This window comes from Chryseobacterium sp. 7, from assembly GCF_003663845.1.
Lineage (GTDB): Bacteria > Bacteroidota > Bacteroidia > Flavobacteriales > Weeksellaceae > Chryseobacterium.
In genome coordinates this window covers 57,672-115,342 of sequence record NZ_RCCA01000003.1, presented here as the reverse complement: position 1 = coordinate 115,342, position 57,671 = coordinate 57,672, and the positions used below count along the sequence as shown (strand labels likewise).

The following is a 57,671-nucleotide window of genomic DNA, read 5'->3' as shown; positions in this document are numbered from 1 at the left end:
TGTGTGTTTGCTTCTGTCATTTGGTTTTAGGCTGGAGAGTACGAAAACTTCCAGACTTATTTTTATATGAATAGCCTGCTTGCTTTAAGCAGGTTGATCCTTAGATAAAGAAATCCATATAAAATTAAAAAAGTCCTGCGAGATTTCACAGGACTTTTTGATTTATTTTCTAGGTTTTTCTACTCCCTTCCATTCGTCACCGGCTTTTCTGTACTGGCTTAAAGTGAATGTTTTGAAATCCTTTGTTTTGTATTCGATGTTATCGGTATTCTGTTCAAACGGCATGATGTAGTAGTATTCGATGTCTGTTTTATCAGATTTGTTTCCTTTTTTTACAGAAGGTACATATTTCGAAAACTTGTAGCTTGGAAGATATTGTTTCAGTCTTGTATAGAAAGCTTTGTCATCTTTTTCGCTAGGAATGATATCTACAATGTTCAGATCATCTTTTTTCTTATCTACCCAAAGATAATACGTTTTTTCTTCTCCTATATTTCTGTTGAATGAGTTGAAAGCAAACAGTTCTTTCGGAACCAGTTCTTTAATCTTTTCAGGGTCTACTTTTGTGTAGAATTGTCCTTTAGAAGGATCTACATACGTTTCAAGGTTATACATCAAAACAGAATTGTTTTCGAAATTCTTATTTTTAAAATATTGATTCAAAGATAATTCTGCAGTTGCTCTCAATTCTTTACCTCTTGCATCAAGTTTTTTCGTTGGATTCTGAGGATTTACATATTTTACAAACTCATATAAAACGATAGGTTTTATATCCTTAAGGTGAGGATACGTTTTCAGCTGCTCTGCTTTTACAAGCCAGTAGAATTGTTGATAGTAGTCATCTTTATCTGCATCTTTCACACTCTTATAAGCCAAAGCAAGCTTTTTTGAATTCAGATATTTGCCGTATTTTCCCTGTCCAAAAGCAAAACTTATGGATAATAAGACAAATAAAACAGTAAGGTTTCTTCTCATTTTTTTATAATTGATATTTTCGTTTTCCAAATATAATTATTTATTAGATATTATTTTGGATTGTGAGTTAAATTATGCTATATTATTATCGTTAATTCAAGAAAAAATCCTGTATTGCTACAGGATTGATAAATTATAACTGAGGGAGTTAAATGTTTGAATGAGAAAAATATACATGTCAATAACGAATCTTGCTTTACAAGTGAATGGTCAATAGTGAATTTTTGCTTTGCAAGTGAATATTAAACTCATAATCTCGAAACCCCGAATCACGCAACAAATTCACAAGCACAGAGGATTGATGATTGACTATTCATCAACATACCTCTCTAATACGAAGTTTCATGCACCTTCACAGCTCTTCCGCTTGGATCATTCATTTTTTTGAACGCTTCATCCCATTCTAAAGCAATAGGAGTGGAGCAGGCTACAGATGGAACCGAAGGAACGGTAGCTGCAGCGGTTTCGCTTGGGAAATGTTCTTCAAAAATAGTTCTGTATCGGTATTCCTCTTTGTTTTGCGGTGTGTTTAGCGGGAATCTGAATTTTGCGTTTGTCATCATTTCACCTGTGACTTCTTTCTCAGCAACTGCTTTTAAAGTGTCAATCCATGAATATCCTACACCATCTGAGAACTGTTCTTTCTGTCTCCAGACAATAGAATCCGGAAGTAAATCTTCAAAAGCTTTTCTCAATACCCATTTCTCAATCTTTCCTTCAGCAGCGTTGATCATTTTATCTTGTGGGTTAATGGTCATTGCGATATCCATGAATTCCTTGTCAAGGAAAGGTACTCTGCCTTCAATACCCCAGCTCATCAGTGCTTTGTTGGCTCTTAAGCAGTCATACAAGTGAAGTTTACCCAGTTTTCTTACGGTTTCATCATGGAATTCTTTTGCGTTAGGAGCTTTGTGGAAATATAAATATCCTCCGAACAATTCATCAGAACCTTCTCCTGAAAGAACCATTTTAATCCCCATAGATTTGATGACTCTTGCTAAAAGATACATTGGGGTAGATGCTCTGATAGTCGTTACATCATAAGTTTCAAGGTGATAAATGACATCACGTATTGCATCCAGTCCTTCCTGAACGGTAAAATTAACTTCATGGTGAACAGATCCGATGTGTTCTGCAGCTTTTTGAGCGGCGGCCAGATCGGGAGAACCAACCAATCCTACTGCAAAGCTGTGAAGCCTTGGATACCATGCTTCCTGTGTATCACCACTTTCAACTCTCTGGCGGGCAAATTTTGCAGTAATTGCTGAAATAACAGATGAGTCTAAACCTCCGGAAAGAAGTACTCCATAAGGAACATCACTCATCAGCTGTCTGTGAACAGCGTCTTCAAGACCTTTTCTGAGTTTTGAGATGTCTGTTGTATTTTCTTTTATATGATCAAAGCTATCCCAGTCTCTTGTATACCATTGCTGAAGTTCAGCTCCGTCCGGGCTGTACATCAGATGTCCTGGCAAGAAGGTATCTATTTTTTTACAGATGCCTTCAAAAGCTTTTAATTCTGAAGCAACATAGTAGTTTCCGTTTTTATCCCAGCCCTGATAAAGTGGACAGATTCCCATGTGATCACGGGCGATAAGGTAAATGTCATTTTCAGTATCATATAATGCGAATGCGAAAATTCCGTTTAATTTCTCTACGAAATCTTTTCCGTATTTTCTGTAAAGTGCAAGGATCACTTCACAGTCCGACTGAGTCTGAAACTCATAATCCGGAAATTCTTCTTTGAGTTCTCTATGGTTATAGATTTCACCGTTTACAGCTAATACTACTTTTCCGTCTTTTGTAAATAAAGGTTGTTTTCCGGAGGTAGGATCTACAATGGCAAGTCTTTCATGAGAAAAAATTACTTTCTCGTCCTGAAAAACTCCACTCCAGTCCGGTCCTCTATGACGGATCCTTTTTGACATTTCCAATACCTGAGGTCTTAATACTTCAGTTTTTTGTTTGGCGTCAAATAAACATACAATTCCACACATGATTTCTTATTATTTATGGAACAAATGTATGGGTGATGTTTATAAATGACAATAAAAAATATTTAAATACGAAAAATTTTAATCAATTAATATTTTAAAGTTAAAAATTTTAACTATTTGTTGAAATTAGCAGGTGTTTGATTAATTTTTTTCGTTGAGCTGAAAATAGAAAAACTTCTATACGAAATAAAAATGACATATTTATTAATCTATGGTAATTAATTATATAAATTTTACCCCTTACTTTGTGGCTCGAAATAATTTTTTTTCATCATTTGTGTTTTTACCTTCTTGCAATTCTCATGCAAGAAGGTTTTGTTTTTATTGAACTCCCAGTAACGTTCCCGAGACATTCCATGAACTGAAGCTTGTGCCTTCGGTAGGCCCCTGTGGAATTTTTACCTGAATCGTATGTTTTCCTGCTTTCAAATCTCCCAAAGGAATAAAGTTCGGATTGGTAACCGTTCCCGGGCACCAGTTGGATCTGCTGAGGTCTGATGAGGAAAGTCCGTCCTGGAAGTTTCCTGAAGCCGGATTATATAAACGGTACGAGCCACAGTCTGTTCTCCATGGTACAAATGAAAACACAGGATTTCCGTCAACCGAAATAGAATTGGCCTTCGGAACAAATTCGTCTCCGTTTTCCCAGCCGCCATGTCCTGTTGTGGTGTATCTTAGCTGTGCATTTTTCACGTCTTTGTTTAAAGTGAAACTAACAAGAAGTCCTTTGTCCTGATTGAACATGGTAGAGTAGTCCTGTCCTGCCATTTCCATAATATTTAAGGTGTTAAATAAAGGAATAGCGATATTGTTTTTATAAATATTTTGATCGCTTTTATGTATGGTAATATCAAGGCTCACTTTATGTCCTCCTTTATCGTAGTTGCCAATAAATGTTCCTATCCAAAGCTCTTTTCCTGATAGAGCAGGTTTCAGTTCTGTGATATCCTGTCTGTAGGGGCTTATAGTCTGCCAGTTTTTTCCTTTAAGCTGAATATGATTGAACTTCTGAATGCCAAAAGCGGTAAAGAATCTCATCATTTCCATAGCGGGATTGTAAGTGTCGGTAACCGTTACTCCGTAATATTGTTTTCCGTTTCCATTTTCGTAGGCAGGAAGAGTTTTTGCTCCTTTTTCCAATCCGTCAAAAAAAGACTTTTCTTTATCCTGTGGAATGAAAAACACGGTTCCGGTTCTGTCATAGGCATCTCCATTGGACTGTTGTTTCAGTTCAACGAAAATATTTTCTCCTTCTGTGATGGCAGGGAATTTTACTTTTTTTAGGATGATGGTTCCGTTAGCGTATCTTTTAATCTGATCGTCAGATTTTGAAGCATCAGAGAAATTGATGGTTTCATTGTCAAAAACAGTCAAAGTGGTAAATCTGCTTTTCCAAAGTAGATCTTTATATCCCAGCTGATCTGTTGTCTGTATATTTCCTTTTAGAATATTTTCAATTCCGGTATTTTTAATTTTTTTGATTGAACCTGCTGTAATTAAGGAGTTTTTATTTCTTTCCACTTCCAGAACCAATCCTAAATTCTGTCCTAAAACAGAAGGCCCGCCTTTAAGCTTCAGATCATTCGTATACCAAACCTCAATTGTATTTGAATTGACTTTTGTAACTGCTTTTTTACAGTTATATCCTAAGATTTTTTTGGTTTCATTAGTGAGTTCAAAATCCTGTTTTCCCACAGACTCTGCATCTGATGCGGAAATAATGGATCCCGGTTTTAAAAAAGCATAAGAAACAACGGTGTTAGAAGGTTTTTCTACTTTGGTGATCTCATAAGGGTAGCTGCTTTTTTGTTCTTTGATCGTGTTGTTGAGAATGAAATTTTCTTTTTCATTAACCCAAATGATAGTAGAGGGTTGATCGGTTACCGGTTTTCCATTATAAGAACTTGTGTACTGAATTTCATACGTCTGTGCAGAAAACAGACAGTATAAGAAAACAGCCAGAAAATTGAAAACAATTCTTGTATGCATAAATAATGAGTTTGCTGCAAAGTTATTCTAAACTTTCCACAGCATCAAACCGGTTTAATCTATATAGTTAGTAGACAATAAAGTTGAAGTGTTACAAAAATTGTTACATTTTTTTCCATGAAGATTTTAAAAACAAAAAAACTACTCTAAAAGTAGAGTAGTTTTTATATTGTAACAGGGGTTAGATTAAGAAATTCTCTCAATTAAAGCCATGTAGAATCCGTCATAGCCTTGACTAGGCATTACCTTTTCATCTTTAATCATCTTGAAACCAGGATTGTTTTTGATGAATTCATCTACCTGAAGATTATTTTCTGATGGAAGGATAGAACAGGTAGCATATACCATTTTTCCTCCTTTTTTAAGCATTTTAGAATAGTCCTGAAGGATTTGCTGCTGTTCTTTTTTAATTCTGTCAATAAAATCCTGATCAATTTTCCACTTACTGTCCGGGTTTCTTTTTAAAACTCCAAGACCTGAACATGGAGCATCAATCAGAAGTCTGTCTGCCTTTTCGTGAAGACGTTTGATTACTTTGTTGTCAGAAATCATACGGGTTTCAATATTGTGGGCTCCAGCTCTTTTGGCACGGCGTTTCAATTCGGCAAGTTTCCATTCGAAGATGTCTAATGCTACAATTTGCCCTTTGTTTTTCATTAATGCTGCCAAGTGAAGAGTTTTCCCTCCTGCACCTGCACAAGCATCTACCACTCTTTGTCCTTCCTGCACATCAAGGAAATATCCGATTTTCTGAGAAGAAGCATCCTGAACTTCAAATAATCCTTCTTTGAAAGCGGTAGTAAGGAATACATTTTTCTTTTCTTCCAGCTGAACAGCATCAGGATAGTTTTTAATAGGGTAGGAAACAACTCCTTCATCAGCAAGGTCAGAGATCAGCTCTTTGGGCGTTGTTCTTAAAGAGTTTGCTCTTAAAACTGTAGGAGCCTGCTCATTCAAAGCAGCCATTTCCCTTTCCCAGTTGGCACCTATTTCCTTTTCAAGCGTTTCAGCCAGCCATTCAGGAATAGAGTATTCTATTGCTTTTGTAGGAACTGTATTCTTTTTAAGTTTGGTAAGAATATCGGCAATTTTGATTCCGTCAAATTCTTCAAACTTTTTATAATTGGTTTTGCTCCAAAGTAAATACGCAATGATCAATTTATAGATATTGTTGGGTTTTACACCTTCACCCATATAGTATTCGAGGCGTTTTTTCCAACGGATAATATTGTAAAAAATTTCAGAAACAACGGCTCTGTCCTGGCTTCCCCATTTTCTGTTTGCTTTTAAAAGTCTTTCAATAACTTTATCTGCATATTTGTTTTTCTCAAAAAATGTCTCCTGTAGGGCATCGTGAATTCCGATTGCCAAGTTTCTGTGAATAAGTTCCATAAGTTTGCTTCGCTGTTTGAATCTGCAAAAATACGACTTTTAATTGAGAGTTGAAGATTGAGTTGATGAGTTTGAGAATTGGAGGAGTTTATAGTGAGAGAGAGTAATGTAATCTAATATTATTGATGTAAAGTCAATCTGTTTATTGATTTTTTAAATGATAGAAATAAATTTTAATTCTGAATTTGTAAAGATTTTCCGAATATTTATATTTTTTATTTGTTGACGATGGCCTTTCACTTAGAATGAATAAACCTATGTTTTTTGCCTGATGAAAAATATTTGCTAGCAAAATGTACACTGTTCATTACTATACTTTATTTTCTTTGCAGCAAGTTTATTTAATTTATATTAATTCACGGTATTGTGTAAAGTTAACGTGCGCTTATTATCTACTATACTGAACTTTATCTCTTGACTTCAACCTCCAAAAAGCTCTACCTTTGTAAAAAATAAAAATATGAGTGATACAGTACTTTGTCCAAAATGCAGCTCTGAGTTTACCTACCCAAGCGATAATATGATGGTATGTTCCCAGTGCTTCTATGAATGGGATCCGGTAGAAGCAGCTTCTGAAACCGCAAATGAAGGGAAAATATTGGATTCAAACGGAAATGAACTTCAGGATGGAGATTCTGTAGTAGTAGTAAAAGATCTTCCTGTAAAAGGAGCTCCAAAACCGGTAAAAGCGGGAACTAAAGTAAAAAATATCCGTCTGAGACCGGGAAGTGATCATAATATTGACTGCAAAATTGATGGTTTCGGGGCGATGGCTCTTAAATCAGAATTTGTAAAGAAAGCGTAAGAAAACTCCGTTTTTTATGTCCTAAAAATAAGAAAAGGAAAAAATTGGACAGTGTAATCTTTCATAAGACTTAATTGCAAGATTGCTAATGTCCGTCTGGAAGGCAGAAAGAGAAATAACCAAAAATTTCCTTAAGCTTTGGAGATACAAATGTAAGAAAAAGTTTGAATAACGGATTCTTATATTTGTATTTTTTTTATGGATAAGTGTAAGTGAATGTATAAGTTATGCGTGAAATAGCGAAAGGGTAAAATGATGAATTTGCTGTGCAATTTTACTCTTTTGCAATAGAGCCTTTAAACAAAAGAAATATACGTTGTTCCTGATATTTTCTCATCCGTATAAACCACAAGTTCTTTCTCTTTTGCTCTTAGTTTATTCCAGTAATAGTTGCCTGCAAATCTACTTTCCAGAACTTCCGCTTTAAGACCAGTTTCGGTGATTTTGATTTCTTTAGGATAATAGGATAATTTGGAAATCTGGAAATCTTCAGCTTCAGCTTCACTGAAAATGTTCACTTCTCCGAATAATTTGGCTACATAAGAATTGTAAGGATTTCTATACGTTTCTTCAGGACTTTCATTTTGAATCAGTCTTCCATTCTGTAAAATGACAATCTGATCCAGCCATGGCATAATATCCTGAAGCTCATGAGTGGAAATAATCAAAGAAACTCCATGCTGTTTTACATATCTGAAAAGTCTCTCTCTAAGCTCAATTTTTCTCGGAAAATCCAGATTACTGAATGGTTCGTCTAAAATAAGAAGCTTTGGAAGTACAGATAATGCTCTCGCAATAGCCACTCTCTGCTGCTGTCCGCCACTTAAATATTTGGGAAGTACGTTAGCGAATTCCTGAAGACCTACTACTTCAAGAAGTTCGGCAACGGTTTCTTTTTTTTGCTTTAAATTGATATTTGAAATAAACTTTCCTACGTTTTCGGCAACTGTGGCGTAAGGCATAAGGTCAAAATTCTGTGCTACGAATTTCATTTCCGGTTCTCCGGGAACAAGATTTCCTTTCGGTCCCAAAAGCTTTGTTCCGTTAAAAATAATGTCTCCGTTTTCCCAATCCAGAAGACCATAAATAAGGTTAAGAAGAGTAGATTTTCCACATCCGCTTTCTCCGGCAAGAGCTATAATTCTGTTTTCTTCAAACCTTAGGTTAAGGTTCTGAAACAGGGGATTTTCTTTGTTGTGAGCGAAAAATAAATTGTTTATTTCTAATAGCATATTACAAATGTAAGGTTTTTATGAAAACACAATTTTTTTTATTATATTAGCGGAACTAATAAAAATAAATCAAAAATGAGAAAAAAACTGTTTTCGTTAGCTATTCCTGCATTATTTTTTGCTGCTGTGATGGTTTCTTGTAAAAAAGACAAACCGCTTACCAGTGAGAGTAATGAGGTGACGACTACTAAAGAAGGTAGTCAGTTCACTTTGGATACGCTAAACAGTAAGGTTGAATGGAAGGGATATAAAGTTTTTAAATCTGAGAATACAAGTCATTTTGGAACAATCAGGTTTGAAAGCGGAGATGTGACGGTGAAAGACGGAAAACTGGAAAGCGGAAAATTCGTTGCTGATATGAACTCTTTAACTTCTGTGGATTTGAAAGACAGCCCGGAAGATTTAGGAAAATTAAATGGCCACCTGAAGAGCGGTGATTTCTTTGAAGTTGAAAAATTCCCGACAGCTTCTTATGAGATTACAAAGGTTACTCCGGCTACAGAAGGTGATTACAATACTCTTTTGGATGGTAATTTAACCATTAAAGGAATTACAAAACCCGTTCAGTTTAAAGCTAATGTTTCTGTGAAAGAAGGAGAGGTGAGTGTAGCTACTGAGCCGAAAGATATTAAAAGAGAAGAGTTTGGAGTAAAGTTCCAGGCTCCTGCTGAAAACGGCGTGATTAAAGACGAGGTGACTCTTCAGATCAGCGTTAAAGCTTTAGAAAAGAAATAATTTTTTTATTTAAGTGAAATAAGTGATTGAAGTCTGCCTCCCGAAAAAGAGGCAGATTTTTTTTTGACAGACTTATTATTCAACTTAAAATCGTATTTTTGCAAAACATTTTGAAAGGGTAAAATAATGATAGAAAAGATAGAAGAACTACTGGTAGAAGTAAACGGCTTCAATGCTACCTCTAAGGAAGATATCGAAAGCTTCCGAATCAAGTACAACGGTAAAAAAGGGGTTCTGAATGATTTTTTTGAAAAATTTAAAGAAGTTCCTAATGACCAGAAGAAAGAATTCGGACAAAAGATCAACACATTAAAACAGGCAGTTGCTGTAAAACTGGAGGATTTGAAAAATGCTTCAGAATCTTCTGTTGTGGTTGAAAAAGAAGATCTTACAAGACCCGCTTTTCCATTGGAATTGGGATCAAGACATCCGATCAATCTTGTAAAAAACAGAATCATTGAAATCTTCAAATCGATTGGATTTGCTGTGGCAGACGGCCCAGAGATTGAAGACGACTGGCATAACTTTACGGCGCTTAACCTTCCGGAATACCATCCGGCAAGAGATATGCAGGACACCTTCTTTATTGAGCAGAATCCTGATATTCTTTTAAGAACGCACACTTCTTCTGTACAAACCCGTTATATGGAAGAAAACCAGCCGCCAATCAGAATTTTATCTCCGGGAAGAGTTTTCAGAAATGAAGCAATTTCTTCACGTTCTCACTGTATCTTCCATCAGATTGAAGGATTATATATTGATGAGAATGTAAGCTTTGCAGATTTGAAGCAGACAATTCAGTTTTTTACCACTGAACTTTTCGGAAAATCTAAAATCAGAATGAGACCTTCTTTCTTCCCGTTCACAGAGCCAAGTGCTGAAATTGATGTGTATTGGGGATTAAACTCTGAAACAGATTATAGAATTACGAAAGGAACAGGATGGCTGGAAATCATGGGTTGCGGAATGGTAGACCCTGCCGTACTGAAAAATGTGAATATTGATTCTGAAAAATATTCAGGATATGCATTCGGAATGGGAATTGAAAGAATCACGATGCTTCTTTACCAGATGAGTGACATCAGAATGTTCTTCGAAAACGATATCAGAACACTGGAACAGTTCAAAACACTATAAAAAATCAAACCTCCGGAGCTCCGGAGGTTTTTTGTTTTTAATTACTGACCTAAGAAACAAAACGTAATTAAAAACTGATCTTATTGAAAAATTTACACGTGTCTGTTTCTTATGCCCATACTTGGATCAAACGCTGTTGAATTGAAGTATTGGCATGCTGCAGCTCTTTGTCTGCCTCTATTATAAAGACAATCAATGTTAACATTCTATTACATTTAAACATAAAAAAAGCCTGTAAAATTTACAGGCTTTATCTTTAAAAACTTATGTTGTTATTTACTGAACTTTAAAGGATATTTTACATTCTTGTAATCATCAATGCTGGCTTTCAGTGAGCCTACTGCAAGCTCTGCTTTCAATAGCATTGGAACATGGTTGGCATCGTTGGAAACCCACATGGTAACGCCTTCTTTTTCTTTAAATACTCTTCCGCTTTTTACAGAAGGAATAATTTTTAAACAGTTAATAGTACCGAATTTTGTCTTTAAATTTTCTGTTCCGGTTACTTTTAACTGGAAAGGAAACATTTCATCATCAATCCATACATTCATATTAATAACTGTTCCTACTTTCAGTTCATCTGGGCTTTTACTTCTTAAATAATAAAAACAGGAAAGCATATCCTGAACTCCTTTTACCGATTTTAAAACCTTAGAACCATTGGCCGGAGTTTTTTTATCTGTTAAAATTAAAGTATTATTATCATGATTAAAAACCGTTTCAAAATGCTGGCGGTAACTTCCCTCACGCACATTTCTTACATAGAAACTTGGTAATCCCGTCTGTGTATTGATAAAACTTTCATATAAATCTTCCACTTTGAAGAATGCTTTTACGGCACCAGTAGTCTGTCCTGTACCTTTTACATAAAGATGAGGAATCCCTTTGTAATTGGTTTGCTTTGTAGTAAGATTGGCTGTTCCTGCATTCAGGAAGCCGTAATGAATTCTGAGAGTGATGGATTCGCCGTCCGCGATGTTATCAATCTGGGCTGAGCCTAAAAAGAATATAAATACTGCAAAAAGGACTAAAATTTTCTTCATAACAAGACATTTACAAAAACACTGCCAAATTTAAAATATTCATTAAGAGATATTTGACAAATCTCAGGTTTTTATTTAGAATCAATTAAATATGCTTCGCATTAAAATTAGTAAATTTGCAGTTACATGTATAATTAAATTATCTTAAATATTATGATAACCACTGATATATTGATCATAGGTGCGGGACCTACAGGACTTTTTGCAGTTTTTGAAGCTGGTTTATTAAAAATGAAGTGCCATATTATTGATGCGCTTCCACAGCCGGGAGGGCAGTTGGCAGAACTTTATCCTAAGAAACCTATTTTCGATATCCCAGGTTATCCTTCAGTGAATGCCGGAGAATTGGTGGATAATTTGATGGAGCAGATCAAGCAGTTTCAACCTGGATTTACTTTGGGAGAAACCGCTGTTTCTTATACAAAAATAGATGATGAATGGTTTGAAGTGATCACGAACAAAGGAACGGTTCACAGATGTAAAGCAATTGCTATTGCAGGTGGATTAGGGACATTTGAACCGAGAAAACCAACTTTCGACAATCTTGCTGATTATGAAGAAAAAGGTCTTGAATATTTCGTTAAAGAACCTGAACATTTCAGAAACAAAAAAGTAGTGATTGCCGGAGGGGGTGATTCTGCGCTGGACTGGAGTGTTTTCCTTTCTAATGTTGCAAGTGAAGTGACTTTGATTCACAGAAGAAATGAGTTCAGAGGAGCTTTGGATTCTGTAGAGAAAGTTCAGGATCTGAAAAACCAGGGGAAGATTAAATTAATTACACCTGCAGAAGTTACCGGTATTAAAGGAGACGGAAAAGTTGAAGCGATTACAGTAGAAGTGGAAGGGCAGGAAGCTTACGATATTGAAACAGATTACTTTATTCCATTATTCGGATTGACTCCAAAATTGGGTGAGATCGGAAACTGGGGACTGAATATCGAGAAAAATGCTATTGTTGTAAACAACGCACTTGATTATCAGACCAACATTGATGGTATTTATGCGATCGGGGATATCAATACATATCCCGGAAAGCTGAAGCTGATCCTTTGTGGTTTCCACGAAGCTACTTTAATGTGTCAGAGTGTTTATAACAGATTAAACCCGGGTAAAAAATTCGTATTAAAATATACAACCGTAAGTGGTGTAGACGGATTTGACGGAAGCCGTAAAGAAGCAGAGAAAGCAGTTGTGAAAAAAATTGACTAATTTTGCAGAATTATGTCAGACGTTAATATTAAAATCACCGACAGAGAAGGGGTAATCCACGATGTCGTAGCTCCTACGGATATGTCCATGAACTTAATGGAGATTATCCGTTCCTATGAATTGGCAGAAGAAGGTACTATTGGTGTATGCGGAGGAATGGCGATGTGTGCTTCATGCCAGGTATATGTAATTAATGATCCCGGTTTGGAACCGATGGGAGATGAAGAAGATGCCATGCTGGCTGAGGCTTTCCATGTGAAAGACAACAGCAGATTGGGATGCCAGTTACATATTGCCGATGTCATGGAAGGGCTCGAAGTGGAAATTGCTCCTTATCCTTAGAAAATATTTTTTAATCTTAATAAGAAACCCGTCCGGATTTTCCGGACGGGTTTTTTCTTTTTATAAAAGCCTTATAGTTTAAATTTCCTCTTTAGAAATCCACTTTCCGACCGCAGGAGCCTGATAATTTCTCATTTTTTCCATAAGATCATCAATGGTATTGCTGATCAAAAGCATATCCCTGTTTATCTGCTTTAAAAATCCTTTATCCACCATGGTTTGAACCAGTTTGATCAGATCATCATAAAACCCGTCAATATTCAGAATTCCGACCGGTTTTTTGTGAAGTCCAAGCTGTGCCCATGTGATCATCTCAAAGAATTCTTCCAATGTTCCATAGCCTCCGGGAAGAACGATGACCCCATCACAAAATTCATTCATTTTGGTTTTTCTTTCATGCATGGTTTCCACAATGATAAGGTCTGTCAGGTTTTTATGGGCAATTTCTTTGGTTTGTAAAAAGTGGGGAAGGACTCCAATGACTTTACCACCTTCTGTTAATGCACCATCTGCTATAGTTCCCATCAGGCCGACATCGGCACCCCCATAAATGAGTTGTATATTTTGTTTTGCTAAGGTCTGTCCAAGCAAAAATGCCTGCTCTTCATAAATTTTATCTGTGCCGAAACTTGAGCCGCAGAATACGGTTATGCTTTTCATTGTATAAGGTTTTTTATGGTTTGGATGCTTTGACAGGCTCAGCATGACATCTCTAATACTAATGTTTTTTTTAGAAATAAATTTTTAGCTGTGTCATGCTGAGCCTGTCGAAGCATTTTTTATTTCAATTGAATAAATATATTTAGATTAAAACTAAAAATATCCAAAATCATAAGACTTTGGATATTCAATATAGTAATTTTAATGTTCTATTTCTGAGGAATATTCGCTAAAATATCTTTCAGGAAGCTCCAGAATTTTTGTGCTGAAGGGATGTTGGCTCTCTCATCAGGTGAATGTGCACCCCTGATGGTTGGTCCAAAGCTTACCATTTCCATTTCTGGATAGTTGGCACCGATGATTCCACATTCAAGACCTGCATGACAAGCTACCACATGAGGTTTTTCATTGAACTTGTCTGTATAAAGTTTCTCCATCAATTGTACAATCTCTGAACCTGGTTTGGGTTTCCATCCTGGGTATGAACCGCTGAATTCAACATTCATTCCAGCCAGTTCTGCTACAGATTTTAATTGCTCTGCCACTGAATATTTAGAAGAATCTACGGAAGATCTTGTAAGATTTAAAATCTTAAGTTCTCCACCCTTCAATTCTACTCTTGCTACGTTGTTGGAGGCTTCTACAAGATCAGCCACATCAGGACTCATTCTGTATACGCCGTTATGAAGCGCTTTTAAAGTAAGGATCACTTTTTTGGAATCACCTTCTGAAATTGCCTTGTCAGAAGACGTAGAGTTCTCAATATTGATCTGAAGTCCCGGCTCTACCGTTGCAAATTCTTCTAAGATATCTTTTTTAAGAACAGTAGCATTTTCTATAAATTCCTGAGCATTTCTCACAGAAATAAGAGCTGCCCCTTCTCTTGGAATAGCATTTCTTAAACCTCCGCTGTCGATAGAAAGGATCTCAATATTTTGGTTTTCCAGTCCGCTGTACAAAAGTCTTCCCAAAATTACATTGGAGTTTCCGAACCCTTTATGGATATCCATTCCGGAATGACCTCCCTGAAGTCCTTTTACTTCAAGTCTTACGATTTGTCCTTTTGAAGCCTCTGTAGCATATGTCTGAGTGATGGTTACATCTACACCTCCTGCACAGCCGATATCGATTTCGTCATCTTCTTCTGTATCAAGATTCAATAGGATTTGTCCTGTAAGCTGTCCTGGTTTTAATCCTAAAGCACCTGTCATTCCTGTCTCTTCATCAATAGTGAAAAGAGCTTCCAATGAAGGGTGTGGAATATCTGAGCTTTCAAGGATGGACATAATAGTTGCCACTCCTAAGCCGTTGTCAGCCCCTAAAGTAGTTCCTTTTGCCTTTACCCAGTCACCATCAATTTCCATTTTAATTCCTTCAGTTTCAAAATCGAAATTTACATCATTATTTTTCTGGCAAACCATATCAAGGTGCGATTGAAGCACAATCGATTTACGGTTTTCCATTCCTGCAGTGGCAGGTTTTTTAATAATAACGTTTCCTACTTCATCTACCGTAGTTTCCAGTCCTAAATTTTCACCAAATCCTTTGATAAATGCGATCACTTTTTCCTCCTTTTTTGAAGGTCTTGGAACAGCATTTAATTTGGAGAAATTTTTCCATATAATCTGCGGTTCTATATTAGATAATTCCATTGAATTTTATTTTTCTCAAATTTACGAAATAAAAAATGCTTCCGTAAGATACAGAAGCATTTTTGTATGATTTAGCTTTTATTAGCACCCGCATTCTCCATAGATGGGAGTGGTGAATGTAGTGCCGTCCGGTTTCTCAATGGTCAGAGTTCCTTCAAACAGTAAAGCTTCTTCGCCTTTTATTTTTTTACCCTTTACAGAAATTTTATAATCATCATTTTCTATTTCCTTGGTAAGCAGTTCATCTACCTCCATATCGCTTGATGAAATGAGATTAAGAGCCAGCCTTTTACCGTCCAGCATCATATAAGCTGTTTTTCCGGCATCATCTGCATAAATGTATCTTTCCTTTTCAAAATCAGCTTTGCTTACAGCAAAATAGCATGAACATTCTTTGATTTCTTTTGGGAAAGGAATAGTTCCTACCAGAATATTCCCTGAAGAAGAACCTGCTGAAGCAGAATCTTTAGCAATAGTTAAAGAATCGGCCGTTTTGGATCCCGAAACCGTTTCTTTTTCCTTTTTGCAGGCTACCAGTAAAAATGCAGAAAATACAATGATTAAATATTTCATGTGGTTGTGGTTTTATTATTTATTTATCCTCTTGCTCTCTCAAGAAGGGTCATCATTAATAAAGAAAGGATTACCAGGCTTTCTTCCTCGTCATCAATATCGATCAGTCTGTCCAGCTGGAATCTTCTTCCGAAGAATGAAGGCATTTTTTTTAGCTTAAAATAAGCTTTTCCGTCAATCCCTGTTACAGTATAAGACGGATTAAGGAAATACCCTGTGAACATTCCGATGATAGGAAGTTCTCCTACAAAGCTGTCCCAGAATCTTACCCATGCGCTGTCTTCCTGAATTTTAAACTTAGGCTGGTCATGTGCATCCAGAATATCATAACTCGCTTTCCAGAGAGATCTCATTCCTTTTCTGGCTAATCTCCCAAAATTTTTATTGTCAATAAGATCATTTAAAGAATACGAAGCATTGAAATCAATCCATTGATTAGCTCTGATTCTGAAAAGTTCCTTAGACTTACTCTCATCATTAAAAACAATAACATCTTCTTTCAACTTGAACATTTTCTGACGAACGTAAGCTACATAATTTCCATTTCTGTCCGTAATGTTGAAATCACTTGCTAAAGTAGTGATTTTGAATTTGAAATCCAGAGGATAATTGAGATTGTTAAGTACCATGTTAGTTAATTTTTTTCATATTTAATTAGAGCCGCAAATATAGAGGTTTTTTTAGAGTTCTCGGATAGAGGAGAAATGTAAATATCATAATGGGACATTAGTCTCATGGTCAATAGTCAATTTTTGCTGCACAAAGTCAATAATCACTTTATACAAATTCACAAACGAAGTGAATTGACCATTCACGATTCACTATCAATTATCAACTTTAATCCTTATTTTTGTACCTATGGATTACCCAAGTAAAGTGTTGGCAAAGGCAGTAGATGAGATTTCAGGACTGCCTGGGATTGGAAGAAAAACGGCCTTAAGGTTAGCATTACATTTGTTGAAGCAGCCCAATTCCAGAGCTGTAAGTCTTGGAAACTCGTTGATTAATCTTGTCAACGAAATAAAATATTGTAAAGAATGTCATAATTTTTCAGATTTTGACATCTGTGAAATATGCAGCAATGAAAAGAGAAATGGCGAACTGATCTGTATTGTGGAAGATGTAAGAGATGTTATTGCTATTGAAAATACCGGAAAATATACCGGGAAATATTTAATTCTTGGTGGTAAAATCTCTCCCATGGAAGGAGTAGGGCCAGGTCAGTTAAATATTCCAAGCATTGAAAAAAAGCTGAATAATGGAAAGGTAAAGGAATTTATTTTTGCATTGAGTGCCACTATGGAAGGAGATACCACAGCTTATTATATTTACAAGAAATTCAAAAATTTCAACGTGAATTTTTCAAGCATTGCAAGAGGAATTTCAGTAGGGGACGAATTGGAATATGCCGATGAAATTTCTTTGGGAAGATCTATTATCAACAGGCTGCCATACAACGAAAAGGATTAATATGAAGCTGTCCGTAATTATCGTTAATTATAATGTTACCCAATTGCTCAGAAGCTGTGTCCTGTCACTTCAAAAATATGTGCAGGAGATAGAATATGAAGTGATTGTGATTGATAATGCTTCTACAGATACTTCCTGGGGCGATCTTATTCCTGAGTTTCCCAATGTACATTTTATATCTTCTGAAACCAATGGCGGGTTTTCAAAAGCCAATAATCAGGCTGTACAAACTGCGAAAGGAGAATATATATTGCTTTTGAATCCTGATACGGAATTGGAGGGCTTTTATATGAAAGAACTGCTGGATTTTGCAGATGCTCAGCCTTCATTCGGATGTCTTGGGGTGAGAATGCATGATGCAGAAGGAAATTTTCTTCCTGAAAGCAAACGTTTGGTTCCGGATATGTTTAATTCTTTTGAAAAGCTCTTTACCAATTTTAAAAAGAACAATTCGAAATCTTATTACAGAAATGATATAGAAGAAAATGCTGTGGAAGAAGTGGATGTGATTACGGGTGCATTTTTATTGGCTAAAAAAGAGATTTACAAAAAAATAGGGGGGCTGGATGAAGCGTACTTCATGTATGGAGAAGATATTGATCTCTGCTATACATTTTTAAGAAACGGATATAAGAATTTCTATTATGGTAAGGTCTCAATTCTTCATCACAAAGGAGAAAGTACCATAAAGGATGAAGTATATCTCAATAGATTTTATGGAGCAATGCAGACCTTTATTGATAAATATTATAAAGAATCGAAGCCTGTACAGTATTCGTTTTTAAAGGCAGGACTGAAGCTCCGCCATCAGATTGAAAAGATCAAGTTAAAATAAAAAAGCAACTCAATTTGAGTTGCTTTTGTTTTATATAAGATGATTATTCTTATTATTTAGCCGGTGCTAAAGGAGCTTTAGCCGGGGTTGTTGTAGAAGAAGCAGGAGCTGACTGTTTTGCAGGAGCTTCTTTCTTCGCTGGCTGTTGTTGTGTAGGAAGAGCCTGAGAGGGCTTACCTGTAATAACAACGCTTAAAAGGATAAGAACGATGATAGTTCCGCCTAGAGTCCATGTTGCTTTTTCCATGAAATCATTGGTTCTCTGTACTCCGAACTGTGCAGATGATGCACCTCCGAATGTACTGGAAAGGCCTCCTCCTTTAGGATTTTGCGCCATAACGATAATTACCAATAAAACACTGGCAACCATAACAAGAACCATCAATAGTGTAAATATAGTATCCATTAATTCTGATATCTTTTTGAATGGGCAAATTTAATGTTTTTTTACTGAATGACAAAAAAAGATGTCGCCAAATGTTGATAAAAATAAAAACGGCAACAATTGTTGCCGTTTTTTCTATAAAAATAGGATGTTCTTATTTAAAATCAGCATCAGTAGCCTTATTGATCTCATAAGACTTTACCGTCATCGTCATATCCATCCCCATTTGGCTTACAGAGATGGTGTAAGGCATTTTTACTCCGTTTACATCTTTGTAATTAGAGAACGTGGTTGGAATTGTCATTTCCTGACCTTTAGCTTTTACTTTTTTGGTTTCTCCGGTTTTTAATCCAGTGGCAACACTGTAGTAATACGTAGTATCTCCACCTTTAATGGCATAAGAATCTTCGCCGCTAATTTTCTCAATTCCGCTTAGTTTATAATCAGCAGATTTTGCAAAACCTAATTCTTCGAAAATTTCAGGATTCTTTTGTTTCTCAGCAATTTCTTCCGGTGTGATATCAACTTTTTGTCCCATTTGCATAGAATAGCCGGTTTTTCCATCGAATACCTGTTTTTGAACTACCTGTCCCATTGCTGTTACCGTAGTAAGCTCTTTTCCTCCCTGTGCTTTAACAATTTTAAAATCGATGTTTTGTCCTTGCATAGACATGGAAGCATTCGTAGTGTAAGAAGTAATTTTAGCCAGGTTAGCTTTTCCTCCGATAGCATTGATGTATTTGTCAACTACAGAAGCAACCGTTACATTAGCATCTACTTTTTGAACAGTAGGTTTCGCAACAGAGTTCGCTTCTTTATCGTAATATTTTACAGGGTAACCTAATTTTTCCAATCCTTCAGAAATATCAGAAGCTTTACCAGCGATGAAAATTCTGCTTTGGTTGGGTAAGATTGTAGCTTTTACAGCGTTGGCAACATCTGCAGCAGTTACTTTATCAATAGATTTTAAGTAATTGGTATAGAAATCAGCTGGTAAATCCTGTACTTTTTGGTTTAAAGCAAATCTTGCGATGGTTGCTGGCTGCTCCAAAGACATGATGAAAGATCCTTTCAGTTTAGCTTTTGCATTCGCTAACTCTTCTGGCTTTACTGTGGAAATAGCGTTAAGTTCATTCATGAATTCTTTAACCGCTTTGTCGGTAACTTCATTTCTTACACTTGCGCTAGCAGAGAACTCCGGAGAATATTTGCTGGCAACCATACTTGAATAAGCACCATACGTAAATCCGTTTTTCTCACGAAGGTTCATGAAAAGTCTAGCTTCACCACCACCTCCAAGGATGTAGTTGGCAATTGTAGCAGGGAAATAGTTAGGATCTTTCATTTTCAGGGTCGTCAGGTTGTTTAAGGAAACAACAGACTGTACTGCTGAAGGAACATCCACTACATTGATCTCTGTTTTAGCAACATTGGAAGCAGGTCCCAGCGGTGCAATAGGAGTATTTGCTTTTTTCCAGCCGTTGAAGGCCTTCTCAATCAAAGGCTTTACCTGGTCAAATTTTACATCTCCAACAATGACTAAGTAAGCATTATCCGGAGCGTAGTATTTTTTGTAAATATTCTGAACATCAGCAAGCTGAATTTTGTTGATAGACTCAACGGTTTCAAATTCTCCTCTTGAAGTATTTTTTCCATACATCAAAGCGTTAGAAACTTTTTCTGCAATAGAAGACGCATTTTTTTCCTCAGACTTTAATCCTTCAATTGCTCTTTCTTTAGAGTTTTGAATTTCTTCGGCAGAGAATTTAGGATTAATGATTGCATCAGCCATCAGGTTTAATACCTCAGGGAAATATTTGGAAAGAGAATTGGCAGAAGCACCTCCTGAAGAGAAATTAAGATTCGCTCCCAGATAGTCTACTTTTTTATTGAAATCATCTTTGCTGATGTTGGTAGTTCCGTTTTCGAACTGTTCAGCCATAATTCCGCTTACTCCGGTTACAGCTCCTTCGTTGTAAGGAGGTCTGTCCATAGAAAGACTTGCGCTTACTCTTGGTAGTTTGTTGTTTTCAACCACCATTACTGTAAGGCCGTTGCTCAGCTGGAAAGTTTTTGGTTTGGCAATGTTAATCGCAGGAGTAGGCCCCGGTTTTGGCATTGCATTAAGATCTATTTTTTGTGCTGAAACTATTCCTGTAAAGAAAAACGCTGCAGCTATATATGTTAATTGCTTTTTCATTTGTAAAAATTTAATTTTTAATAATCATATTTTAACCTAAAAAGTTGAAATGATTACTTTTTCTCAGGTACGTAATTAATGATTATTCTTTGGTTGGAATTAAGATACTTTTTAGCCGCATTTTGAAGATCCTGTCTGGTAATAGATCTGTAAATATCGATTTCTTTGTTGATCAAATTCGTGTCACCCATCAATACGTGGTTGGTAGCCAATGAAGCGGCAATTCCCTGAATGCTTGAATTAGCATTTACAAACTGGTTTTCGTATTGGTTTTGAAGTTTTTGATAATCTTCTTCAGAGATTAAAGTAGTCTGAATTTTTTTGATTTCAGCATCAATGTCAGTCTGTAAAGCCTGTTTTGTAGTTTGTCCCATTGGAATCGCGAAGAATGCGAAAATACTGTAATCTTCAAGTCCCTGGTTGAAAGCAGCTACCTGAAGTGCTTTTTTATCCTGGTCAACTAATTTTTTATATAAAACTGAAGATTTACCGTTACTCAAATACGAAGAAAGCATATCCAGAACATAAGCATCTTTTTCTTTGTTAGCCGGAGTTCTGTATGCGAAAATATATGCAGGAAGCTGAATGTTCGGATCCGTAGCCGTAACTTCTTTTTCCTGTGTGATAGGAGCATCTTTAGGGAAATCTTTTGGATAAAGCGTTCCTTTTGGAATTACTCCATAATACGTTTCAATCCATTTCTTAGTCTGCTCAGGTTTGATGTCTCCAGCAACCACTAAAGTAGCGTTATTCGGAACGTAATACTTTTTGTAGAATGCCTGGAATTCTTCCAGCTTAGCAGAGTTCAAATCCTCCATAGAACCAATTGTTGGCCAGTTGTATGGGTGATTGGTAAATAAATTTTTCTGAATAGTAGAAAAAAGATTTCCATAAGGCTGGTTATCCATTCTCAATCTTTTCTCTTCTTTTACAACCTCTCTCTGGGTATCCACACCAATTTGGTTAATCACAGCGTGGCGCATTCTTTCAGCCTCCATCCAAAGTCCAAGCTGTTCGTTGTTGGAAGGGAACGTTTCATAATAATAAGTTCTGTCGTTGGTAGTGTTGGCGTTGTTCTGCCCTCCGTTTGAAGAAACGATCTTGAACCAGTCTCCTCTCTTGATGTTAGGAGTTCCTTCAAATAAAAGGTGTTCAAAGAAGTGTGCAAAACCAGTTCTGCCTTTTACTTCATCTTTTGCACCTACGTGGTACATTACACCTGTTGTGACAACCGGAGCGGAATTATCCTGATGAAGAATTACGTGAAGACCGTTGGGAAGGTCATATTCTTCGAATTTGATTTGCTGTGCATTCAGCATGAGCCCGAAGAAAGCTACGGCAGCAGCAGAAAGAAGTCGCTTTTTCATAAAATTTAGAAATTGTTTACCAATTAGTAGAAAAAGTGAATTAAATGTTACAAAATTTATTAGAAATATAGATGTACAGGAGAAAATTATTAGAGTTTCAAAAATGAATAATATATTCGCCTCACTTGTCACTTGGATATGTGATTTGGTTGTGGGATTTGAGATTACAAATAATCATTGTAGAGAAATTTTCTAACCGATGGTTAATGATTCACAATTCACTTGCGAAGCAAAACTGACTATTGACAAATAATCCCCACAATTCAGTTCTGAGTACTCAAAATTTCTAACTTCTATTAGGAAAGTTTGAATTCTGCTCCGAATACCTTAATTTTGTGTTCCCAAAATTTTTTTGCTGTATGGACTATTTGAAAGGACTCAACGAATCACAATATGAAGCCGTTACCTCTTTGCAGGGACCTCTGATGGTACTTGCCGGAGCAGGTTCCGGGAAAACGCGTGTACTTACAATGCGTATTGCCCATTTAATACACAACGGAATAGACCCTTTCAATATCCTGGCGCTTACCTTTACCAATAAAGCGGCACGTGAAATGAAAGACCGTATCGCAAAAGTAGTGGGGGACAGCAATGCAAGAAGCCTTTGGATGGGTACATTTCACTCCGTTTTTGCTAGAATTTTGAGGATTGAAGCTCATTATCTTGGATATCCTTCCAATTTTACCATTTATGATCAGCAGGACGCTTTGAACGTAATCAAAAAAGTTCTGAAGGATATGAATATTGATGCTGATCTTTATAAACCTAAAAAAGTTCAGGCAAGAATTTCAACCTACAAGAACAACCTGATTACGGTAAAAGCTTATTTCAATAATCCAGAATTGATGGAGGCGGATGAAAAAGCAAACATGAAATTTATCGGGCAGATTTATCAGAAATATGTAGATCAGTGTTTCAGAAACGGATCTATGGATTTTGATGATCTTTTGTTGAAAACCAATGAATTATTGACACGTTTCCCGGAAGTATTGGCAAAATATCAGGACAGATTCCGATACATCATGGTAGATGAGTACCAGGATACGAACCATTCTCAGTATCTTATTGTAAAAGCTTTGGCTTCAAAATTCGAAAATATCTGTGTAGTAGGGGACGATGCACAGTCTATCTATTCTTTCCGTGGGGCGAATATCTACAATATCTTAAACTTTAAAAAAGATTATACAGACGCCAAAACAGTTTCCTTGGAACAAAATTACCGTTCTACACAGAATATTGTAAATGCGGCTAATGTAGTTATTGCTAAAAACCTTCAGCAGTTTAAGAAAAATGTATTCAGTGATAATGAAGAAGGAGACAAGATTAAAATTTACCGTTCTCTTTCTGATGCAGATGAAGCCAACTTTGTAGCAGGAAATATCTGGGAGCTTCGTAACCGTGACCAGAGAAAATACAGCGATTTTGCTATTTTATACAGAACCAACTCTCAGACCCGTGCTTTTGAAGATGCGCTGAGACGTAAAAATATTCCGTACAAAGTGTATGGAGGACTTTCTTTTTACCAAAGAAAAGAAGTTAAGGACCTTATTGGTTATCTTCGTCTTCTGATCAATGAAAACGATTCTGAAGCGTTGATGAGAATTATTAACTATCCTGCAAGAGGAATCGGAGAAACAACCCAGAATAAACTGATCGTTTTTGCAGATGCCCACAATCTTGCGGTTTCAAAAGTATTGGAAAATCTTCCGATGTATGCACCTCAGTTAGGTTTAAACAATGGCGTTTTAAACAAACTGAATGACTTCTGGTCTATGATCAAAGCTTTTCAGGTATTGCTGAAAACAGAGACAGCTTACAGTGTTGCTATGGAAGTGGCAAAACGAAGCGGCTTAATCAAGTTTTTAAAAGATGATCAGACTCCGGAAGGTATTTCCAGAGTGGAAAACGTACAGGAATTGATGAACTCCATGCAGGGATTCATTGAAGAGCAGATGCAGCTTGAGGACGGAGATCCGAGTCTTTCCAACTTCCTTGAAAATATTGCCCTTTCTGCAGATACCCAGGATAAAGAACTGGAAGATGATATGGTTTCCCTGATGACGATTCACCTTTCAAAAGGATTGGAATTCCCGGTGGTACATTTAGTAGGACTCGAAGAAAATCTTTTTCCTAGCTTTATGAGTTCAGCTACCAGAGAAGATCTGGAAGAAGAGAGGAGATTATTCTATGTGGCATTGACAAGAGCTGAAAAACAGGTCTTTTTCTCCTATGCTGTTTCCCGTTTCCAATGGGGGAAAATTACGGATGCGGAACCTTCAAGATTCTTAAGTGAAATTGATGATCAATATATTGAATTCCTTAATCCTGCTTTGGAAAAAAGATTTATCAATAATTCGGGAGTGAAGTCCAATATCTTTGATGAACATCCTTCCGAAATGAAATCTTTCAAAAAGGTGGAAAAGAAAACTATCGATAGAGGAGATACTTCGAAGCCAGCTCAGGAAGTCAGAAAACTGAAACCGGTAAGCACAGCTAAAATTATCAATCCAAGCGGCGCTTCTTCTCAGGATATTGAAGTGGGAGATAAAGTGAGACATGACCGTTTTGGAATAGGGGAAGTTTCTTTCCTGGATGGAACAGATCCTCAGAATATCAAAGCAAAAGTTATTTTCATCCATGAGGGTGAGAAAAACCTGATCCTGAAATATGCTAAGCTAACTAAGATTTAATTTCAAAATAAAATATAAAGAAAACGGATTCAATTTTTGGATCCGTTTTTTTATGAAAGTTTCCTTAAATTATCATAACTTTAAATAAGGGATAGAAAGAAACGATAACTATTTTTTACAAAAACAAAGTCTATTAGTTTTGTGGACTAATAAATAAATTTTACATTTGCACCTTGTAAAAACATAAATGTTAATCAAATTCTAAACTATGAATAATAAGAAAACTATTCTTTCGGCCTCTGTTCTGTTTTTCCTCGGCGTATTTACTTACGGGCAGGAAAAAGACAGCATAAAAACAAATAAAGACACTATAAAGACGAATAATGTAGAAGAAGTAGTAGTATTGGGTTCCAGAGCCGGAGCCAGATCTAAAGTAGACAGTCCGGTTCCCGTAGATGTATTCAATGTAAAAGAATCTTCAATTATACTTCCTCAGACCAATATAGGACAAATTCTGAATGCTGTTGCCCCTTCATTTACTTCCACTATTCAGACCAATTCAGATGGGACAGACCACTTGGATCCTGCTCAGTTGAGAGGTTTGGGGCCAGATCAGGTGTTGGTGTTGGTGAATGGAAAAAGAAGACATACTTCAGCTTTGGTGAACGTAAACGGAACACCAGGAAGAGGTACTGTAGGAACTGATTTGAATGCTATTCCTTCTTTTGCTTTGAACAGAATTGAAGTATTAAGGGACGGAGCTTCCGCGCAATATGGATCTGATGCCATTGCCGGAGTGATCAACCTTGAATTAAAAAAAGATACCGGAAAACTAACAGGGCAGGTAAGCTATGGCGGAAATCTTACGCCAACTGCTAATGACCATACGGGAGATTTTGACGGTCAGAATATTCAGCTGGATTTGAACTATGGAAATAAAATCGGAACCAAAGGCGGTTTCTTTAATATCACATGGTCTTCACAGTTCAGAAACCCGACTTACAGAGCCGGGACAGAAAGCGGTCCTATCTATAACGCTTATAATGCCATTGAACAGCGTGCATTGAATGACGGTGTAAACCTTTCTTCTCTATTTACGAATATTGGAAACACACCCAATTCACAGCAGCTTGTGAATTACATCCATCAGTATGCACAGAATGTAAGCTATTTCTCTCCAGATTTGCAAAATTCTATTCAGGGAGCCAATACGATTTCCGCATTACAGAATGTTTTGAAATCTGCAAGTTTTACCAGAGATCAGCTTAATTATATTACAGATCAGGAGCTGGCTTACAGAGGACAGACGAGAAAAGATTTTAACATGCAGGTAGGGCAGTCTAAGCTTAATAATCACCAGTTTTTTGTAAATGCTGAGATCCCTGTAAGTGACAACTGGAAAGTATATACTTTTGGAGGATACAGCATAAGACACGGTACTTCCGGAGGATTTTACAGAAGACCAAGCGAAAGCAGAACTTTTACAGGATTATATCCTAATGGTTACCTTCCACAGATCGGAACGGATATTCAGGATATCTCATTAGCAGCGGGAATCAAAGGAAAATGGGAAGGCTGGAATATTGATTTCAGTAATACCTACGGGCAGAATTCATTTACCTATAATATCCAGAATACAGGAAATACCTCTTTGCGTTTTGATTCACCAAGAGAGTTTAATGCAGGTGGATTAAGATTTTCACAAAATACCATCAATTTAGATTTCTCTAAAAAATATGATGTATGGGAAGGGATTAATGTAGCATTTGGAGCAGAGCACCGTTATGAGAATTTTAAAATTACCCAGGGTGAACAGGCTTCTTATGCAACCTATGATATTTCCGGAAATGTGTGGAACGGGAATTCCGTTAGGCCTACGGATTTCTTCGGAGCAGCACTTCCTGGAGGATCGCAGGTATTCAATGGGTTTAAGCCTGAAAATGCTGTGGATAAAAACAGACAGTCGGTAGCAGCCTATGCAGATGTGGAATTTAATTTTACTAACTGGTTACTGGTAGATGCAGCAGCCAGATATGAAAACTATTCAGATTTCGGGTCTACATTCAATTATAAATTAGCTTCAAGAATCAAGGTTGCTCCTAATTTCAATGTAAGATTTGCTGGTTCTACAGGATTCAGAGCGCCATCGATCCACCAGATTTATTATAATGTAACGTCTACATTATTCACGAATAATCAACTTCTGGAAGTAGGAACTTTCAGTAATGATTCTCAGCTGGCAGGATTGCTGGATATGCCAAAACTGAAGCAGGAAACATCCAAATCAGCAAGTGTAGGATTTACTTACAAAATTCCTTCGGCAAGTCTTACTTTTACAGCAGACGGGTATTTCACAAGAATTGACAACCGTATTATTCTTACCGATCAGTTCTTAAGAGCAAGTGTTCCTCAGAAAGCACAGGAAGCTTATGATCAGTTGGGAATCAATGCAGCGCAGTTTTTTACCAATGCTATTGATACAGAAACAAAAGGGTTAGATGTTGTGGTTTCACATACTGCCAGATTCTCTGGATTTAAACTGGACAATAACTTCGCCATTAACCTTAATAAAACAAAACAGGTTGGGGCTATCCATTCAGCAGGACTTTTACAGTCGCCAGATCTTGAAAAAATTTATTTCTCTGAAAAATCAAGAGTCTATCTGGAAGAAGCTGTACCTAGAGTGAAAGCCAGTCTTTCTCATACGCTTTCATGGAAAAGTGCTACTTTCTATTTGAGAAATACCTATTTCGGAAAAGTAACAGGAGCTGATGTTATTGATGTGAACGGAGACGGAATTATTGATTTTAATGAACACCAGCAGATCGGAGACAAGATCATCACTGATGTATCTGCTGCTTATCAGTTTACAAAATATGTAGGATTGACTTTAGGGGTAAACAATCTGTTTGATATCTACCCAACGAAAAACCTTACTGCTTCTACCAATAATGACCAGTTTATCTATTCACGTTCCACTTCGCAGTTCGGACAGAATGGAAGATATGTTTTTGCAAGACTTAATTTCAACTTTTAAATAGAACATAAGATAATGTTATAAAAAACAGTTCAGAAATCCTGAACTGTTTTTTTCTTTATGTAATATGAATTAAACTTTTATTTTTGAACCATTAAGATTTAATAAGAGTTTAAGAGTATTAAGATAAGCTTTGCTTTAAGCTTAAGAATCAGAATGATTTACCTTAACTATACTTTATTTCTTAAATCCTTCTTAATGGTTTTTCTTTATATAATTTGAATCTTATCTTTCTACCAATTCCTTCACTGGTTCACCATAATGATCAATTACGGTAGTATTGATCTGAAGCAGCTGATACCATTTTCTGAAAGCCCCAATGAATACAATAAGCATAAGAATCATGGCCGTTGCCGCTAAAACTGCCAGTAAATTTTGTCCTTTGGGAATGTAAATAGCTGTTACCTGAATATAGCCTGCCCAGAATGTAATTCCAGCCATAAAAACACCCGGAATAGCCGAACATAAAGCATATTTTCCTCTTTTCATCCTGATCAGCATCGTTGTACAGACAATAAGCCCACAGGCAGCAAGCAGCTGATTACTGATCCCAAATAAAGGCCAGATACTGTTCACATTTCCCGTATACACCAGATATCCCCATGCAAAAGTGAAAAGAATACTGCTGATAATAATTCCCGGAATCCAGTTTTTATCATTAAATTTTGGAACCACTGACCCCAACATTTCCTGTAAAAAGAAGCGTCCAACTCTTGTTCCGGCATCAATAGCCGTAAGAATAAATACCGCCTCAAACATAATCGCGAAATTATACCAATATGCCGTCAGTTGATCCATATAAGGGATTTTGTTGAAAATATGTGCCATTCCCACAGCCAGAGATACAGCTCCTCCGGTTCTTCCATACAGATCAATGCCTATTTTCTGTGAATAATAATCAATATCTACTCCATGCAAGGAAGGATGCGCCGCCAGAAAAGAATCATAAGCTTCTTTGGGAGTATTGATCGCAAAATAATCACCCGGCATCAGCGTACACGCAGCAATAAGTGCCATCAGTGCTACAAAACCTTCCACGAGCATGGCTCCATATCCTACGAAAAGAATTTCTCTTTCTTTGTTCAACATTTTCGGAGTTGTTCCCGTAGCAATCACCGCATGAAATCCGGAAATCGCTCCACAGGCAATCACAATGAAGATAAAAGGAAGTACCGGACCGCCAATAATTGGCCCTCCGCCATTAACAAAAGCTGTAATAGCGGGCATCTGTATAGTTGGATGGATCACAATGACTCCAATAGCCAGCATGATAATAGTTCCGATTTTCAAATAGGTGGAAAGATAATCTCTGGGAACTAAAAGAAGCCATACCGGTAATACAGAAGCTATGAAACCATAGAGAGGAATCGCAATAGAAATGGTTTTGATATCCCAGGAAAATAAACCATTCATCGTTGGATTCTGCATCAGAGTATGTCCCCCGATAATTCCTGCAATCAAAAGAATGCCTCCCAAAATACTTGCAAACAGGACACTGTTCTTTTTATAACGCATTATCAGTCCCATAATGATAGCAATTGGCATGGTGATTACTACTGTAAAAAGCGACCAGGAAGCTTCATGCATGGCATTGATACAGGCCAGAGATAATCCTGCAAGGGTAAGAATCAGGATAAAAAGAATCGCAAAACCTGCCACTGTTCCCGTTGTTTTCCCGATTTCTTTAGAAGCAATAGTCGCGAGACTCTGTCCTTTATGTCTCACAGAAGCAAAAAGTACAATCATGTCATGTACTCCGCCGCCCAAAACACATCCAATCAATATCCATAAAGCACCGGGAAGATATCCGAACTGTGCTGCCAAAACAGGTCCTACTAATGGTCCGGCAGCTGCAATAGCCGCAAAGTGGTGGCCGAAAAGTACATTTTTATTGGTAGCCACATAATCTTTACCGTCTGCAAATTTCACAGCAGGAGTCATATTCTGGTCATTGAGCCGGAGAACTTTATTCGCAATGAAAATACCATAGAAACGGTATGCTATCGCAAAAATAAGAACAGATACAAAAATGAGAGTAAGTGCATTGATATTGTTTAAAGATTCCATATTGCTTATTTTTGTTGATGAAAAATTAAAGTATTGGTGTTTTTGTTATAAATAATTTAAACAATAGCCAAGGTAATTAATTCTCAAGGAAAAAATATCAATAAGTATATCAATCTAGCAAATTTGTCAAATGCTTTAAATGTATTGTTTTGATTTTTAATATATTGTATGGCAAATGAATAGGCGCATGTATATTATTTCTTCTGTGAAATAATGAAATCCACCATCTGATCCGTCATTTGATCCAGATAATCTTTATCAGTAGTTCCAAATCCGTGTACTCCACCGTCAACAATGATGAGAGAGTTCTGTATTTTGGCTCTGTTTAATTTTCTGTGTAGCTTTTTAGACTGGCTTAAAGGAACAATTTTATCATTATTCCCCTGGACAATTAAAGTAGGAACAGCTCCCGAAACAAAATTAACGGGAGACATCGTTTTAAGATAATCAATAGCGCTGTCCTGATCTTTTCTGATGTTATACCCTGAAATGCCTTTAACAAGATTTTCCTGTAAACCGACAATCTTTTTGGACATTAATCCGATCAGTCCTACCGGAATCGTTCCTAGTTTTGTGTGAAAAAGTTTGTTGAGGTCTGCCGGGCCATAATGATCAATCACATAATTCACTTTAGCAGAATAAGCAGAAAGTTCCGGATTACCGGGATAAGTATTATCTGGAGTATAAGCTGCCATCAGGGATAGATGAGCTCCGGCCGAAGCCCCGAACAGTCCAATATTATTGGTGTCAAAATGATATTGCTCTGCATTTTTTCTTACCCATCTTACTGCATCTTTCGTATCTTCCAAAGGTAATGGGAAATGAGTGCTGTCATTTAATAGTGTATAATTAATACTGACTACGGCGTATTGCTTCGCCATAAGCTTGGCAATAGTAGTCTCAACATAATTGTCCGAGTTAATCACTTTATCACCTTCTATCCATCCGCCTCCGTGAACATAGATTAATACAGGTAACAACTGACCTGAAGGAGCATTTTTAGGGGTAAAAACATCCAGTTTTACAGGATTTCCTCTGGTGGTTTTATAAACAATATCTTCGGAAAGATTAGCTATTTCAGGAAGTAATGTACTTTTTACAGGAGGGGTCTTAGCTTGTATCTGTGAAAAATTCTGTGAAAAAAATAAATTAGAAAAGCTTATGATTAAAACAAAAAACAGGTTTGTGAAAAACCTGTAGATTGATATGTTGTTTGTCGATAAATTCATAATAAATTTTTTAAGGAAATGTTACTTTACTAACTCCTCAAAAAGCTTACCAAAAGTAGCATTCAGATCTTTGGATTTCCCAGGATGAGGTCTGGAAGTCTGCACAACAGAACTTCTTACAGCTGTCAGCCAGCGGAAGCGTTCCGGAACATCCAGAAAGGCAATAGGACCGCCGTCTTTAGCACCATTTGCGATCTTCTGAAAGCTTTCCAGATTGTGGATCACATCATCATAATCCAGCTTGCTGTGCATTAGCTTAAATTTGTCCGGACACAAATAGAATTCCACTCTGATGAATTTTTCTTTTTTAGAAAACATCACCAGCCCGATATTGAAAAATTCTTCTCTTTCAACCTTAGGTACCAGGCGTATTACCGCGTATTCATATATTTTATCCTCTTGCATTTTTCGCTTCGTTTACAAAGATTTGAGAATTTTCTAATCTGGTTTTCATAAACTGAAAATAGATCTCACGGATTTCGTCAGGCGTTTCATCAGCATCATTCCAGTGTAACCAGTCTTCAGGAATCATGTTGACAATTTCTCTGAAAAGAGCATCATTCAAAATTTCATGAGCAAACTTGTCAGCCTCATCAAGCATTTTTGCCTTAGGAAGCAGCACGTGGTCTTTTACATATTTGAAAGGTGTTTTTGCTGCAGCATCAAAATTCTGCCATGAATGGTGGAAATAGAAAGAAGCACCATTATCAATGATCCAAAGTTCTTTATGCCACATCAGCATATTCGTATTTTTAAAAGTACGGTCAATATTGGTAATAAATGCATCCAGCCAGACAATTTTTGAAGCCAAAAGCGGATCCACACTTACTCCCGGATCATACGTAATAGAGCCCGAAAGATAATGTAGCCCAAGATTCAGCCCTTCGGAATGTTTCAGAAGATCCTGTATTTCTTCATCGGCTTCCGTTCTCCCAAAATCGGCATCAAGATTGATAAAAACCAGTTCAGGAATTTTAAGCCCTAACGCTTCGGTAATCTTTCCGCCCAAAAGTTCGGAGATCAGCATTTTTACTCCATGGCCTGCACCACGGAATTTTAATACATATTTGAAATCATCATCAGCTTCTGCCAGAGCCGGTAGAGATCCTCCTTCTCTCAGGGGCAGAATGTAACGCATCACGGTTACAGTTCTTAAATTCTGCATGAAGCAAAAATAAGGCTATTTTTATAAACTTCAGCTTCACTTTGCATAAAAGAAATAAGGAATCAAGAGCCGAAAACAGAGTTTTTTTCATAAATTTCCATTTCAAATAAACACCTCAAATACAAAAGAACATCGAATTATGAATCTGATTAGCGAAAAGAATATCTATTTAGAAAATAAGGAGACAAGAGGTTTTCTTGCGGATGCTTTTTATAAAGATGGCGGACAAAAACTTCCTTTAGTGATATTTGTTCACGGATATAAAGGTTATAAAGACTGGGGTGCCTGGAATCTGATGGCAGAAAAGTATGCGGAAGCAGGATTTTTCTTTGTGAAGTTTAATTTTTCACATAACGGAACAACGGTAGAAGATCCTTATAACTTTGCGGATCTCGAAGCTTTTGGCAATAATAATTATTCTAAAGAGCTTTCTGATCTTGGGGTGGTGATTGATCACTTTAGTAAAAATCCGCATGTGGATCATGAGAAAATCGTTTTGATAGGTCACAGCAGGGGAGGTGGGATTTCTATTATTAAAACTTCCGAAGATGAAAGAATCAATGGTTTGATTACTTTGGCAAGTGTAGACACGTTAGACCGTTTTCCAAAAGGCGATGCATTCGAAAATTGGAAAAATAATGGTGTATATTATGTATTGAACGGCCGTACTAAACAGGAAATGCCTCATTACTACCAGTTTTATGAAGATTATGAGAAAGATATTCACCGTTTTGATGTAGAAAGAGCTACAGAAATGGCTAAAGCTTATATGCTGATTGTTCATGGAACAAATGACGAAGCTGTAGAAGTAAAACAGGCTGAGCATCTTCATCTTCTTCACCCAAATTCTGAATTATTTCTGATTGAAAATGTCAATCATACTTTCGGAGCAAAAGAGCCATGGACGGATTTTGATTTACCAAAAGATTTGAATAATGTAACGGAAAAATGTATTGATTTTATAAAAGAAAAAATTGAAATAAAACGTTTAAAACTACGTTATTATAAATTAATCACCATAAAGTATAATTATGAAAAAAATTATTGCAGGCACCTTTGCGCTTTCATTGTTTGTTATTTCGTGTAAAAAAGAAGCGAAAACAGAGTCTTCTGTAAGTACGGATACTTTGGCTACAGTAATGCCTAAGGATTCCATAGTTTCACCTGAAACAGATTCTGCTGCAATACCTTCAGCCTCTGCATTCTATATTATCACTAAAAATGTGGGTAAATATCCTCACGATATTAAGTTCTTCGAAGATAAAAGGATCACAGAAAGACTGAAAAAACTGACTGGTTCTCAGTATGATGAGATGGTAAAGAATTTCGATGTAGAAAGTCCTATTTCTTCAGAAAACGGAATTTATAAGCTGACAGGATGTAAACAGCATGATTGTCCAGGATTTGCTACAAGCATTTACTATGACGTTAAAAATGACAAAGTAAGTGTTTCCATTGATAAAAATGGTAAAGTGACAAACTTTGATGAAAGAAAATTACATTTTAAGAATCATTAAAATCTAAGTTGGAAAGGAAGCTAGAAGCTGGGTGATGGGAGTTATTAACAGTATTCCATATCTATTGAAATCAAAATAGAACTATTTTCCAAAAGGTTATTAATTTGGATAAAAGTTATTCAGAAAACTTTATGGACTTCCAGTTTTCAGCTTCTAACTTCCATCATAAAAAAATAGGTCTGAAATTTCAGACCTATTTTTTTATTGTATCGTGAGTAAAACCCACGCTTCTTCAATTTTGCTTTCCAGCAGCAGCTTCTGGGCATCCAAATGAATATTTTCATCAGCATGGAAGTTACCTGCAGGTAATACTTCTGTATTGGCAAGCATTCCAAGGTCATTTCCTGTAAATACTTTGCTGTATTTTATGGAATCCGGGAGCAGATCAAAGCCAATTCCTTTTGTTACCAAAGGTTTCGGTACTTCAAAAAGACTGTTTTCATTGCTTCTGGAATACCAGTTGCTGCCTAAACGGGCTACCATATCCAGTTTTTTCTGATCCAGATTTCCGGACTCATTCAAATATTCTTCTCTGATATGGATTTTCTGAACTTCACAGATTACCAGATTTCCTGCACCACCCTGATCTCCCAGTGATTTTACCTCTAAGACCTTACATTCAAAATTGACGGGGCATTCTTCAATCAGTTTGGGCTGTACAAGATCTGCATCTTTCATCGTAAGACCGGATTTGATAAACTCATTGACTCCGGTTTCATATTCTGTAGAAGCCAAAGATATCTGCTGTACAATTGGAAAATTTACGGTTCCGATTACCACTTCCGGTATTTCAAGAACATTTTCCAGCGTATGTTTTGTGGTATTGTCCCGAACTCTTCTTGACGGTGAAAAGATCAAAATAGGAGGAACCGTACTGAACATATTAAAAAAACTGAATGGAGATAAGTTGTTATTACCGTCTTTATCTACCGTAGATGCCAATGCAATGGGACGTGGAGAAACGGCTGTCTGCATGATCGTCTGCAGTTGTACAGGGGTTATCTCGGAAGGGATTACTGTTTTCATATTTTTGATTTTAACACTTAACTTAAATTAAGTATTCAAATGATATTAAAAAGATGCTTCGACTCCGCTCAGCATGACACTTCTAATACTAACTGTTTAACAGGATATTTTTAGCAATCATCCACCAAACCTTATAGGTTTTCAAAACCTATAAGGTTTAATAGTTGTATTGTGCAGAGTTAAAATTTAAAAAAAATTAAACTGTCGGGATAATTTTACCCGAAACTTCACCGAAACCTACTCTTACACCGTCTTTTTCAGCCCAAGCTTTCATGATGACAGTATCATTATCTTCGATGAATTTTCTTTCTTCTCCGTTGCTTAATGATAAAGGATTTTGTCCTCTCCAAGTAAGTTCCAGCATAGATCCGAAAGATTTTGGATCACTTCCGGAAATGGTTCCACTGGCGTATAGATCACCTACCTCTACGTTGCATCCGTTTACCGTGTGGTGTGCCAGCTGTTGGGTCATGTTCCAGTACATGTGTTTGTAGTTGCTTTCGCAGATCAGGTTTTGATCTCCATTTTCAGGCTGGATATAGACTTCAAGGTTGATATCATAGTTTTTATCGCCTTCAAATTTTAAATATTCTAAAACTTCAGGATCCTGAGTAGGAGAAGCTGTTCTGAATGGCTCCAAAGCTTCAAGGGTAACCACCCATGGAGAAATAGAAGAACCGAAATTTTTCGCAAGGAATGGCCCCAGCGGAACATATTCCCATGCCTGAATATCTCTTGCAGACCAGTCGTTGAAAACTACCATTCCGAAAATGGCATCTTCTGCATCTTTAGTAGAGATACTTTCTCCCATCTCCGTATTTTTATTAAGGATGAAAGCCATTTCCAGTTCAAAATCCAGTTGTTTAGACGGACCAAAAAGGGGTTTGTCTGCATCCGCAGGTTTCGTCTGACCTTTCGGACGGTTGATATCCGTTCCTGAAACTACAATAGAAGAGGCTCTTCCGTGATACCCTACCGGTAAATGTTTCCAGTTTGGCAATAAAGCGTTTGCCGGATCACGGAACATTTTTCCTACGTTGGTAGCGTGTTCGATGCTGCTGTAGAAATCTGTGTAGTTCGGGATATGAACAGGCATCATCATTTTTACTTTATCCAGGTCGTAGAATGCTTCTTCGATCGTTTTCTGATCTTTTGATAAGGTAGAACCTTCCTGTAATAAGGTTTGTATTTTAGTACGAACGGCGTTGGTAACAGGTTTACCGAGTTCAATAAATTCGTTGATGGTATACGCTTCAAAAACATTGTCGTCTAATCCTTCAATATCTTCAAAATAACCAAGATCGTACAACGTAGCAAGATCAATTACCTGATCTCCGATTCTTGTACAGCATCCGATATATTCTTTGTTAAAAACTGCGACTCCGAAAGGAATATTGTGTATAGAAAAATCTGAATTTGAGGAATAGTCTACAAATGATTTCATAAGTTTAGATTTTAGTTAGATTACATATATCATCCCGGGAAATTCTCCGGAACATTTATTTTGCCTTTTTAGAGAAAGATGCTTCATCTATCCATCTGTCTTTGGTATTGACATCAATGAGGTACAGGATATTGTCCTGCTGGGTCAACAATAAAGTTTTGGTAACAGGCATTGGGATTTTTTTATTTTCAAGCATATCTGCTCTTAAAGAAATAATATTTTTTTTCCTGATGATATCGCCGCTGAAAACATTAGAACTGCTTTCTCCTGTTGCTTTGTCATCAAAAACTTCTACATACGTGGCATTATTCCCTTTGATGATAATAAAGTCCCGTTCTGTGTGATCGGCCTCATCCTTAATGAAGATGAACTTTTTATTGTCAATATTTACATTTTCAAGATGCTGATTGATGCCTTTTCTTTGTTCAAGTCTTTCAAGGATTCCGTTTAAAGAACTAAATTGAGCTTTAAGCCCCAATGTTCCCAATAGAAAAACCCCGATTAAAAATTTTCTCATATACTGTGTTTTATAAAAAAGTTTTGCCAGAATATGATATCCTGACAAAACTTGTATTTTTTAATGTAAAATTAAAGATTACCTCTTCTTTCCTGCTCTCTTTCTAACGCTTCGAATAACGCTTTGAAATTACCGGCACCAAAACTCTGTGCACCGTGCCTTTCAATAATTTCGAAGAATAGAGTAGGACGGTCTTCTACAGGCTTCGTAAAGATCTGTAATAAGTATCCTTCTTCATCATGATCAATAAGTATACCTAACTGCTGAAGTTTTTTAATATCTTCATCAATATGGCCTACTCTTTCAGGAACCATGTCATAATAAGCTTCCGGTGGAGCAGAAAGGAACTCTACACCACGTTTCTTCAATTCTGTTACGGTATGGATGATGTCTTTTGTAGCTACAGCAATGTGCTGTACACCTTCACCTTCATAGAAATCAAGATACTCTTCTACCTGGGATTTCTTTTTACCTTCTGCAGGTTCATTGATAGGGAATTTTGCATATCCGTTTCCGTTTGACATTACTTTAGACATCAACGCAGAATATTCTGTGTTGATCTGCTTGTCATCAAAAGAAAGGATGTTTACAAATCCCATTACTTTTTCATACCACTCAACGGTTGGGATCATTCTGTTCCAGTCAACATTTCCTACACAGTGGTCTACGTATAATAGGCCTGCTTCTTCAGGTTTATAATCACTTTCCCACTTTTCATAACCAGGCATAAAAGCTCCGTTATAATTTTTTCTTTCAATAAACATGTGAACGGTTTCTCCGTAAGTATAGATTCCGGACATTCTTACCTCACCCTGCTCATCAGTTAGCGTTACCGGCTCTAAATAAGGTTTTCCTCCTCTTTTAGTTGTTTCTTCGAAAGCTGCATAAGCGTCATCTACCCAAAGTGCCAAAATTTTTACTCCGTCACCATGTTTTTTTACGTGCTCGCTGATAGGAGAGTCAGATTTCAATCCGGTAGTTAGTACCAATCTGATTTTTCCCTGTTGAAGCACATAAGATGCACGGTCTCTTACTCCTGTTTCAGGACCGGCATAAGCTACAGACTGAAACCCGAAAGCGGTTTTGTAATAATGGGCAGCCTGTTTTGCATTTCCTACATAAAACTCAATATAATCTGTACCGTTAATCGGTAAGAAATTTTCTGCTTGAGCTATTTTCTCGGCAAATGTAAGTGTTGACATATTTTCTCTTTTACTTTTATTTTATTGGTATGCAAATTACAAAATTCTTAGATATGGCGAAAATATTCCCGCGGATTCATTGAATATATTTAACATAAAATTAAAAAAGAGTTTACTTAAGTATATTTAAGTTTCTTAAGTCTCAAATGGGCTACTTACATTTGTAATACAAAAGACAAGTGAAAAAAATATTTCGAAACATGAAAGCCGCAGAGATTCTCTACGGCTTTCTTAATTTTTCAGACTGTTTCAATTCTTTTATTCAACATTCCTGCATCAGGATTGTAATTATCCCAAATCTTCCAGGTGTCATTTATTTTTCGGATAAAATAAATCTGAGTACTCAGCTGATTCACAAAATGCTCTTCTCCGGTTTCTCCTACTTTGAACAGAAGATTCCAGAATTCCTGAGATTCTAATATTTTTTTGTCCGGTTCATCTGTAACAATATGAATATCAAAGACCTCATAATTGGATCTGTTGTTTTTGGTCACCAAATGAAAATCCCTGTCACACAGTTCTTTACTGAATTGTGATGCTCTTTCCAGGAAAGGGGAATCATCAAATACCAAATCTTTTAAAAGTTCTGTATTGTGTGTGGGGAATAGTTTATAGAATTCAAAAGCTGAGGCACAGTAATCATACACCATTTTGGTAAGGTATGACTGGTCATCATTTTCATCATCGTCCTGTTTTTTGTATCTGACGGTAAGAATGTAATCATTAAGGTCTTTATATCCTAAGAAGATGCAGATTTTATCTAATGTTTTTAAAAATCTTAAATCACTGTGGGTTTTATCCTGGTAATCGTTTTCAAAAAAACGCTGAAGGGTAACATGGGAAATGGTATTTCCGATTTCAAATTTTTTGCCTCCTTTCAGCTCTTCGGCTTCAGAGAGTTCATCTTTGATGATTTCGGAAAGAATAATATAATGGCTTCTCTTCCATTCACTCACATTCCCCAAAACAGAATTCCTTACCTTCGAATGCTTTACAACCTCGTCTCGTATCGAATTATATATAGTTTTCAATTTCCTTGTTTTTGAATGAGTTTTATCAAATATACTGCCAAAATATTAATATTTTCGTATGTTTTTTTGATGTTGATTTCAAAATTTATTTTAAGTTTTCACATTGAAATGAATTTTAAAATCTTTATGGTTTGATTATCAGTGTTTAAACCTTTCAAAAGCTGCTCTTTCCAACATTTCTCTGTCATCCGGATGGGCAATGCTTATCAGTTCCTGTGCTCTTTGACGGAGATTTTTACCATACAGATAAGCAGTTCCATACTCCGTAACGACATAATGGATATGGCCTCTTGTGGTGACTACACCGGCACCCTGTTTAAGAAAAGGAACAATTCTGGAAATTCCTTTTTTCGTTCTTGCGGTAATGGCTATGATAGGTTTTCCGTCATCACTTAAAGCGGCACCCCGCATAAAATCCATTTGTCCCCCGATGCCGCTGTACTGCATGGTTCCGATAGAATCTGCACATACCTGTCCTGTAAGGTCTATTTCAATGGCAGAATTGATGGCTACCATTTTTTTGTTTCTCATGATGTTGATTGGAAAATTCACTTCACTTACGTCTCTGAAAGCAAATACGGTATTGTCATCTACATAATCGTAAAGTTTTCTGGTTCCGAAGCAGAAGCTCGTAATGGTCTTATTATCGTTGTAGCCTTTGTATTTGTTGTTGATTACATCATCCTGAATCAGATCAATAACACCATCGCTCAGCATTTCTGTATGAATTCCCAGGTCTTTGTGATTGGTAAGGCATTTCAGTACCGCATCAGGAATAGTCCCGATACCCATCTGAAGGGTAGATCTGTCTTCGATAAGCTCAGCCACGTTTTTTCCTACAAGCATTTCTTCAGGACCTACTTTGGAGCCATAATCTACGGTAGGAAGCTCTTCTTCATGCCAGACCAGCTTATGAATTCTGCTGATATGGATCATCCCATCTCCATGGGTTCTGGGCATTCTCGGATTGACGATGGCTACAATAATTTTTGCGGTATCTACCGCTGCTCTTGCAATGTCTACAGAAGTTCCCAAGGTACAGAAACCATGTTTGTCCGGAGGGGAAACTGTAACGATAGCTACATCAAGAGGCAGTATATTTTTTCTGAATAAAATAGGAATTTCGCTTAAGAAAACGGGAACAAAATCTCCGCGGTCAGAATTCACGGCATCACGCACAGGAGTGGAAACAAATAAGGAATTAATGAAAAAACTGTCTTTGTATTCAGGCTTTGCAATTTCTACATTTCCCTGCTGGGTAATGGAAACCATCTCCACATTTTGTAAACGGTTAGCCTGCCTTGCCAGCTCATCAATCAGATAATTGGGAGTACATGCACTACCATGGAAAAATACGCGGTTTCCACTTTTTATCGTATAAATTGCTTCTTCTGCACTGATGTAATTATTCATATTTTGTCTTTTTTAAGGGTGTTCAGAGTATTCTTTACAGTTGATAAAATACTTCTATTCTTTCAAAGATAATCTTTATAATTTTATATTTATATAAATATTGGGGGTATATTATACAGATTTTTGTCATGTAAATAAGACAGTTAGTATTACAAAGAAAAAGAACCGAATGCATTGGCATTCAGTTCTTTTTTATTTATTATTTTGATGAAAAATCTTAATTGGCCGTTTCTACAACTGTTTTCTGCTTCATGCTTCCGGTTTCTGCAAATCGTAAATGCCAGCTGAATGCTTCCTGCAATAGATGAGGAGTATGGCCACCTTTTTCACAGGCTCTGTCGAAATAAGATTGTAGTTCTTCCTTATAATCCGGATGAACACAATTGTCGATGATTTTCTGTGCTCTTTCTCTTGGCGCCAGACCTCTTAAGTCAGCCAGCCCGACATCTGTTACCAGAATATCTACATCATGCTCCGTATGGTCAGTATGGGAAACCATAGGAAGAACGTGGGAAATATTATTGCCTTTTGAAGCAGCCTGAGTTACAAAAATACTTAAGTAAGCATTTCTTGCAAAGTCTCCGGAACCTCCAATTCCATTCATGATTTTTGTTCCTCCGATATGGGTGGAGTTTACGTTTCCATAAATATCAAATTCAATGGCTGTATTGATGGCGATGACTCCTAATCTTCTGATCAATCCAGGTGTATTGGAAATATTCTGTGGTCTTAAAACAAATTTATCTTTATATTTTGAAAGGTTTCCTAAAACCCTTTCATAGCATTCCTGAGAAACGGTAATGGAAGATGCTGATGCAAAGCTTAGCTTACCGGAATCTATGAGGTCAAATGTACTGTCCTGTAGTACTTCCGAAAACATAGTCAGGTCATAAAAATTACTGTCTTTGAATCCTGTAAGAACAGCATTGGCAACTTTACCGATTCCTGCCTGTAAAGGGAGCAACCGGTCTGTAAGACGTCCTAAAAGAACTTCATTCTCAAAGAAAGCAAGAAGGTGCTTGGCAATGGCCGTTGTTTTTTCGTCCGGTTCTGCAATATCAGCCGGGCTGTCTTTACGGTTGGTAAAAACAATGGCTTCAATTTTTTCAGGATCTACAGGAATGCTTTTTCTCCCGATTTTGTTCCACGGAGCTACAATTGGGATCACATTTCTGTAAGGATAATCTTCTGCCTGGTAGATATCATGGATTCCGTAGACTTCTTCAGGAACTTCGGTGTTGATTTCAATGATCACTTTTTTAGCCAAAGCTGCAAAAGTCACTGAATTCCCTACAGACGTAGTTGGAACAATGCTTCCGTCTCTTTCAATATAGGCGGCTTCAATGATGGCTACATCTATGCTTTGAAGATTTTTGGTGTGAAGAAGTTCGGCACTTTCACTTAAATGCTGGTCGATGAAGAGAATTTCACCATTGTTGATTTTGTTTCTTAAGATAGGATCTACCTGAAACGGCATTCTTTTCTTCAAAACATTGGCCTCTGCCAGCTTTCCGTCTGTACCGTGGCCTAATGAAGCTCCGGTCATTAGAGTGACTTTCAGTTCTTCTGTTTTTCCTCTTTCTGCGAGTGCTGGCAAAATCGCTTTGCTGTCACCTGCTTTTGTAAAGCCGCTGGACCCGATGGTCATACCGTCTTTAATGATTTTTACTGCATTTTCAGCTGTAGTAACTTTTTCGTGTAGACTTTCTAATCTGATTCTTTCTAACATGTAATATTGATTTTGTTTTAAACCACCATTACTTAGGATGCGTCATGAAAAATAATGATGGTTAATATGGTAACCATACCTCACAAATTTACGAAAAAAGACGCTTTAAATAAAGGATTTAAAGCGTCTTTTCTCTATATTCAGCAATACTTTTTTGATAATTTTACTGTTTTATTCCAACCATGAAGTTTTATAAGAAGGATCTTCTACTTTTAAAGCTTCTTCTGTAATTTTTAGAGGACGGAAAGGGTCTACCATTACGGCATATTCTTCCGTGAATTTTTTACCGATACTTCTTTCCATAGCGCCTGGGTGAGGTCCGTGCACAATTCCTCCAGGGTGAAGGGTAAAGTCCATCAAATCAATGTGGTTACGGCTCATAAAATCACCTTCTGTGTAAAACAATACCTCATCAGAATCAATGTTGGAGTGATTGTATGGTGCAGGAATTGCCTGTGGATGATAATCATACATTCTTGCACAGAATGAGCATACCACGAAATTATGTCCTTCAAAATTCTGGTGAACCGGTGGCGGTTGGTGAATTCTTCCGGTAATGGGTTCGAAGTTTTTAATATTGAATTTATAAGGATAAAAATAGCCATCCCAGCCAACTACATCAAACGGGTGTGTTGCGTAGATAAAATCTGTAATCTGGTTTTCTTTTTTTACTTTGATCAGGAATTCTCCTTTTTCATCTATGGGTTCTTTGTAAGTAGGAGCAATCATATCTCTCTCACAGAACGGAGAATGTTCCAATAGCTGCCCGAATTCATTTCTGTATCTTTTCGGAGTATAAATAGGAGAGTGGCTTTCTAATACAAAAAAGACTGTATCATCAGACTTCAGCTCCACCTGATAAATGGTTCCTCTCGGAATAATAAGATAATCTCCGGTTACAAATTCAAGATCTCCTACAAATGTTTTCAAAATTCCGGTTCCGTTATGAACATACAAAAGCTCATCACATTCTGCATTCTTGTAGAAATAATCCATCGATTTTCTTGGCTTTGCCAATCCCATTTTCAGGTCGTTATTCATCAAAAGGATTTTTCGGCTGTCCATAAAATCGTCTTCAGGAGTTACATTCATTCCCTTAAACATTCTTGGAGCCACATTTTTTTCCACAGCGATTTTAGGAGTGACATCTTTCGGCTCGCCGATAGATTTAATCTGAGTAGGGCGGTGGATATGATATAACAGAGAAGAAATACCATGGAAGCCTTCTGTACCGAAAAGCTGCTCATAGTAAAATTTATCTTCCGGAGACTTAAAGATCGTATGCCTTTTTGGTGGGATATTTCCCGATTGATGATATCTCATTTTACTTTGATATGTAGTTTCTCAAATTTAATCATTTTTCATGAATTGACTCAATCTATATTTTTTGCATTAAGTTTTGTATTTGAAAAATAATTGTTAGATTTGTCTAACAATTTTAATTTCATGAAGCGAATATTATTTTCTATTACTTTTTTATCAACCTATTGTTTTGCGCAGGAGACGGACAGTTTGAGCTTACAGCAGACTAAGAGTCAGGATTCTGCAAAAGTTATGAAGAGGGAATTCAAGACAAGTAACATCGAGGATGTAGTGGTTACCGGTACCATAAAACCGATGAGCAGATCCAAAAGTCCTGTAGCAGTAGAAATTTACAGTCAGAAATTTTTTCAGAAAAATCCTACTCCCAGCATTTTTGAAGCCATTGCAATGGTGAACGGGGTAAAACCTCAGCTGAACTGTTCCGTATGTAATACAGGGGATATTCACATCAATGGACTGGAAGGACCTTATACCATGATTCTGATTGACGGAATGCCGATTGTAAGTTCACTTTCTACTGTATATGGACTAAGTGGAATTCCGAATAGTCTGGTTGACAGAATAGAGGTTGTGAAAGGTCCTGCATCGTCTATTTATGGTTCGGAAGCGATGGGAGGAGTGATTAATATTATCACCAAAAACGCACTGACCGCTCCTAAATTAAGTATTGATCTGATGACATCGAGTTGGTTTGAAAATAATCTTGATCTTTCTACGAAATTCAATGTAGGAAAAAATGCCGCCTCATTATTAAGTTTAAATTATTTCAGTTTTCAGGAAAGAATAGATCAGAACAAAGATAATTTCACAGATGCCACTTTACAAAGCAGAATTTCCGTATTCAACAAGTGGAATTTTAAGAGAAAAGAAAACAGGCAGGCAAGTTTTGCGATGAGATACTTGTATGAAGACCGTTTTGGGGGAGAAATGCAGTGGAATAAATCTTACCGCGGAAGTGACGAAGTATACGGAGAAAGTATTTATACCAACAGAGCAGAGATTTTCGGATTGTATGAATGGCCGATGAAAGAACATATTGTGACTCAGTTTTCCTACAATTATCATGATCAGAACTCTTTTTATGGATCCAATCCTTTCAATGCTACACAAAAGGTAGCTTTTGTACAGACGTATTGGGACAGAAGCTTCGGGAAACATGATATTATTGCCGGACTTACTTTCAAAAGAACTTTTTATGATGACAATACGCCGGGAACTTTAGCAGCAGACGGCATTACTAATGCCCCGATGAAGTCACCTATCTGGGGTGCTTTTATCCAGGATCAATGGGAAATCAATGATAAAAATACGTTATTGCTTGGCTACCGATATGATTATGATAAAGTACATCATTCCGTACACTCACCGAGGTTTGCATGGAAATTTAATCCTAATCCATATCACACTTTACGTTTCAACTTTGGAACAGGATTCAGAGTGGTTAATTTATTTACGGAAGATCATGCGGCATTGACAGGCTCAAGGGAAGTGGTCGTAAAATCTGATTTGAAACCGGAAAGATCTATTAATGGAAATTTAAATTATATCTGGAAAATCCCTGTAGGCAGCAGAATGGTGAATCTAGACGCTTCTGCATTTTATACTTATTTCAGTAATAAAATCGTAGGAGATTTTGATTCCGATCCCAATAAAATTATTTATGATAATCTTCACGGATACGGAATTTCAAGAGGAGCTTCCCTGAATGTGGATTTTAGTTTTCAGTTTCCTTTGAGTGTTAATCTGGGAGTAACTTATCTGGACGTATACCAGAAATTTGATAATGAAAATCAAAAAACACAGCAGCTGCATGCTCCGAAATGGAGTGGTACCTATAACCTGACATATAAGTTCGAGAATAACCTGACCATCGACTTTACAGGACAGTTTTACGGACCGATGAGGCTTCCTGTTCTTGTGAACGATTACCGCCCTGAGTATTCACCATTTTATTCTTTGGCTAATATTCAGGTGTCCAAGAGCTTTAAATCCGGATTTGAAGTGTATTGCGGGATGAAAAATTTATTCAATTTCAGGCCTAAAGACCCTTTGATGAGACCATTTGACCCATTTGATAAACATGTTGATGATCCCATCAACAATCCTAATCATTATACTTTTGATACGGCATACGGCTATGCACCGATGCAGGGAATCAGAGGATTTCTGGGAGTAAAATATACCTTAAAATGAAAAAAATAGCTTTATTTTTAATGTTAGTGCCCTGTTTTTATCTGTCTCAGATGAAGACAGGCACTTTTTCTGATCTTGAGGTTCAGCAGAAAGAAAATCCCAAGCCGGTTGTTATTCATCTTTACACGGACTGGTGCTCGGTTTGTAAGATTGAATCTTTCCGTATGAGTAAAGATAAAGAGCTGGTTGATATGATCAATGATCATTTTTATTTTGTCAATTTCGAGGCAGAAAAGACGAAGGAAAAAATTCATTTCCAAAATCAGGAGTTTGAATATCTGCAGAATGGAAATTCCGGAATTCATGAATTGGCGCTGGCTTTGTCTAAGAATAAAAATCAGCCTGTTTATCCTTTGTGGGTATTTCTGGATAAGCATCAGAATCTGGTGTATTATCAGGAAGGGCAGATGACGCCTGAAAAAATGAAGCAGAAGCTGTTGGAGATTTCTGCTTTATAATATGTGATATTTAAATTTAGACGACTATATACAATTTCACATTAATCCTGCTATCTTGTTATCATGACGCTGTCATTCTGAATGTAACGCAGTGAAATGGAGAATCTAAGCTTTACATGAGATTCTTCCTTCATCAGAATGACAATGGTGTAAAATCTTATATAGTCGTCTAAATTTAAATATTTGCATCGATCAAAACAGCCAGCTGAATACAAGGTTCATCAGAACGGTTGCTCCATGCATGATTCGTTCCTCTTTGAATGACGATGTCACCCGGTTTCAGAAGAGTTTCGCCTTCTTCCATGGTGAGATAGAGCTCACCGGAAAGAATAATGATATAATCCAGTGTTGGTGTCTGATGCATCATCGGATGAGGCTCATTCTTTTTCCATTCTACACCTAAATCTTTATCCGGAGGGACAACAACATATCGAAAATAAGTGCCATTTTTAGGTGTTTGCGGAAATCCGGTATTGGGAATTCTTGTTTCAAAGTCCAGGCTGGCCGGCATTGTCTGGGTATTCCATACATCTGAAATGATAAGTCCCGGAAAATGTTCCACAGCATTTTCTACCTGTTGGTCTTCTATAATAGCAGATTTTCCGTCTTTCGTTCCTGTTACGATTCTTCTTGGTATTTTGTTCATAGATTAATGTTTCATGATCAGTTTATGACCTTGGGTCTGATTGTTTTTTAGAATGGAATGTGCCTGCAAAACGGTATCCAAAGAAAGGTTTCCAACAATTTTATATTGTGGAGGGAGAATCGTGCCGTTTTCAATAAGTTTCTTTATTTGAAATAAACTGTTTTTATAATACTCATATTTTTTTATCATTCCATAGGTATAATTGGAGATATTCATGATCAGGCTCCCTTTATTAAATAGAATTTCATGTGCATCTTTAGTAACCAAAGCGGTTACATCCACATAAGTTCCATTAATTTTTAAAACTTCGGCCGTCACTTCTGACATGGAGTTCCCAACCAGATCAATTCCATATTCGAAAGGCTGGCCGTTATTAGCTTTTAAAATATTTTCAATCAGATTTTCTTCTTTATAACTGATGATCTGATGGTTTTTTAAACCTAATCTGAGAAGAATTTGTCTGTTTTCTTCACTGCCAACAGTTGTTGTGATCTGCCGGATATTATGAGCTAATAAAAGTTTAATCAGAAATGATCCCACACCTCCGGTTGCACCCGTTACTAAAACGGTGTTTTCTGGGTTTAATTTTAAACGGTTAAAGATCTGCAAAGAAGTAAGCCCTGCAGAAGGAATAGCTGCTGCCTGCTCAAACGAAATATTTTTAGGTTTAAAAGAAACAATGGCTTCAGGAACGGCAATATATTCAGTGTAAGTGCCGTTGCTTCCCATGGAGCCGCTTCCACAATAGACTTCATCTCCAATATTGAAGTCTGTAACCTCGGAACCTTTATCTACTACAATTCCAGATAATTCTCTTCCTAATATTGGGGAACTGATCAGTTTTCGTTCCAATTCATTTTCCAGCATCTGATAATCGATGGGATTGAAACCACTTGCTCTGATTTGGATTAAAACTTCATTGCTTTTGGGTTTGGGCTGTTCTGCAAATCCGTCTTCCAGCTTTCCGTTTTTATTTAAAATAACTGCTTTCATTATTGTTAATTTGATACACAAATGTAAAGAGGGAATAGTTTATATTTGCTACTAGTTAACCAATGGTAACTAGTTACCTTCATGAAACTATTATGGCAAAAATCATTGAAAACGGCATCGAAAGAGAAGCCAGCTGCACAGAAGAATTGTTTGCGATGCGGGACAGCCTGGATGTTTTAGGAGGAAAATGGAAACTGATGATTTTACGATATCTGACGAACAGACCGGATCAGATGATTCATTTTAAAAAGCTGGAACGCAGTATTGAAGGAATCTCTGCGAAAATGCTGAGCAAAGAATTAAAAGAACTGGAAACCAATCTTCTGATCACAAGAACTATTCAGGATACAAAACCAATTACAGTAACATATGCAGTGACGGAATATGGAAAATCTGTATTTCCTGTAACGGAAACTTTGGTGAATTGGGGGATTATTCATCGGGAGAAAATCAAAGAATCAATGAGTTCTTCTGATTAATAAACAAAAAATCCTCAGACCCGTTGAGAGTTGAGGATTTTAAATAATACCAAATTGTTGATTAATTTTGATCTAACCACGATTGTATCAGCTCAGCGTGATCTTCCACCCATTCTTTGGCAGTAGCTTCTTTATTTTTACTCTGTTCCATTTTCATTAAAAGATCAGACATATTTTCATCATCAAAATGAAGTTTTGAAAAGAATTTGGCCAGCTCCGGATGATCTTTTGCAAAGCTCTTTCTGGAATAGGTTTTAATCTGTTCTGCTTCACCATATATCTTTTTGGGATCATCAAGAAACTTAAGCTTCATTTTACCAAACATCCAGTGGGGCTGCCATCCGGTTACTACAATCCATTCTTTACGTTGTATGGCATTCTGTAATTCGGTGATCATGGCAATGGTAGAGGAGTTGATCTGCTGGTAATCCAGTTTATAATCAACAATCGCTTTATCTGTTCCGGTGGTTAATCCGGCTCCTTTTTCAATTCCAATAATTCTATGATTGAATTGATCTTTATGCTTATTGAGCTCTTCAATGGAATTAATGGTAACGTATTCCGGAACAACTAATCCTATACGGCCGTTATCGTAATTAGTTCCAAGATGAGTCAGTCCCGGAAACTTAGCCAGTTTTTTAGCATGGGTGTAAGGAAGCCACACTCCCATGAAAAGGTCTGTATCTTCATTATTCATCGAAGCCAGAATCATATCGGTAGACGCTTTTTGAATAATAACATAATAACCTTGTTTGTCCAGAATGGCTTTTGCCACGTGTGTCATCGCAACATCTTCCGCCCATCCATCCACCATTCCTATGGTAATGTATTTAGAGTTTTTTATATTTTCACACGAACTTAATGCTGTAAATAGTAACATTAAAACGGGTAAAAACAGATATTTTATGTGTTTCATCTTATTGCTTTTTCTTTACAAATCCCTGGGTAATACGGTCGAGTATAATGGCCAAAATCACTACGGATAGACCACTTTCAAATCCTAATCCGATATCCAGGTTATTAATTCCCTCCAATACTTTTTCTCCTAAACCGCCTGCAGCAATCATTCCTGCAATAACGACCATGGATAATGATAACAATATGGTTTGATTGATTCCGGTTAAGATTGTTTTCATGGCTAAAGGAAGCTCTACTTTAAAAAGGATCTGGCGGTTGGTGGCTCCAAACGCTCTGGCCGCTTCTACAATATCTTTCGGAACGGCTTCAATTCCCAAAGTGGTTAATCGAACCGCAGGCGGCATCGCAAAAATAATCGTTGCAAAAGCTCCGGGTACTTTACCGATACTGAAAAACAGTACAGCTGGAATCAGATAGACAAATGCGGGCATGGTTTGCATCAAATCCAGCAAAGGACGAATGATTTTGTCGGCTATTTTGCTTTTTGCAGCCAGAATTCCCAAAGGAATAGAAAGAATAAGAGCGGTAATGGTGGACACAAAAATAAGTGCCAGCGTTTCCATGGTTTCTTTCCACAGTCCCATTAAAAATATTAAACTTAATCCGGCAGCCGTTACTACAGCAATGCCTTTTCCTGCTTTCCATAATGCCAGCAGCGTAAAAAAGAGAATAATTACATAAAAAGGTGTGTTTATTAAAACCCATTCAATTCCCATAATGGAGGCGTTTCCCAGATGTTTTATGACATCAAATACAGGCTTTCCGTTTTCTGTGAGCCAATTGATTGCAGTTTCTACATATTGGCCTATATCTATAGTTTTATTCATCTTATTGATTGTTTGCGATTTCTTTTAATTCTATAATCTCTTCTTCGTTAAACTTGGTAGCTTCTATGATGAGCGATAATTGGGTGATAAGTCCTAAGAATTTGTTGTTTTCATCTACCACAGCGATGGACGATTTGTTTTCAGAGATCAGTGGTAACATTTCTTCTACAGTTACTTCAGGATAAACCGAAGGCACATTGCTGTTGATAATGGATTCCACTGTAGGTTCTTTCTTTTTGGCGATGCGGACAACATCGTTAAGGGTTACAAAACCAAGAAATTTATTTTGAAAGTCTACAACAGGTAAGTTTTCCAGACCTGTAGCTCTCATTTTTCTTAAAGCTCCCTCAGGACCGTCTTTTCTGAAACGTACTACTGTAGCTTTATCAAACATTAAAGATCTTGCGGTAATAATCGTTTTACGGTCTACTTTCTCAACAAACGCTTTCACATAGTCGCTGGCAGGATTGGTTAAAATATCTTCCGCTGTTCCTATTTGTTCTATCACCCCATCTTTCATAATGACAATACGGTCTCCGATTTTAATGGCTTCATCCAAATCGTGGGTAATAAAGACTATGGTTTTTTGCAATGTATTCTGCAGTTCAAGCATTTGGTCCTGCATTTCAGATTTTATCAAAGGATCCAGCGCGGAGAAAGCTTCGTCCATCAGCAAAACCTCAGGATCGTTAGCCAACGCTCTTGCTAATCCTACTCTTTGCTGCATTCCTCCGGAAAGCTGGGAAGGATATTGATTTTCAAATCCGGTTAATCCTACAATATCCAATGCTTTCTGTGCTTTTTGATCACGGGAAGCTTTGTCTTCTCCTCTGATTTCCAGTCCGAAACCTGCATTGTCGAGAATCGTATGATGCGGCAGTAATCCAAATTTCTGAAATACCATACTCATTTCCGTTCTCCTTACTTCCAGCAGTTCTTTGTTGTTTTTCCCGGTAATATCATCGTCATTGATGAATACCTTTCCGGAAGTGGGCTCATTCAGCCTGTTAAGGCAACGCAGTAAAGTAGATTTTCCGCTTCCTGACAGTCCCATGATGACAAAGAATTCTCCTTCATAGATTTCAAAACTGGCTTTGTTGATTCCTATGGTACAACCTGTTTTTTCAAGAATTTCCTTTTTGGAAAAACCTTTGTCCAGAAGTTCCTGAGCTTTTTCTTTGTTTTTACCAAAGATGATCGTCAGATCTTCCACTTTAAGTTTTACTTTTCTAGTGTTTTCATTTTTTTCCATATTCAGAATTTTTCAATTAATAATTTGATATAAGAAATTGTACACCAATTCATTATATTCATTTAGTTTTAGTTGTTCTGCTGATGACGATAGGATAAAATAATTTGCAAGGCCTTTAGTGATAAAAGCTTTAAACAAAAAAATAACAGCATAAAGACCTGATGGCCCTATGTTTATTTTAAATATTTCAATAGATTATACTCTAGAAAAAGAGTGTATCATGTAAAAAGAAGTTAATCTTTTACATAGATTCTACAATTAAATTACTGATGAGGTAATTACAGATATGTGTACTGAACAACTTGAATGCCTACATTTGATCAAAATGCTTGCCAGCATCAAAAAACTATATTTCTATTTCTGATGACGGTGCAAATTTACGAATTTTATATTAAATGAATTTTTGTACGTGTAAGATGTTGATTTTCAGTATTTTTTTTGAAGAGATGTGTCCACGATTTTTTTCTCTTATCATTGGCGTTAAGAGAAGATTGACATTGAATGTGGTCTTAAAGAAATCTTATGATCAGTGAAATTATTTCAATAAAACAGCAATAATAGTTAGGATAGCTGGTAAAGCCTGAACGAAAAATATTTTTTTAGTAGCAGAAATTGCTCCATAGATTCCTGCAACGGCTACACATCCTAAAAAGAACAGTGCCACATTGGTTTGCCATTGTGGATCTTTAATCAAAAAAGACCAGATCAGTCCCGCAGCCAGAAAACCATTGTAAAGTCCCTGATTGGCAGCAAGTCCTTTTGTCGGTTTAAACATTTCGGCAGGCAGAGCGGCTTTAAAAACTTCCTTTCCTTTGGTTTCCCATGCGAACATTTCCATCCAAAGAATATAAAGATGTTCCAGTGCAACAACAGCGATCAGAACTTTAGCAACAATTTCCATGATTCAATATTTTATCATTGTAAAACTAAAAAAATAAAGTTAAGTTTGAGTATTAATTCTTACAATGGACTCATTCAAATCACATTTAAACAAATTTATTACTGTAACTAACGAGGAATATGCTTCTATTGTGTCCTTTTTTCAAGTTCTTGATGTGAAAAAAAAACAGAAGTTGGTATTGGAAGGAGAGGTCTGCCGGACGATGTATTTTGTAGTGAAAGGATGTCTGAGAAAGTTTTTTATCAATGAGAAAGGAGTGGAACAAACTACGGAATTTGCCATTGAGAATTGGTGGATAACAGATACATTTGCTTATGAAAGACAGATCCCAACGGATTTTTCTATACAGGCGGTAGAGCATTCTTCTATTTTGGTGATTGATCTGGAGCGCCAGGAAGAATTATTAAAAAAACATCCTGTGATGGAAAGGTACTTCCGGATGATCTATCAAAGAGCTTATGCAGCTTCGGAAAGGAGAATCCGTTATTTGTATGAAATGTCCAGAGAAGAGCTTTATATGCATTTCAGTACCTTATATCCTTGGTTTATTCAGAGAATTCCTCAATATTTGATTGCTTCCTTTTTGAATCTTACTCCGGAATATCTGAGTGAAATCAGAGCAAAATTACGATCTTAAACCAGTTTAAGATTTTTACGGATCAGAAACCGGAAATTTGTCATGTGATTAAAAGCTAATGCAATGACAGATAATAAAAATCAATTCCCGCAACTTTTTTTAAGACTGGCTCTCGCCGTTACGATGCTTTCTGCAGTGGCAGACCGATTCGGGTGGTGGAGCAAAGAAAATTCATCATGGGGAAACATGGAGAGTTTTAAAGAATATACAAGACAGCTTACCTTTTTTCTTCCGGAAGCTTTGAGCACGGTTTCAGCATATGCGGCTACCTGCTTAGAAATTCTTTTTCCTTTGATGCTGATTTTTGGATTTAAAACAAAAATTGCAGCCTATGGAAGCAGTATCCTGCTGTTGATTTTTGCCATATCCATGACCATTGCATCAGGTCCAAAAGCCCCACTGAACTATTCTGTATGGGTGGGAAGTGCAGCCGCACTTTTACTGGCGGTACAGCAGCATTATTCTTTAAGTATAGATCAATTAACCAAAAAATAATACATATTATGAGCGCAAGATTAAATATTGCAACAGTAGATTCCGCAGCCTATAAAGCCATGCTTGGATTGGAAGGATATTTACAAACTATTTCTTTAACACACATTCAGAAAGAACTGATTAAGATCAGAGCTTCACAGATCAATAAATGTGCTTTCTGCCTTGATATGCATACCAAAGATGCTGTCAAATACGGAGAAAATCCTCAAAGAATTTTTATTCTGAACGGATGGACAGAAGCAAAAGAATTTTTCACTGAAGAAGAGCAGGTGCTATTGGCAATGACAGAAGAAATTACACTGATCAGCGATAAAGGATTAACTGAAGAAACGTATCAAAAAGCAAAGTCTTTCTTTGATGATAATCAGATTGCTCAGATCATCATGGCTATTGTAACGATCAATGCCTGGAACAGAATTGCAGTAAGTACTCATCTTCCGGTTGCAAAATAGTGCAGCCAGGAAGTGTGGAGATGGTGGATGGTAGTTAATGAAGACTGCATCATCTACGGATGTTTACTTTATTTTAAAAAAAATGGCCTTTCAAATTTTTTGGAAGGCCGTTTTGATGCAAGATGCAAAGTGACAGTGTAACACGGTTTGGGTATTAATTCTAAAAATAAATTTTTGGTTCATTTTATTTTTTAAACCGGAATTACATTGTATCTCCGTTTCTCAGATCATATTTTCAATATTTACATTAATAAATCGCCACAGGATTCACATTCACCTGAGTAGAACCTACATATAAAGGCTGTCCCAGTACAAATAAAAATTCCCATACTTTTTGTTTAACCAAAGGACGGCTATCGATCAGTTCCAGGTTGTAGATTCCTTTTTTGGCCAGCATAAACTGGTTGATAGGAAATTCTTCTTTACTTTTTGGGTTTGGATACACTTCCGAAGCCCAGGTGTCACCGCCAAAAGCAACGATTCCCTGATCGGCAAGCCATTTTGCAGCATCCATTCCGATTCCGGGTTCTGTTTCCAGGAATTGCTGATTATTTTTACCGATCAATTCAAGCCATCCGGTATTAAAAAGAACAATATCACCTTTTCGTAGAGTAAGTCCCTGTTTCTTTAAAACAGATTTGATGTCTTCCACCGTAAATTCAGTTCCTCCGGGTACGATTGATTTTCCATAATGAGCAGTCATATCAAGAACGACACCACGGGTAACAAAAGGAGGTACTTTTTCAACTCCCAATTTTTTTACTCCTTCTACCGTTACAAAATCTGTTGCTTTATTTCCGTTGTAGTAGATGTTGTCAATACCGATGTGTCCGATACCGTTCAGCTGTGTTCCCACTCCGGTCCATCCGTTGACCAGTTCGTCATTGAAGGTGAATTTATTGGGTCCTATACTTTTTCCACCCTGCTCTCCGGGCTGAATATTGTATAAGTTGAAACTTCTGTGTCTGAAAGCAGGTAGATTTTTATCAATAGGAACAGCAAGTGGTAACGTTTTGCCTTGTTTTACCAGTCCTAAAGCCTGTTTTACAACTTCGGGGGTTAACAGATTGGCGGCTCCAATCTCATCTTGCGCACCGTAAGCAGAAGGATACCATGATTTGTCTTCCGGATTGACGAGTGTCTGAGCACTTAAACTAATATTGTTAATAGCCAATAGAGTGGCTAACCCGAACATTTTGATCAGATTATTTTTCATTTTTTATAAGGTTTAGGGTTAAGGAAGGGAAGCTGGAAGCTGGGGGAGGGAAGTTCTATTAGTATATTGATAATTAGCAGTCTTCTATTGTACTATTCTGTAGGTAACAAAGAGATTCTTCCTTCGTTGGAATAACAATTGAAGTTAAATTGTAAACCAATCTATTTATTATCCGAAATCAATAACCTCCAGCCTCCTTCTTCCAGCTTCCGGTCCTATTAAATTTCGCTCAACGCTGAATTGATAATGTTCAATTCTTCCTGTGAAAGGTTAATAGACATTGCTTTTGCGTTTTCAATGGCCTGCTGTGCATTTCTTGCTCCCGCCAATACAACTGTAATGGCTGGTTGCAGCGTAGTCCATCTTAATACCAGCTGAGAAAGGCTTGCTCCTTTTTCCTGAGCGATAGGTTCTATTTTCTCTAAGAAAGTTTTTACTTTATTCAGATCAAACTGAGAAAAATATCCATTTCTGTGGTCGTTGTCCTTTAATTGAGTTTCTTTGAAGTATTTACCCGTTAAAAGACCTCTTTCCATAGGGCTGTATACAATAATTCCTGTATTATTTTCCAAAGAATAAGGTACAAGATCGTTTTCAATAGTGCGGTTCAGCATGCTGTAAGAAACCTGGTTGCTGGCAAGTTGTAAGGTTTTGTTGGCTTCTTCCATTTGAGCTACACTGTAGTTGCTTACTCCCGCTGCACGGATTTTTCCCTGCTGGATCAATAACTCCATAGCTTCCATAGTTTCGGAGATAGGTGTTGTGCTGTCCGGCCAGTGAAGCTGTAAAAGATCGATATAGTCTGTTCCTAATCTTTTTAAACTTTCTTCAACTTCTTTGATGATGTTTTCTTTAGAAGCCAGTTTGTAAACCGGAATGGTTTTTCCTTCGTCTTCTGCATCAAAGAAAAATTCTCCTTTGCCATTATTGCTTCCGTCCCAAACCAATCCGAATTTTGTTAAAAGCTGAATTCTTGAACGGTCTTTTCCTTTGATGGCTTCACCAATCATTTCTTCACTCAGTCCGAAACCATAGAAAGGCGCCGTGTCGATAGAAGTTACGCCATGATCCAATGAGGCGTGAATAGAATTGATAGAATCCTGTTTTTCATTACCTCCCCACATGTTTCCGCCGATGGCAAAAGCTCCGTGCGTGATTGTTGATAATTCTAAATCAGTGTTTCCTAATTTTCTATATTCCATTTTGTTTGCTTTAATATTATTGTTGTAAACCACCTCGTTAAAACTTTTGTTTGCTAAAAGTTATCACAAAAATGTCATTCTGAATGAAATGTAATGAAGAATCTCAGATGATTGTTAATGAGATTCTTCCTTCGTCAGAATGACAAAGTTCAAATAATTTGATTTTTGAGACAATCTCAATTTTCAGCAAATCGATTAACTTGTTGGGGTTAAAAATTGTCTGTTACTTATTTAATTCTTTTAAAATAGCTTCCCCAACGCTTTTTGCTGACTGTGGATTCTGTCCTGTGATCACTCGCTGATCTGCCACCACATGATTCTGCCAAAGCCCGGATTTTTCAAATTTTGCTCCTCTTTCTTTCAGTTTATCTTCCAGTAAGAAAGGAACAACGTTGGTTAATTTTACTTCAGATTCTTCTTCATTGGTAAAAGCATTGATCTTTTTACCGTCTACAAGATATTTACCGTTATTAAGCTTGATATTCACCAAACCTGCAGGTCCGTGGCATACTGCGGCTACAATTCCTCCGTTTTCATAAATTTTAGAAGCAATATCTGCCAGTTCCTTGTTGTCTGCAAAATCCCACATCGCTCCGTGTCCTCCTGCATAAAATATCGTTGAATATTCTTTTGGATTAACCTGGGATGGAGTCTTAGAATGATCGATTTTATTTTTGTATTCCTGGTTTTCCCAGAATTCCTTGTTGACAGGATCTTTCAAATCAAAACCGTCTACCGGAGGAGTTCCGCCTTTCGGGCTTACGAAGTCAATTTCGTATCCTGCTTTGTGAAGAACTTCCCACGGATGAGAAACTTCACCCAGATAATATCCTGTATCCTCGCCGGTACTGCCTTTTTTATCATGGCTGGTTACTACAAATAAAATTTTCTTTTTCATATTTTTTGATTTTTTAGTTTGTGCCTGTACGAAGCCTATCGTGAAGATAGCCAGTATTAAAAATGCTAATTTTTTCATATTAAATGATATTAGTGGTATAAATCTGTGGTTTTTCCTGAAGCTTTTCATCTGCCAAAGCTCCGAAAGCCTGAATATAAGGTTGCTGATTGTGTTGAGCCAGCCCTTCTTCGTTTTTCCAGATTTCGTAGAACACAAATTCATTTTTGTCTTCAATGCCCTGATGTAGACTGTAAAGCTCACAGGCTTCTTCTTTTCTTGTTTCTTTTACCATATTCTGAAGAACTTCCAATACTTCTGCCTGATGTTCTTCTTTAGATTTTATAATCGCTGTAAGATGAATTTTCATAATTAAATAAAATTTTCGATTGAGTTATAAATAGGTTTCCAGTCCAGCTCCGCTCTGGCTTTATCCGAGCTGCACTTGCTGTTAGATGCAAAACCGAAATAGCCTCCTGCAGGGCCAAATTTATTAACAGCTTCCTGTATACTTAATGATTTTGCGGGTTTTAAGCTGTATTTTTTACTGATATTTTCTGCTATATTTTTTAGAGAAGATGAACCATTTTCTGCATAATAAATAGAGCCTGCTTTTGCTTTTTCCAATGCGAGTACATACAAATCTGCCAGGTCTTCAATATGTAAGTTAGACCAGATATTTTCACCTTCACCAAAATAGACTCCATGTCCTTTTTCCTTAGAGAAATTAATGAGAGCCGGGATCTGAATACTGTCTTTTTTTACTCCCAAACCTTCAC

Annotated in this window: 54 protein-coding genes (2 of these 54 cut by a window edge); 17 read left to right on the top strand and 37 right to left on the bottom strand. The window is 36.9% G+C overall.

From position 1 onward, the window contains the following. The 5 genes from CLU97_RS22250 to CLU97_RS22230 form a co-directional block, all read right to left on the bottom strand. Window positions 1-20 carry the 5' portion of an MFS transporter gene (locus tag CLU97_RS22250; protein ID WP_121490047.1) on the bottom strand. The gene continues 1,384 nt to the left of window position 1, outside the view, so the window shows 20 of its 1,404 coding nt (coding positions 1-20); its start codon is at window positions 18-20; its stop codon lies beyond the left edge, outside the window. Window positions 21-162: 142 nt separating this feature from the next. Next, window positions 163-1,005, bottom strand: coding sequence for a hypothetical protein (locus tag CLU97_RS22245; protein WP_228437908.1), 843 nt, complete (start codon window positions 1,003-1,005; stop codon window positions 163-165). A gap of 299 nt (window positions 1,006-1,304) precedes the next feature. Continuing rightward, a complete protein-coding gene (asnB, locus tag CLU97_RS22240; RefSeq protein ID WP_121490045.1) occupies window positions 1,305-2,972 on the bottom strand; it encodes an asparagine synthase B in 1,668 nt (555 codons plus the stop codon). Window positions 2,973-3,293: 321 nt separating this feature from the next. Further along, on the bottom strand, window positions 3,294-4,961 hold the full coding sequence (locus CLU97_RS22235; RefSeq protein WP_121490044.1) for a GLPGLI family protein: 1,668 nt from the start codon (window positions 4,959-4,961) through the stop codon (window positions 3,294-3,296). A gap of 186 nt (window positions 4,962-5,147) precedes the next feature. Then, window positions 5,148-6,353: an RsmB/NOP family class I SAM-dependent RNA methyltransferase gene (locus tag CLU97_RS22230; RefSeq protein WP_121490043.1), complete on the bottom strand. Its 1,206-nt coding sequence runs from the start codon at window positions 6,351-6,353 to the stop codon at window positions 5,148-5,150. Between the two features lie 460 nt (window positions 6,354-6,813). Here CLU97_RS22230 and CLU97_RS22225 point away from each other — a divergent pair, with 460 nt between their 5' ends. Next, window positions 6,814-7,158 (top strand): zinc ribbon domain-containing protein YjdM, encoded by a 345-nt coding sequence (locus CLU97_RS22225; RefSeq protein ID WP_121490042.1) that lies wholly within the window; start codon window positions 6,814-6,816, stop codon window positions 7,156-7,158. Between the two features lie 296 nt (window positions 7,159-7,454). Here the strand turns inward: CLU97_RS22225 and CLU97_RS22220 are convergent, their stop codons facing one another. Further along, window positions 7,455-8,390, bottom strand: coding sequence for a sulfate/molybdate ABC transporter ATP-binding protein (locus CLU97_RS22220; RefSeq protein ID WP_121490041.1), 936 nt, complete (start codon window positions 8,388-8,390; stop codon window positions 7,455-7,457). A gap of 75 nt (window positions 8,391-8,465) precedes the next feature. Between CLU97_RS22220 and CLU97_RS22215 the strand changes: the two genes are divergently transcribed. Beyond that, window positions 8,466-9,125 carry a YceI family protein gene (locus tag CLU97_RS22215; RefSeq protein WP_121490040.1) on the top strand — a complete coding sequence of 220 codons (660 nt, stop codon included), beginning with the start codon at window positions 8,466-8,468 and terminating at the stop codon, window positions 9,123-9,125. Between the two features lie 126 nt (window positions 9,126-9,251). Continuing rightward, the gene (locus tag CLU97_RS22210; RefSeq protein WP_105702599.1) at window positions 9,252-10,262 is read left to right on the top strand and encodes a phenylalanine--tRNA ligase subunit alpha; all 1,011 of its coding nucleotides are present in this window, start codon (window positions 9,252-9,254) and stop codon (window positions 10,260-10,262) included. Between the two features lie 272 nt (window positions 10,263-10,534). Here the strand turns inward: CLU97_RS22210 and CLU97_RS22205 are convergent, their stop codons facing one another. Next, entirely contained in the window at window positions 10,535-11,305 is a 771-nt protein-coding gene (locus CLU97_RS22205) for a DUF3108 domain-containing protein (protein ID WP_121490039.1), read from the bottom strand. A gap of 153 nt (window positions 11,306-11,458) precedes the next feature. Here CLU97_RS22205 and CLU97_RS22200 point away from each other — a divergent pair, with 153 nt between their 5' ends. Together CLU97_RS22200 and CLU97_RS22195 are read left to right on the top strand one after the other, a co-directional pair. Further along, window positions 11,459-12,514: an NAD(P)/FAD-dependent oxidoreductase gene (locus CLU97_RS22200; protein ID WP_121490038.1), complete on the top strand. Its 1,056-nt coding sequence runs from the start codon at window positions 11,459-11,461 to the stop codon at window positions 12,512-12,514. A 12-nt stretch (window positions 12,515-12,526) separates the two neighbouring features. After that, on the top strand, window positions 12,527-12,856 hold the full coding sequence (locus CLU97_RS22195) for a 2Fe-2S iron-sulfur cluster-binding protein (protein WP_121490037.1): 330 nt from the start codon (window positions 12,527-12,529) through the stop codon (window positions 12,854-12,856). Window positions 12,857-12,934: 78 nt separating this feature from the next. Here CLU97_RS22195 and CLU97_RS22190 read toward each other — a convergent pair whose 3' ends face one another. The 4 genes from CLU97_RS22190 to CLU97_RS22175 form a co-directional block, all read right to left on the bottom strand. After that, window positions 12,935-13,516, bottom strand: coding sequence for a TIGR00730 family Rossman fold protein (locus CLU97_RS22190; RefSeq protein ID WP_121490116.1), 582 nt, complete (start codon window positions 13,514-13,516; stop codon window positions 12,935-12,937). A 209-nt stretch (window positions 13,517-13,725) separates the two neighbouring features. Then, window positions 13,726-15,168, bottom strand: coding sequence for an aminoacyl-histidine dipeptidase (locus CLU97_RS22185; RefSeq protein ID WP_121490036.1), 1,443 nt, complete (start codon window positions 15,166-15,168; stop codon window positions 13,726-13,728). 81 nt (window positions 15,169-15,249) lie between these two features. Then, window positions 15,250-15,741 (bottom strand): hypothetical protein, encoded by a 492-nt coding sequence (locus CLU97_RS22180; protein WP_121490035.1) that lies wholly within the window; start codon window positions 15,739-15,741, stop codon window positions 15,250-15,252. A gap of 23 nt (window positions 15,742-15,764) precedes the next feature. Further along, window positions 15,765-16,370, bottom strand: a complete 606-nt coding sequence (locus CLU97_RS22175; protein WP_121490034.1) for a hypothetical protein — start codon at window positions 16,368-16,370, stop codon at window positions 15,765-15,767. Between the two features lie 229 nt (window positions 16,371-16,599). Here CLU97_RS22175 and recR point away from each other — a divergent pair, with 229 nt between their 5' ends. Both recR and CLU97_RS22165 read left to right on the top strand, forming a co-directional pair. Then, window positions 16,600-17,211 carry a recombination mediator RecR gene (gene recR, locus CLU97_RS22170; protein ID WP_121490033.1) on the top strand — a complete coding sequence of 204 codons (612 nt, stop codon included), beginning with the start codon at window positions 16,600-16,602 and terminating at the stop codon, window positions 17,209-17,211. Next, window positions 17,207-18,046, top strand: coding sequence for a glycosyltransferase family 2 protein (locus CLU97_RS22165; protein WP_121490115.1), 840 nt, complete (start codon window positions 17,207-17,209; stop codon window positions 18,044-18,046). The genes recR and CLU97_RS22165 overlap by 5 nt, the downstream gene beginning before the upstream one ends. Window positions 18,047-18,098: 52 nt before the next feature. Here the strand turns inward: CLU97_RS22165 and secG are convergent, their stop codons facing one another. From secG to CLU97_RS22150, 3 genes are all read right to left on the bottom strand, one after another. Beyond that, window positions 18,099-18,452, bottom strand: a complete 354-nt coding sequence (secG, locus tag CLU97_RS22160; RefSeq protein WP_121490032.1) for a preprotein translocase subunit SecG — start codon at window positions 18,450-18,452, stop codon at window positions 18,099-18,101. A gap of 133 nt (window positions 18,453-18,585) precedes the next feature. Continuing rightward, on the bottom strand, window positions 18,586-20,631 hold the full coding sequence (locus CLU97_RS22155; protein WP_121490031.1) for a M16 family metallopeptidase: 2,046 nt from the start codon (window positions 20,629-20,631) through the stop codon (window positions 18,586-18,588). 53 nt (window positions 20,632-20,684) lie between these two features. Next, entirely contained in the window at window positions 20,685-21,998 is a 1,314-nt protein-coding gene (locus CLU97_RS22150) for a M16 family metallopeptidase (protein WP_121490030.1), read from the bottom strand. A gap of 359 nt (window positions 21,999-22,357) precedes the next feature. Here CLU97_RS22150 and CLU97_RS22145 point away from each other — a divergent pair, with 359 nt between their 5' ends. Together CLU97_RS22145 and CLU97_RS22140 are read left to right on the top strand one after the other, a co-directional pair. After that, entirely contained in the window at window positions 22,358-24,688 is a 2,331-nt protein-coding gene (locus CLU97_RS22145; protein WP_121490029.1) for an ATP-dependent helicase, read from the top strand. Between the two features lie 208 nt (window positions 24,689-24,896). Beyond that, entirely contained in the window at window positions 24,897-27,665 is a 2,769-nt protein-coding gene (locus CLU97_RS22140) for a TonB-dependent receptor plug domain-containing protein (protein ID WP_121490028.1), read from the top strand. A 225-nt stretch (window positions 27,666-27,890) separates the two neighbouring features. On the opposite strand, the gene CLU97_RS22135 is transcribed toward CLU97_RS22140, so the two are convergent. The 4 genes from CLU97_RS22135 to CLU97_RS22120 all read right to left on the bottom strand — a co-directional run bounded on the left by CLU97_RS22135 (window position 27,891) and on the right by CLU97_RS22120 (window position 32,126). Then, window positions 27,891-29,732, bottom strand: coding sequence for a carbon starvation protein A (locus tag CLU97_RS22135; RefSeq protein ID WP_183084661.1), 1,842 nt, complete (start codon window positions 29,730-29,732; stop codon window positions 27,891-27,893). A gap of 194 nt (window positions 29,733-29,926) precedes the next feature. Next, window positions 29,927-30,961, bottom strand: coding sequence for an alpha/beta hydrolase (locus CLU97_RS22130; RefSeq protein WP_121490027.1), 1,035 nt, complete (start codon window positions 30,959-30,961; stop codon window positions 29,927-29,929). Between the two features lie 21 nt (window positions 30,962-30,982). Continuing rightward, complete coding sequence (locus CLU97_RS22125; protein ID WP_105702584.1) at window positions 30,983-31,366, bottom strand: DUF3037 domain-containing protein; 384 nt, start codon at window positions 31,364-31,366, stop codon at window positions 30,983-30,985. Next, the gene (locus tag CLU97_RS22120) at window positions 31,353-32,126 is read right to left on the bottom strand and encodes a HipA family kinase (RefSeq protein WP_121490026.1); all 774 of its coding nucleotides are present in this window, start codon (window positions 32,124-32,126) and stop codon (window positions 31,353-31,355) included. The genes CLU97_RS22125 and CLU97_RS22120 overlap by 14 nt, the downstream gene beginning before the upstream one ends. A gap of 139 nt (window positions 32,127-32,265) precedes the next feature. Here CLU97_RS22120 and CLU97_RS22115 point away from each other — a divergent pair, with 139 nt between their 5' ends. Both CLU97_RS22115 and CLU97_RS22110 read left to right on the top strand, forming a co-directional pair. Continuing rightward, window positions 32,266-33,213 carry an alpha/beta hydrolase family protein gene (locus CLU97_RS22115; RefSeq protein WP_121490025.1) on the top strand — a complete coding sequence of 316 codons (948 nt, stop codon included), beginning with the start codon at window positions 32,266-32,268 and terminating at the stop codon, window positions 33,211-33,213. Continuing rightward, the gene (locus CLU97_RS22110; RefSeq protein WP_147436538.1) at window positions 33,158-33,643 is read left to right on the top strand and encodes a hypothetical protein; all 486 of its coding nucleotides are present in this window, start codon (window positions 33,158-33,160) and stop codon (window positions 33,641-33,643) included. Before CLU97_RS22115 ends, CLU97_RS22110 begins: the two co-directional genes overlap by 56 nt. Window positions 33,644-33,844: 201 nt before the next feature. On the opposite strand, the gene CLU97_RS22105 is transcribed toward CLU97_RS22110, so the two are convergent. The 8 genes from CLU97_RS22105 to CLU97_RS22070 all read right to left on the bottom strand — a co-directional run bounded on the left by CLU97_RS22105 (window position 33,845) and on the right by CLU97_RS22070 (window position 43,328). Further along, on the bottom strand, window positions 33,845-34,669 hold the full coding sequence (locus tag CLU97_RS22105) for a flavin reductase family protein (RefSeq protein ID WP_121490023.1): 825 nt from the start codon (window positions 34,667-34,669) through the stop codon (window positions 33,845-33,847). 196 nt (window positions 34,670-34,865) lie between these two features. Continuing rightward, window positions 34,866-36,113 carry a fumarylacetoacetase gene (fahA, locus tag CLU97_RS22100; RefSeq protein WP_121490022.1) on the bottom strand — a complete coding sequence of 416 codons (1,248 nt, stop codon included), beginning with the start codon at window positions 36,111-36,113 and terminating at the stop codon, window positions 34,866-34,868. 55 nt (window positions 36,114-36,168) lie between these two features. Next, window positions 36,169-36,630 carry a hypothetical protein gene (locus CLU97_RS22095; protein WP_121490113.1) on the bottom strand — a complete coding sequence of 154 codons (462 nt, stop codon included), beginning with the start codon at window positions 36,628-36,630 and terminating at the stop codon, window positions 36,169-36,171. A gap of 71 nt (window positions 36,631-36,701) precedes the next feature. Further along, complete coding sequence (hppD, locus tag CLU97_RS22090) at window positions 36,702-37,832, bottom strand: 4-hydroxyphenylpyruvate dioxygenase (RefSeq protein ID WP_121490021.1); 1,131 nt, start codon at window positions 37,830-37,832, stop codon at window positions 36,702-36,704. 239 nt (window positions 37,833-38,071) lie between these two features. Beyond that, window positions 38,072-38,863, bottom strand: a complete 792-nt coding sequence (locus CLU97_RS22085) for a hypothetical protein (protein ID WP_121490020.1) — start codon at window positions 38,861-38,863, stop codon at window positions 38,072-38,074. Window positions 38,864-39,001: 138 nt separating this feature from the next. Then, window positions 39,002-40,276, bottom strand: coding sequence for an acetyl-CoA hydrolase/transferase family protein (locus tag CLU97_RS22080; protein WP_121490019.1), 1,275 nt, complete (start codon window positions 40,274-40,276; stop codon window positions 39,002-39,004). Window positions 40,277-40,493: 217 nt separating this feature from the next. Continuing rightward, a complete protein-coding gene (locus CLU97_RS22075) occupies window positions 40,494-42,005 on the bottom strand; it encodes a succinate CoA transferase (protein WP_121490018.1) in 1,512 nt (503 codons plus the stop codon). A gap of 171 nt (window positions 42,006-42,176) precedes the next feature. Then, window positions 42,177-43,328, bottom strand: a complete 1,152-nt coding sequence (locus CLU97_RS22070; protein ID WP_121490017.1) for a homogentisate 1,2-dioxygenase — start codon at window positions 43,326-43,328, stop codon at window positions 42,177-42,179. 123 nt (window positions 43,329-43,451) lie between these two features. Here CLU97_RS22070 and CLU97_RS22065 point away from each other — a divergent pair, with 123 nt between their 5' ends. Both CLU97_RS22065 and CLU97_RS22060 read left to right on the top strand, forming a co-directional pair. Beyond that, a complete protein-coding gene (locus CLU97_RS22065) occupies window positions 43,452-45,521 on the top strand; it encodes a TonB-dependent receptor plug domain-containing protein (protein WP_183084660.1) in 2,070 nt (689 codons plus the stop codon). Further along, complete coding sequence (locus CLU97_RS22060) at window positions 45,518-45,979, top strand: thioredoxin family protein (protein WP_121490016.1); 462 nt, start codon at window positions 45,518-45,520, stop codon at window positions 45,977-45,979. The genes CLU97_RS22065 and CLU97_RS22060 overlap by 4 nt, the downstream gene beginning before the upstream one ends. A gap of 175 nt (window positions 45,980-46,154) precedes the next feature. Here the strand turns inward: CLU97_RS22060 and CLU97_RS22055 are convergent, their stop codons facing one another. Together CLU97_RS22055 and CLU97_RS22050 are read right to left on the bottom strand one after the other, a co-directional pair. After that, on the bottom strand, window positions 46,155-46,625 hold the full coding sequence (locus CLU97_RS22055) for a cupin domain-containing protein (RefSeq protein WP_121490015.1): 471 nt from the start codon (window positions 46,623-46,625) through the stop codon (window positions 46,155-46,157). A 3-nt stretch (window positions 46,626-46,628) separates the two neighbouring features. After that, window positions 46,629-47,618: an NADP-dependent oxidoreductase gene (locus CLU97_RS22050; RefSeq protein ID WP_121490014.1), complete on the bottom strand. Its 990-nt coding sequence runs from the start codon at window positions 47,616-47,618 to the stop codon at window positions 46,629-46,631. Window positions 47,619-47,710: 92 nt separating this feature from the next. Between CLU97_RS22050 and CLU97_RS22045 the strand changes: the two genes are divergently transcribed. Continuing rightward, window positions 47,711-48,097, top strand: a complete 387-nt coding sequence (locus tag CLU97_RS22045) for a winged helix-turn-helix transcriptional regulator (RefSeq protein ID WP_121490111.1) — start codon at window positions 47,711-47,713, stop codon at window positions 48,095-48,097. A 61-nt stretch (window positions 48,098-48,158) separates the two neighbouring features. Here the strand turns inward: CLU97_RS22045 and CLU97_RS22040 are convergent, their stop codons facing one another. From CLU97_RS22040 to CLU97_RS22025, 4 genes are all read right to left on the bottom strand, one after another. Beyond that, window positions 48,159-49,013 (bottom strand): glycine betaine ABC transporter substrate-binding protein, encoded by an 855-nt coding sequence (locus CLU97_RS22040; RefSeq protein WP_121490013.1) that lies wholly within the window; start codon window positions 49,011-49,013, stop codon window positions 48,159-48,161. 1 nt (window position 49,014) lies between these two features. Continuing rightward, window positions 49,015-49,842 carry an ABC transporter permease gene (locus CLU97_RS22035; RefSeq protein WP_121490012.1) on the bottom strand — a complete coding sequence of 276 codons (828 nt, stop codon included), beginning with the start codon at window positions 49,840-49,842 and terminating at the stop codon, window positions 49,015-49,017. Window position 49,843: 1 nt separating this feature from the next. Then, window positions 49,844-51,094 (bottom strand): glycine betaine/L-proline ABC transporter ATP-binding protein, encoded by a 1,251-nt coding sequence (locus tag CLU97_RS22030; protein ID WP_121490011.1) that lies wholly within the window; start codon window positions 51,092-51,094, stop codon window positions 49,844-49,846. Between the two features lie 535 nt (window positions 51,095-51,629). Further along, window positions 51,630-51,995 carry a DUF1304 domain-containing protein gene (locus CLU97_RS22025; protein WP_121490010.1) on the bottom strand — a complete coding sequence of 122 codons (366 nt, stop codon included), beginning with the start codon at window positions 51,993-51,995 and terminating at the stop codon, window positions 51,630-51,632. Between the two features lie 64 nt (window positions 51,996-52,059). On the opposite strand from CLU97_RS22025, the gene CLU97_RS22020 reads away from it, so the two are divergent. From CLU97_RS22020 to CLU97_RS22010, 3 genes are all read left to right on the top strand, one after another. Beyond that, on the top strand, window positions 52,060-52,632 hold the full coding sequence (locus tag CLU97_RS22020) for a Crp/Fnr family transcriptional regulator (RefSeq protein ID WP_121490009.1): 573 nt from the start codon (window positions 52,060-52,062) through the stop codon (window positions 52,630-52,632). Window positions 52,633-52,695: 63 nt separating this feature from the next. Further along, window positions 52,696-53,127 (top strand): DoxX family protein, encoded by a 432-nt coding sequence (locus CLU97_RS22015; RefSeq protein ID WP_183084659.1) that lies wholly within the window; start codon window positions 52,696-52,698, stop codon window positions 53,125-53,127. An 8-nt stretch (window positions 53,128-53,135) separates the two neighbouring features. Then, window positions 53,136-53,579: a carboxymuconolactone decarboxylase family protein gene (locus CLU97_RS22010; protein WP_121490008.1), complete on the top strand. Its 444-nt coding sequence runs from the start codon at window positions 53,136-53,138 to the stop codon at window positions 53,577-53,579. A 247-nt stretch (window positions 53,580-53,826) separates the two neighbouring features. On the opposite strand, the gene CLU97_RS22005 is transcribed toward CLU97_RS22010, so the two are convergent. The 5 genes from CLU97_RS22005 to CLU97_RS21985 all read right to left on the bottom strand — a co-directional run. Then, window positions 53,827-54,795, bottom strand: coding sequence for a cyclase family protein (locus CLU97_RS22005; protein ID WP_121490007.1), 969 nt, complete (start codon window positions 54,793-54,795; stop codon window positions 53,827-53,829). A 218-nt stretch (window positions 54,796-55,013) separates the two neighbouring features. Next, entirely contained in the window at window positions 55,014-55,997 is a 984-nt protein-coding gene (locus CLU97_RS22000) for an aldo/keto reductase (RefSeq protein WP_121490006.1), read from the bottom strand. 223 nt (window positions 55,998-56,220) lie between these two features. After that, on the bottom strand, window positions 56,221-56,973 hold the full coding sequence (locus CLU97_RS21995; protein ID WP_228437907.1) for a type 1 glutamine amidotransferase domain-containing protein: 753 nt from the start codon (window positions 56,971-56,973) through the stop codon (window positions 56,221-56,223). 1 nt (window position 56,974) lies between these two features. After that, window positions 56,975-57,262, bottom strand: a complete 288-nt coding sequence (locus CLU97_RS21990) for a putative quinol monooxygenase (RefSeq protein ID WP_121490005.1) — start codon at window positions 57,260-57,262, stop codon at window positions 56,975-56,977. Window positions 57,263-57,264: 2 nt separating this feature from the next. Then, window positions 57,265-57,671, bottom strand: the end of a protein-coding gene (locus CLU97_RS21985; protein WP_121490004.1) for an NAD-dependent epimerase/dehydratase family protein. It continues 478 nt past the right edge of the window; 407 of the gene's 885 nt are visible here — the last part of the coding sequence; its start codon lies beyond the right edge, outside the window — the gene reads right to left on this strand; the stop codon is at window positions 57,265-57,267.

Bases quoted from the DNA above. Each gene is read 5' to 3' on its own strand.
- asnB (WP_121490045.1), bottom strand. From the start codon at position 2,972: ATGTGTGGAATTGTATGTTTATTTGACGCCAAACAAAAAACTGAAGTA.
- CLU97_RS22235 (WP_121490044.1), bottom strand. From the start codon at position 4,961: ATGCATACAAGAATTGTTTTCAATTTTCTGGCTGTTTTCTTATACTGT.
- CLU97_RS22230 (WP_121490043.1), bottom strand. From the start codon at position 6,353: ATGGAACTTATTCACAGAAACTTGGCAATCGGAATTCACGATGCCCTA.
- CLU97_RS22225 (WP_121490042.1), top strand. From the start codon at position 6,814: ATGAGTGATACAGTACTTTGTCCAAAATGCAGCTCTGAGTTTACCTAC.
- CLU97_RS22220 (WP_121490041.1), bottom strand. From the start codon at position 8,390: ATGCTATTAGAAATAAACAATTTATTTTTCGCTCACAACAAAGAAAAT.
- CLU97_RS22215 (WP_121490040.1), top strand. From the start codon at position 8,466: ATGAGAAAAAAACTGTTTTCGTTAGCTATTCCTGCATTATTTTTTGCT.
- CLU97_RS22210 (WP_105702599.1), top strand. From the start codon at position 9,252: ATGATAGAAAAGATAGAAGAACTACTGGTAGAAGTAAACGGCTTCAAT.
- CLU97_RS22205 (WP_121490039.1), bottom strand. From the start codon at position 11,305: ATGAAGAAAATTTTAGTCCTTTTTGCAGTATTTATATTCTTTTTAGGC.
- CLU97_RS22200 (WP_121490038.1), top strand. From the start codon at position 11,459: ATGATAACCACTGATATATTGATCATAGGTGCGGGACCTACAGGACTT.
- CLU97_RS22195 (WP_121490037.1), top strand. From the start codon at position 12,527: ATGTCAGACGTTAATATTAAAATCACCGACAGAGAAGGGGTAATCCAC.
- CLU97_RS22190 (WP_121490116.1), bottom strand. From the start codon at position 13,516: ATGAAAAGCATAACCGTATTCTGCGGCTCAAGTTTCGGCACAGATAAA.
- CLU97_RS22185 (WP_121490036.1), bottom strand. From the start codon at position 15,168: ATGGAATTATCTAATATAGAACCGCAGATTATATGGAAAAATTTCTCC.
- CLU97_RS22180 (WP_121490035.1), bottom strand. From the start codon at position 15,741: ATGAAATATTTAATCATTGTATTTTCTGCATTTTTACTGGTAGCCTGC.
- CLU97_RS22175 (WP_121490034.1), bottom strand. From the start codon at position 16,370: ATGGTACTTAACAATCTCAATTATCCTCTGGATTTCAAATTCAAAATC.
- recR (WP_121490033.1), top strand. From the start codon at position 16,600: ATGGATTACCCAAGTAAAGTGTTGGCAAAGGCAGTAGATGAGATTTCA.
- secG (WP_121490032.1), bottom strand. From the start codon at position 18,452: ATGGATACTATATTTACACTATTGATGGTTCTTGTTATGGTTGCCAGT.
- CLU97_RS22155 (WP_121490031.1), bottom strand. From the start codon at position 20,631: ATGAAAAAGCAATTAACATATATAGCTGCAGCGTTTTTCTTTACAGGA.
- CLU97_RS22150 (WP_121490030.1), bottom strand. From the start codon at position 21,998: ATGAAAAAGCGACTTCTTTCTGCTGCTGCCGTAGCTTTCTTCGGGCTC.
- CLU97_RS22145 (WP_121490029.1), top strand. From the start codon at position 22,358: ATGGACTATTTGAAAGGACTCAACGAATCACAATATGAAGCCGTTACC.
- CLU97_RS22140 (WP_121490028.1), top strand. From the start codon at position 24,897: ATGAATAATAAGAAAACTATTCTTTCGGCCTCTGTTCTGTTTTTCCTC.
- CLU97_RS22135 (WP_183084661.1), bottom strand. From the start codon at position 29,732: ATGGAATCTTTAAACAATATCAATGCACTTACTCTCATTTTTGTATCT.
- CLU97_RS22130 (WP_121490027.1), bottom strand. From the start codon at position 30,961: ATGAATTTATCGACAAACAACATATCAATCTACAGGTTTTTCACAAAC.
- CLU97_RS22125 (WP_105702584.1), bottom strand. From the start codon at position 31,366: ATGCAAGAGGATAAAATATATGAATACGCGGTAATACGCCTGGTACCT.
- CLU97_RS22120 (WP_121490026.1), bottom strand. From the start codon at position 32,126: ATGCAGAATTTAAGAACTGTAACCGTGATGCGTTACATTCTGCCCCTG.
- CLU97_RS22115 (WP_121490025.1), top strand. From the start codon at position 32,266: ATGAATCTGATTAGCGAAAAGAATATCTATTTAGAAAATAAGGAGACA.
- CLU97_RS22110 (WP_147436538.1), top strand. From the start codon at position 33,158: ATGAAAAAAATTATTGCAGGCACCTTTGCGCTTTCATTGTTTGTTATT.
- CLU97_RS22105 (WP_121490023.1), bottom strand. From the start codon at position 34,669: ATGAAAACAGTAATCCCTTCCGAGATAACCCCTGTACAACTGCAGACG.
- fahA (WP_121490022.1), bottom strand. From the start codon at position 36,113: ATGAAATCATTTGTAGACTATTCCTCAAATTCAGATTTTTCTATACAC.
- CLU97_RS22095 (WP_121490113.1), bottom strand. From the start codon at position 36,630: ATGAGAAAATTTTTAATCGGGGTTTTTCTATTGGGAACATTGGGGCTT.
- hppD (WP_121490021.1), bottom strand. From the start codon at position 37,832: ATGTCAACACTTACATTTGCCGAGAAAATAGCTCAAGCAGAAAATTTC.
- CLU97_RS22080 (WP_121490019.1), bottom strand. From the start codon at position 40,276: ATGAATAATTACATCAGTGCAGAAGAAGCAATTTATACGATAAAAAGT.
- CLU97_RS22075 (WP_121490018.1), bottom strand. From the start codon at position 42,005: ATGTTAGAAAGAATCAGATTAGAAAGTCTACACGAAAAAGTTACTACA.
- CLU97_RS22070 (WP_121490017.1), bottom strand. From the start codon at position 43,328: ATGAGATATCATCAATCGGGAAATATCCCACCAAAAAGGCATACGATC.
- CLU97_RS22065 (WP_183084660.1), top strand. From the start codon at position 43,452: ATGAAGCGAATATTATTTTCTATTACTTTTTTATCAACCTATTGTTTT.
- CLU97_RS22060 (WP_121490016.1), top strand. From the start codon at position 45,518: ATGAAAAAAATAGCTTTATTTTTAATGTTAGTGCCCTGTTTTTATCTG.
- CLU97_RS22055 (WP_121490015.1), bottom strand. From the start codon at position 46,625: ATGAACAAAATACCAAGAAGAATCGTAACAGGAACGAAAGACGGAAAA.
- CLU97_RS22050 (WP_121490014.1), bottom strand. From the start codon at position 47,618: ATGAAAGCAGTTATTTTAAATAAAAACGGAAAGCTGGAAGACGGATTT.
- CLU97_RS22045 (WP_121490111.1), top strand. From the start codon at position 47,711: ATGGCAAAAATCATTGAAAACGGCATCGAAAGAGAAGCCAGCTGCACA.
- CLU97_RS22040 (WP_121490013.1), bottom strand. From the start codon at position 49,013: ATGAAACACATAAAATATCTGTTTTTACCCGTTTTAATGTTACTATTT.
- CLU97_RS22035 (WP_121490012.1), bottom strand. From the start codon at position 49,842: ATGAATAAAACTATAGATATAGGCCAATATGTAGAAACTGCAATCAAT.
- CLU97_RS22030 (WP_121490011.1), bottom strand. From the start codon at position 51,094: ATGGAAAAAAATGAAAACACTAGAAAAGTAAAACTTAAAGTGGAAGAT.
- CLU97_RS22025 (WP_121490010.1), bottom strand. From the start codon at position 51,995: ATGGAAATTGTTGCTAAAGTTCTGATCGCTGTTGTTGCACTGGAACAT.
- CLU97_RS22020 (WP_121490009.1), top strand. From the start codon at position 52,060: ATGGACTCATTCAAATCACATTTAAACAAATTTATTACTGTAACTAAC.
- CLU97_RS22015 (WP_183084659.1), top strand. From the start codon at position 52,696: ATGACAGATAATAAAAATCAATTCCCGCAACTTTTTTTAAGACTGGCT.
- CLU97_RS22010 (WP_121490008.1), top strand. From the start codon at position 53,136: ATGAGCGCAAGATTAAATATTGCAACAGTAGATTCCGCAGCCTATAAA.
- CLU97_RS22005 (WP_121490007.1), bottom strand. From the start codon at position 54,795: ATGAAAAATAATCTGATCAAAATGTTCGGGTTAGCCACTCTATTGGCT.
- CLU97_RS22000 (WP_121490006.1), bottom strand. From the start codon at position 55,997: ATGGAATATAGAAAATTAGGAAACACTGATTTAGAATTATCAACAATC.
- CLU97_RS21995 (WP_228437907.1), bottom strand. From the start codon at position 56,973: ATGAAAAAATTAGCATTTTTAATACTGGCTATCTTCACGATAGGCTTC.
- CLU97_RS21990 (WP_121490005.1), bottom strand. From the start codon at position 57,262: ATGAAAATTCATCTTACAGCGATTATAAAATCTAAAGAAGAACATCAG.